Source organism: Citricoccus alkalitolerans, assembly GCF_039528175.1.
In the GTDB taxonomy this organism is placed as follows: Bacteria; Actinomycetota; Actinomycetes; order Actinomycetales; family Micrococcaceae; genus Citricoccus; species Citricoccus alkalitolerans.
Map to the genome: position 1 here is coordinate 1,599,456 of NZ_BAAALH010000002.1, position 48,449 is coordinate 1,647,904.

General features: G+C 68.5%; 52 protein-coding genes and 1 pseudogene. 37 read left to right on the plus strand and 16 right to left on the minus strand.

What is annotated here, in order from left to right; all coding sequences use genetic code 11:
• Positions 1-93: 93 nt before the first annotated feature.
• Positions 94-588, plus strand: coding sequence for a hypothetical protein (locus ABD134_RS13245; protein ID WP_344230161.1), 495 nt, complete (start codon positions 94-96; stop codon positions 586-588).
• Complete coding sequence (locus tag ABD134_RS13250; RefSeq protein ID WP_344230163.1) at positions 588-1,505, plus strand: hypothetical protein; 918 nt, start codon at positions 588-590, stop codon at positions 1,503-1,505. Before ABD134_RS13245 ends, ABD134_RS13250 begins: the two co-directional genes overlap by 1 nt.
• 114 nt (positions 1,506-1,619) lie before the next feature.
• Here the strand turns inward: ABD134_RS13250 and ABD134_RS13255 are convergent, their stop codons facing one another.
• Positions 1,620-3,110: a hypothetical protein gene (locus tag ABD134_RS13255; RefSeq protein ID WP_344230165.1), complete on the minus strand. Its 1,491-nt coding sequence runs from the start codon at positions 3,108-3,110 to the stop codon at positions 1,620-1,622.
• Positions 3,111-3,188: 78 nt separating this feature from the next.
• On the opposite strand from ABD134_RS13255, the gene galE reads away from it, so the two are divergent.
• Complete coding sequence (gene galE, locus ABD134_RS13260; protein WP_344230167.1) at positions 3,189-4,184, plus strand: UDP-glucose 4-epimerase GalE; 996 nt, start codon at positions 3,189-3,191, stop codon at positions 4,182-4,184.
• Between the two features lie 90 nt (positions 4,185-4,274).
• Here the strand turns inward: galE and ABD134_RS13265 are convergent, their stop codons facing one another.
• On the minus strand, positions 4,275-5,030 hold the full coding sequence (locus ABD134_RS13265) for a dienelactone hydrolase family protein (protein WP_344230169.1): 756 nt from the start codon (positions 5,028-5,030) through the stop codon (positions 4,275-4,277).
• Positions 5,031-5,283: 253 nt separating this feature from the next.
• On the opposite strand from ABD134_RS13265, the gene ABD134_RS13270 reads away from it, so the two are divergent.
• From ABD134_RS13270 to ABD134_RS13280, 3 genes are all read left to right on the plus strand, one after another.
• Positions 5,284-5,457, plus strand: coding sequence for a hypothetical protein (locus ABD134_RS13270; protein WP_344230171.1), 174 nt, complete (start codon positions 5,284-5,286; stop codon positions 5,455-5,457).
• 70 nt (positions 5,458-5,527) lie between these two features.
• Positions 5,528-6,280, plus strand: a complete 753-nt coding sequence (locus ABD134_RS13275; RefSeq protein ID WP_344230173.1) for an alpha/beta fold hydrolase — start codon at positions 5,528-5,530, stop codon at positions 6,278-6,280.
• Positions 6,277-7,017: an esterase/lipase family protein gene (locus ABD134_RS13280; protein ID WP_344230175.1), complete on the plus strand. Its 741-nt coding sequence runs from the start codon at positions 6,277-6,279 to the stop codon at positions 7,015-7,017. The genes ABD134_RS13275 and ABD134_RS13280 overlap by 4 nt, the downstream gene beginning before the upstream one ends.
• Before the next feature lie 94 nt (positions 7,018-7,111).
• On the opposite strand, the pseudogene ABD134_RS13285 reads toward ABD134_RS13280, so the two are convergent.
• Positions 7,112-7,210 (minus strand): annotated as a pseudogene (locus ABD134_RS13285) (YrhK family protein); the annotation flags it as partial.
• 71 nt (positions 7,211-7,281) lie between these two features.
• Here ABD134_RS13285 and ABD134_RS13290 point away from each other — a divergent pair.
• Together ABD134_RS13290 and tsaB are read left to right on the plus strand one after the other, a co-directional pair.
• The gene (locus ABD134_RS13290) at positions 7,282-7,572 is read left to right on the plus strand and encodes a DUF3072 domain-containing protein (RefSeq protein ID WP_344230177.1); all 291 of its coding nucleotides are present in this window, start codon (positions 7,282-7,284) and stop codon (positions 7,570-7,572) included.
• A gap of 230 nt (positions 7,573-7,802) precedes the next feature.
• Positions 7,803-8,498, plus strand: a complete 696-nt coding sequence (tsaB, locus tag ABD134_RS13295; RefSeq protein WP_344230179.1) for a tRNA (adenosine(37)-N6)-threonylcarbamoyltransferase complex dimerization subunit type 1 TsaB — start codon at positions 7,803-7,805, stop codon at positions 8,496-8,498.
• A 6-nt stretch (positions 8,499-8,504) separates the two neighbouring features.
• On the opposite strand, the gene ABD134_RS13300 is transcribed toward tsaB, so the two are convergent.
• Together ABD134_RS13300 and ABD134_RS13305 are read right to left on the minus strand one after the other, a co-directional pair.
• Entirely contained in the window at positions 8,505-9,857 is a 1,353-nt protein-coding gene (locus ABD134_RS13300; RefSeq protein ID WP_344230181.1) for an AI-2E family transporter, read from the minus strand.
• A 294-nt stretch (positions 9,858-10,151) separates the two neighbouring features.
• Positions 10,152-12,221, minus strand: a complete 2,070-nt coding sequence (locus ABD134_RS13305) for an S-layer homology domain-containing protein (protein ID WP_344230183.1) — start codon at positions 12,219-12,221, stop codon at positions 10,152-10,154.
• A 171-nt stretch (positions 12,222-12,392) separates the two neighbouring features.
• Between ABD134_RS13305 and ABD134_RS13310 the strand changes: the two genes are divergently transcribed.
• Positions 12,393-13,259 carry a uracil-DNA glycosylase gene (locus tag ABD134_RS13310; RefSeq protein ID WP_344230185.1) on the plus strand — a complete coding sequence of 289 codons (867 nt, stop codon included), beginning with the start codon at positions 12,393-12,395 and terminating at the stop codon, positions 13,257-13,259.
• 17 nt (positions 13,260-13,276) lie between these two features.
• Here the strand turns inward: ABD134_RS13310 and thpR are convergent, their stop codons facing one another.
• On the minus strand, positions 13,277-13,825 hold the full coding sequence (gene thpR, locus ABD134_RS13315) for an RNA 2',3'-cyclic phosphodiesterase (RefSeq protein WP_344230187.1): 549 nt from the start codon (positions 13,823-13,825) through the stop codon (positions 13,277-13,279).
• A gap of 85 nt (positions 13,826-13,910) precedes the next feature.
• Positions 13,911-15,062 carry an FUSC family protein gene (locus ABD134_RS13320; protein ID WP_344230189.1) on the minus strand — a complete coding sequence of 384 codons (1,152 nt, stop codon included), beginning with the start codon at positions 15,060-15,062 and terminating at the stop codon, positions 13,911-13,913.
• A 126-nt stretch (positions 15,063-15,188) separates the two neighbouring features.
• Here ABD134_RS13320 and ABD134_RS13325 point away from each other — a divergent pair, with 126 nt between their 5' ends.
• Positions 15,189-15,758: a GNAT family N-acetyltransferase gene (locus ABD134_RS13325; RefSeq protein ID WP_344230912.1), complete on the plus strand. Its 570-nt coding sequence runs from the start codon at positions 15,189-15,191 to the stop codon at positions 15,756-15,758.
• Between the two features lie 95 nt (positions 15,759-15,853).
• Here ABD134_RS13325 and ABD134_RS13330 read toward each other — a convergent pair whose 3' ends face one another.
• From ABD134_RS13330 to ABD134_RS13345, 4 genes are all read right to left on the minus strand, one after another.
• A complete protein-coding gene (locus tag ABD134_RS13330; protein ID WP_344230191.1) occupies positions 15,854-16,759 on the minus strand; it encodes a hypothetical protein in 906 nt (301 codons plus the stop codon).
• Positions 16,759-17,421: a signal peptidase I gene (locus ABD134_RS13335; RefSeq protein WP_344230193.1), complete on the minus strand. Its 663-nt coding sequence runs from the start codon at positions 17,419-17,421 to the stop codon at positions 16,759-16,761. The genes ABD134_RS13330 and ABD134_RS13335 overlap by 1 nt, the downstream gene beginning before the upstream one ends.
• A gap of 10 nt (positions 17,422-17,431) precedes the next feature.
• Positions 17,432-17,986 carry a hypothetical protein gene (locus ABD134_RS13340; protein ID WP_344230195.1) on the minus strand — a complete coding sequence of 185 codons (555 nt, stop codon included), beginning with the start codon at positions 17,984-17,986 and terminating at the stop codon, positions 17,432-17,434.
• 101 nt (positions 17,987-18,087) lie between these two features.
• Entirely contained in the window at positions 18,088-18,627 is a 540-nt protein-coding gene (locus ABD134_RS13345) for an alternate-type signal peptide domain-containing protein (RefSeq protein ID WP_344230197.1), read from the minus strand.
• A gap of 321 nt (positions 18,628-18,948) precedes the next feature.
• Here ABD134_RS13345 and ABD134_RS13350 point away from each other — a divergent pair, with 321 nt between their 5' ends.
• Positions 18,949-19,353 carry an Hpt domain-containing protein gene (locus tag ABD134_RS13350; protein ID WP_344230199.1) on the plus strand — a complete coding sequence of 135 codons (405 nt, stop codon included), beginning with the start codon at positions 18,949-18,951 and terminating at the stop codon, positions 19,351-19,353.
• Between the two features lie 44 nt (positions 19,354-19,397).
• Here the strand turns inward: ABD134_RS13350 and ABD134_RS13355 are convergent, their stop codons facing one another.
• Entirely contained in the window at positions 19,398-20,330 is a 933-nt protein-coding gene (locus ABD134_RS13355) for a response regulator transcription factor (protein WP_344230201.1), read from the minus strand.
• A gap of 84 nt (positions 20,331-20,414) precedes the next feature.
• Between ABD134_RS13355 and ABD134_RS13360 the strand changes: the two genes are divergently transcribed.
• Entirely contained in the window at positions 20,415-22,106 is a 1,692-nt protein-coding gene (locus ABD134_RS13360) for a sensor histidine kinase (RefSeq protein ID WP_344230202.1), read from the plus strand.
• Positions 22,107-22,188: 82 nt separating this feature from the next.
• Here ABD134_RS13360 and ABD134_RS13365 read toward each other — a convergent pair whose 3' ends face one another.
• Positions 22,189-22,827, minus strand: coding sequence for a hypothetical protein (locus ABD134_RS13365; RefSeq protein WP_344230204.1), 639 nt, complete (start codon positions 22,825-22,827; stop codon positions 22,189-22,191).
• A 491-nt stretch (positions 22,828-23,318) separates the two neighbouring features.
• Here ABD134_RS13365 and ABD134_RS13370 point away from each other — a divergent pair, with 491 nt between their 5' ends.
• The 3 genes from ABD134_RS13370 to ABD134_RS13380 all read left to right on the plus strand — a co-directional run bounded on the left by ABD134_RS13370 (position 23,319) and on the right by ABD134_RS13380 (position 26,483).
• A complete protein-coding gene (locus ABD134_RS13370; protein WP_344230206.1) occupies positions 23,319-24,122 on the plus strand; it encodes a hypothetical protein in 804 nt (267 codons plus the stop codon).
• Between the two features lie 50 nt (positions 24,123-24,172).
• Positions 24,173-25,108, plus strand: coding sequence for a hypothetical protein (locus ABD134_RS13375; RefSeq protein ID WP_344230208.1), 936 nt, complete (start codon positions 24,173-24,175; stop codon positions 25,106-25,108).
• A gap of 82 nt (positions 25,109-25,190) precedes the next feature.
• A complete protein-coding gene (locus tag ABD134_RS13380) occupies positions 25,191-26,483 on the plus strand; it encodes a hypothetical protein (RefSeq protein WP_344230210.1) in 1,293 nt (430 codons plus the stop codon).
• A 36-nt stretch (positions 26,484-26,519) separates the two neighbouring features.
• Here ABD134_RS13380 and flgL read toward each other — a convergent pair whose 3' ends face one another.
• The 3 genes from flgL to flgN all read right to left on the minus strand — a co-directional run bounded on the left by flgL (position 26,520) and on the right by flgN (position 29,446).
• Positions 26,520-27,410 (minus strand): flagellar hook-associated protein FlgL, encoded by an 891-nt coding sequence (flgL, locus tag ABD134_RS13385; protein WP_344230212.1) that lies wholly within the window; start codon positions 27,408-27,410, stop codon positions 26,520-26,522.
• A gap of 132 nt (positions 27,411-27,542) precedes the next feature.
• Complete coding sequence (flgK, locus tag ABD134_RS13390) at positions 27,543-28,937, minus strand: flagellar hook-associated protein FlgK (RefSeq protein ID WP_344230214.1); 1,395 nt, start codon at positions 28,935-28,937, stop codon at positions 27,543-27,545.
• A 20-nt stretch (positions 28,938-28,957) separates the two neighbouring features.
• Positions 28,958-29,446 carry a flagellar export chaperone FlgN gene (gene flgN, locus ABD134_RS13395; RefSeq protein WP_344230216.1) on the minus strand — a complete coding sequence of 163 codons (489 nt, stop codon included), beginning with the start codon at positions 29,444-29,446 and terminating at the stop codon, positions 28,958-28,960.
• A gap of 210 nt (positions 29,447-29,656) precedes the next feature.
• On the opposite strand from flgN, the gene ABD134_RS13400 reads away from it, so the two are divergent.
• From ABD134_RS13400 to ABD134_RS13505, 22 genes are all read left to right on the plus strand, one after another.
• Positions 29,657-30,445 (plus strand): sigma-70 family RNA polymerase sigma factor, encoded by a 789-nt coding sequence (locus ABD134_RS13400; RefSeq protein WP_344230218.1) that lies wholly within the window; start codon positions 29,657-29,659, stop codon positions 30,443-30,445.
• A gap of 198 nt (positions 30,446-30,643) precedes the next feature.
• Entirely contained in the window at positions 30,644-31,480 is an 837-nt protein-coding gene (locus tag ABD134_RS13405; RefSeq protein WP_344230220.1) for a flagellin N-terminal helical domain-containing protein, read from the plus strand.
• A gap of 167 nt (positions 31,481-31,647) precedes the next feature.
• Positions 31,648-33,000: a flagellar filament capping protein FliD gene (gene fliD / locus ABD134_RS13410; protein WP_344230222.1), complete on the plus strand. Its 1,353-nt coding sequence runs from the start codon at positions 31,648-31,650 to the stop codon at positions 32,998-33,000.
• 69 nt (positions 33,001-33,069) lie between these two features.
• On the plus strand, positions 33,070-33,450 hold the full coding sequence (locus ABD134_RS13415; RefSeq protein ID WP_344230224.1) for a flagellar export chaperone FliS: 381 nt from the start codon (positions 33,070-33,072) through the stop codon (positions 33,448-33,450).
• Positions 33,447-33,806, plus strand: a complete 360-nt coding sequence (locus tag ABD134_RS13420; protein WP_344230226.1) for a hypothetical protein — start codon at positions 33,447-33,449, stop codon at positions 33,804-33,806. Before ABD134_RS13415 ends, ABD134_RS13420 begins: the two co-directional genes overlap by 4 nt.
• A gap of 238 nt (positions 33,807-34,044) precedes the next feature.
• Positions 34,045-34,380 carry a flagellar basal body rod protein FlgB gene (locus ABD134_RS13425; protein ID WP_344230228.1) on the plus strand — a complete coding sequence of 112 codons (336 nt, stop codon included), beginning with the start codon at positions 34,045-34,047 and terminating at the stop codon, positions 34,378-34,380.
• On the plus strand, positions 34,380-34,775 hold the full coding sequence (locus ABD134_RS13430) for a flagellar basal body rod protein FlgC (RefSeq protein WP_344230230.1): 396 nt from the start codon (positions 34,380-34,382) through the stop codon (positions 34,773-34,775). Before ABD134_RS13425 ends, ABD134_RS13430 begins: the two co-directional genes overlap by 1 nt.
• Positions 34,775-35,179, plus strand: coding sequence for a flagellar hook-basal body complex protein FliE (gene fliE, locus ABD134_RS13435; protein ID WP_344230232.1), 405 nt, complete (start codon positions 34,775-34,777; stop codon positions 35,177-35,179). Before ABD134_RS13430 ends, fliE begins: the two co-directional genes overlap by 1 nt.
• 4 nt (positions 35,180-35,183) lie before the next feature.
• Positions 35,184-36,842: a flagellar basal-body MS-ring/collar protein FliF gene (gene fliF / locus ABD134_RS13440; protein ID WP_344230234.1), complete on the plus strand. Its 1,659-nt coding sequence runs from the start codon at positions 35,184-35,186 to the stop codon at positions 36,840-36,842.
• Positions 36,839-37,846 (plus strand): flagellar motor switch protein FliG, encoded by a 1,008-nt coding sequence (gene fliG / locus ABD134_RS13445; protein ID WP_344230236.1) that lies wholly within the window; start codon positions 36,839-36,841, stop codon positions 37,844-37,846. The genes fliF and fliG overlap by 4 nt, the downstream gene beginning before the upstream one ends.
• Positions 37,839-38,510 carry a FliH/SctL family protein gene (locus tag ABD134_RS13450; protein WP_344230238.1) on the plus strand — a complete coding sequence of 224 codons (672 nt, stop codon included), beginning with the start codon at positions 37,839-37,841 and terminating at the stop codon, positions 38,508-38,510. Before fliG ends, ABD134_RS13450 begins: the two co-directional genes overlap by 8 nt.
• Positions 38,507-39,880 carry a FliI/YscN family ATPase gene (locus ABD134_RS13455; RefSeq protein WP_344230240.1) on the plus strand — a complete coding sequence of 458 codons (1,374 nt, stop codon included), beginning with the start codon at positions 38,507-38,509 and terminating at the stop codon, positions 39,878-39,880. The genes ABD134_RS13450 and ABD134_RS13455 overlap by 4 nt, the downstream gene beginning before the upstream one ends.
• On the plus strand, positions 39,880-40,338 hold the full coding sequence (locus tag ABD134_RS13460; protein WP_344230242.1) for a flagellar FliJ family protein: 459 nt from the start codon (positions 39,880-39,882) through the stop codon (positions 40,336-40,338). Before ABD134_RS13455 ends, ABD134_RS13460 begins: the two co-directional genes overlap by 1 nt.
• Entirely contained in the window at positions 40,338-41,096 is a 759-nt protein-coding gene (locus tag ABD134_RS13465; protein ID WP_344230244.1) for a C40 family peptidase, read from the plus strand. Before ABD134_RS13460 ends, ABD134_RS13465 begins: the two co-directional genes overlap by 1 nt.
• Positions 41,093-42,652, plus strand: coding sequence for a flagellar hook-length control protein FliK (locus tag ABD134_RS13470; RefSeq protein WP_344230246.1), 1,560 nt, complete (start codon positions 41,093-41,095; stop codon positions 42,650-42,652). Before ABD134_RS13465 ends, ABD134_RS13470 begins: the two co-directional genes overlap by 4 nt.
• Before the next feature lie 122 nt (positions 42,653-42,774).
• Positions 42,775-43,236: a flagellar hook assembly protein FlgD gene (locus tag ABD134_RS13475; protein ID WP_344230248.1), complete on the plus strand. Its 462-nt coding sequence runs from the start codon at positions 42,775-42,777 to the stop codon at positions 43,234-43,236.
• An 85-nt stretch (positions 43,237-43,321) separates the two neighbouring features.
• Positions 43,322-44,500 (plus strand): flagellar hook protein FlgE, encoded by a 1,179-nt coding sequence (locus ABD134_RS13480; protein WP_344230250.1) that lies wholly within the window; start codon positions 43,322-43,324, stop codon positions 44,498-44,500.
• 36 nt (positions 44,501-44,536) lie between these two features.
• The gene (locus ABD134_RS13485) at positions 44,537-44,833 is read left to right on the plus strand and encodes a flagellar FlbD family protein (RefSeq protein ID WP_344230252.1); all 297 of its coding nucleotides are present in this window, start codon (positions 44,537-44,539) and stop codon (positions 44,831-44,833) included.
• A 3-nt stretch (positions 44,834-44,836) separates the two neighbouring features.
• Complete coding sequence (locus ABD134_RS13490) at positions 44,837-45,727, plus strand: motility protein A (protein WP_344230254.1); 891 nt, start codon at positions 44,837-44,839, stop codon at positions 45,725-45,727.
• On the plus strand, positions 45,728-46,561 hold the full coding sequence (locus tag ABD134_RS13495) for a flagellar motor protein MotB (protein WP_344230256.1): 834 nt from the start codon (positions 45,728-45,730) through the stop codon (positions 46,559-46,561). It abuts the gene before it with no gap.
• Positions 46,562-46,631: 70 nt separating this feature from the next.
• On the plus strand, positions 46,632-47,579 hold the full coding sequence (locus ABD134_RS13500) for a flagellar motor switch protein FliM (RefSeq protein ID WP_344230258.1): 948 nt from the start codon (positions 46,632-46,634) through the stop codon (positions 47,577-47,579).
• Positions 47,576-48,298 carry a FliM/FliN family flagellar motor switch protein gene (locus ABD134_RS13505; protein ID WP_344230260.1) on the plus strand — a complete coding sequence of 241 codons (723 nt, stop codon included), beginning with the start codon at positions 47,576-47,578 and terminating at the stop codon, positions 48,296-48,298. Before ABD134_RS13500 ends, ABD134_RS13505 begins: the two co-directional genes overlap by 4 nt.
• Positions 48,299-48,449: the final 151 nt, after the last annotated feature.

Here is a 48,449-nt window from a genome sequence, read left to right on the forward strand (position 1 = left end):
GCGGCCCGGCCGTTTGGCCCCTAGCGTGGTTCACAAGGAATTCACCCTCCGTTGCCACTGCTCAGGCCTTGGAGGGGAACGGGAGGAGAGTACATGCGGACACTGACCATGGACCTGCCGGAGGACTGGGTCAGGTACCCCGTGGACGGTTTCCACCTCGTGGCCGCAGCGCCGGTGACGGGGTCCGCCGAGAACTGGGCGGGGGCACCCGGCCCAAACGCTGCCCCGACCGCACGCGAACCGGAACTGGCCCCGAGCATCATGGCCACCACCTACGCTGGCGAACCAGCCGGGCTGTGCGGCGTGGACCGCCTCTACGTGGTCGAGGACGTCACCTGCACCGTCGGCGGCTATCCAGCGCGCCGGATGGACCTGACCCGCTGGACTGGCCGCAACAACATCTTCACCCGCCGCTGGCTGGTCCAGCAGGCCCTCGCCGAAGGCCGGGCCACCCTGGAGATCAGCGCCAGCTGCCTAATCAGCGACTACGAGCACTTCACCGCCGTCTTCGACGCGGTTATCGCCAGCGCCTGGTTCACACCGGACGAGGTCTCAGCAGAAAGCGCCCCGCTCCGGGCCGTGGCCTGATGTCCGCCACTGACCGGCAGGGCCGGTCCGGGCAACTGATCGTGAGCGTCGAAGCCCTGCAGCGCCACGTCAACGGGGAGGGCCGCCGGCAGACCACCAGCCCGGAGGACCCGGGCCTGCTGCGCAGTGACGACCTCGAAGTCCTGCAGTCCATCCACCACCTCGGCTCGCTCGGCCGCTTCGCGACCCTGCGCAACCGCAGCGCCATCGGTCGCCTGGTCCGCGAGGGATTCCTCACACTGGACGGTGTGCTGGACACCGCCGGGGAGGACTTCATGGGTCCCGTTGCCACCGCCGAGGACGTCCTGGCCCTGCGCGGGCAGTGCGGGGTCGAGCGCACCCTGATGCAGTCCTGGCTCGCCGGTGCCAGGGTCTCCACCGTGTCCGGTGCGCCGGGCGCGGACGTGATGGCCGGCGTCGTGAGCCAGAACGGTTCCCGGTATGCCGTGGCGCTCGCCGAGCGGGACTCCCTGGCCTCCCAGGTCTGCACGTGGGCCGGTGTGCGCACGGGGCCGGGGCTGCTGGCCGGCGAGTTGCTGGTGGACGAGGACGAGTTCACCGCCCGCGTGTCCGACCCCCTGTACCCCGCGCCGGACGGCTCGCCCGCCGAACTGGCCGAGGTGTGGGCCGAGCCGTGGTTCGTGTGGGAGTGCACATCCTCCGCCCTCGGCGTGAACCTGGCCTTCATCAGCACCCAGGGCAATGGCAACTACGTGTTCGGTGCGGATGTGGAGGCCTCGAACGACGCCGGTCGCCTCCTCCTGCGCATCGCGCCCGTCGCGGCTCGGGCCGTCTGGGAGACCCTGTGGGTACTGTCCCACGGCGGCGGTGCCGCCGGAGCCAGGGGAGAGGTGCTCGGTGTCGCCCAGACCGGGACCCACCAATTGCCGCCGCCGGAGATGCCCGCCACCCGCTGACCAGACCTACCTCGCATCCGTGTTTTTTTGGTGCACTCGGTCTTGCTGTCCACTTTGCGGGCAGAGATCAGTACTTATCTCTGCCCGCAAAGTGGTTCTAGTGGTGGTCAGTGGTCAGTGGTCGTGGCCTTCGTGACCTTCCTCGGCATGGTCGTGGCCCTCGTGACCATCTTCCTCGGTGGCTTCGTCGTCGCTGCCGGCGGTGGGGCCTGCCTGGTGCTCAGGGGCCTCTGGGTATCCGGTGACCACGGCCATCTCCACTGGGGTGACCTCAAGGTCCACCTCGTTGACGACCTCTCCTGCCTCCAGGTCGATGATCACCAGCTTCTGGTTGGCGGCATCCGTGATGTAGGCCGTGGAGTCGGCGACCTTCACGATGGGACCGGGCTCCTGCCACTCCTCGTTCTCCTCCCAGGCCTCGATGGCCGGGATCTCGGCGGTGATCTCTCCGGTCTCCTCGTCGATCACGTTGAGCTCGCCGTCATAGGTCAGTACCAGTGCCTCGCCCTCCGGGCCGCGGGCCAGGGAGCGGAACCAGTAGGAGGAACCCAGTTCCACGGTCTGCAGTGAGTCGGTCAGGGTGTCGATCAGTGCGACCTGCGTGGGCCGCTCGAACTCCGCCTCGGCATCGGTCTTCAGGTCACCGAGCATCACCGAGGAGTCGTCGGACCCGGCCAGGTTGCCGGTGCGCTGGTACTCGTTCTCGGCCGCGATCTTGTGGAACTCGCCGTCACGGTAGACGACCGGGCCGTCCTCGCACCCCAGCACCACCACGTCGCCGTTCTCGTTCGGGGCGGCTGCCGCCTCACCGTGGACACCCGTGCAGTCGGTGGTCTCCGCCAGGACCTCGCCGTTGTCCCCGGAGTTCTTCACCTGCACGGTGTTCCGCGCCTCTTCGGTGCCCTGCGTGGTCAGCAGAGTGCCGTCGACCAGCTGCAGGGCCACACCGTGATGGGGGTCGTCCGTCGAGGTCGTCTCAGTACGGGGCTGCCCGTCCTTGAGATGCTCGGACGTGAAGGTCTGGATGGAGCCGTCCCCATCGGCGAAGAGGGTGGTCAGCCCGTTGTGCACCACCACGTGACCGGCGTGCGGTGCCTCGAACGTGATGCCGCTCAGGCCGGGATCAGACTCGTAGTAGTGGAAGTGGTCCCCGTGGCCCTGGGCATCGATACCGGCGTTGTAGACCTCGAAGGTGTTGCCCTTGGTGACCATCACGTGCTGGCCGTCGCCGGCATTGTTGAGTCGGAGAAAGCCGTCCAGCTCTTCCTCGTGCACCACCTCACCGGTCTCACCGTCCAGGGAGACCAAGCCACCGTCGTAACTCATGACCACGCGTGGCGTCACGGAGGCGACCTCAGCGCGGGACGCGAGCTGGGCCGCGCTGACGGACTCGGTCTCTGCGGATTCAGTAGCGGCCGAGCCGTCGGCAGTCTGCGTGGATCCGCCACTGCCGGCACCTGCACCGCAGGCAGAGAGGGCAAGGGTCACGGCGGCGAAGGCGCCGACCGAGAGGAAGCGGCGGGAATGACGGCCGCGAGGAGCGGGCGCTGCGGGCGCCACCCCGGAATCGGCATGGGTGCGGTAGGGCGGTAGTGATGTGTTCATGACCAGCACTCTAAATGCAATTGCGAACAAGTTGCAACAATGGTCGGAGCGGATAGACGCGTTCCGTAGGCTGGTGACATGACTTGGATGGTGACCGGCGGGGCCGGCTATATCGGCGCGCACGTGGTGGAGGCCTTTCGGGCTGTCGGCACGGACACCGTGGTGGTGGACAATCTCTCCAGCGGACACCGCGGGTTCGTGCCGGAGGATATCCCGTTCATCCAGGCCGACCTGAATGATCGGGCCGCGCTGGACGGTGCGTTCGCCGAGCACCCGGTGGCCGGCGTCGTACATATTGCCGGGTACAAGTACGCGGGGGAATCGGTGCGGAAACCGCTGCGCACCTACCGGGACAACGTCACGGGGATGGTGGCCCTGCTGGAGGCGATGGAGGGCGCCGGCGTGGCGAACATGGTGTTCTCCTCCTCCGCCGCGACGTTCGGTACGCCGGACAGTGAGCTGGTGACCGAAGCCAGTGCGACCGTGCCGGAGTCACCCTACGGACAGACCAAGCTGATCGGGGAGTGGCTGCTGGCTGACCAGGCCCGGGCGGCCGGGCTGCGGCACACGTCGCTGCGCTACTTCAATGTGGTCGGCTCGGGCACGGACCGGATCAGTGACACCAGCCCGCACAATCTGTTCCCGCTCGTGTTCGACGCGCTGGTGGCGGGGAGGACGCCGCGCATCAACGGCGCGGATTACCCGACGCCGGACGGCACCTGCGTGCGTGACTACATCCACGTGGCCGACCTGGCCGAGGCCCATGTGGCGGCGGCGCGGCGCGTGGAGTCGGGGGAGACCGTGGAACCCGTCTACAACCTGGGTTCCGGCGCGGGCACCTCCGTCCGGGAGATCATGGACGCGATGGCGTCAGTGACCGGGATTGACTTCGAGCCCGAGGTGCAGGCCCGCCGGCCGGGCGACCCGGCGCGGATCGTGGCCGACGGGACACTGGCCGCGCGGGACCTGGGCTGGACCATGCGGCATTCCGTGCAGGACATGGTGGCCTCGGCCTGGAGCGCGCGGCAGGCGTGGGAAGCTCAGCAGGAACAGCGGGCACAGCAGACGCGGTAGGCACAGCGGGCGCAGCAGACGCGGTAGGCACAGCAGGCACGCTCGATCGGATGAAGCAGCCGTTGGCGTACTAGCGGGCTTCGGCCCAGATCAAGGTCCGGCTTGCGGGTCCGTGGCCGTCGTCCCGGCATCCAGTGGGTCGATGGCGGGCGCCGAGGGAAGGTGCCGGGCGAACCACTCCGACGCCAGGCGGGCAACCTGCTCCAGGGCTCCGGGTTCCTCGAATAGGTGCGCGGCGCCGTCGACGATCTCCAGGGCGTTCTCACACTGCAGCTCGGACTGGGCCTGGCGGTTGAACTCGAGTACCTCCTGATCCTCACTGCCGACGATCAGCAGAGTGGGAGCCTCCACCGTGCCCAACCGTCGTTCGGCCAGGTCCGGCCGGCCACCTCGAGAGACCACGGCACCGACCCGGGCCCCCGGTTCTGCAGCGGCCCACAGCGCGGCACCGGCCCCGGTACTGGCGCCGAAGAACCCCACCGGTGAGGACAGGCTCTGCGGCTGCCGGTGCACCCACGCCTCGGCCGCCGTGAGGCGTTGCGCGAGCCGGGGCAGGTCGAAGGCGTTTCCCCGGTCGGTCTCCTCCTCGGGGGTGAGCAGGTCCAGCAACAACGTACCCAGCCCCGCCTCGTGCAGGGCAGACGCCACGTACCGATTGCGCTCGCTGTTCCGGCCGCTGCCGCTGCCATGGGCGAAGACCACCACGGGGGCGTTGACCTGCGGTAGGACGAAGTGGCCCTCGAGCGTCACGTGCGCGGCTGGGATGTGGGCCTCCATCGAGAGCGGCGGCTGCGCGGGTTGCTCCGCCTGCTGCTCCGGAAGGTCGGGGGATGGGGACTGGACCATGAGGTGCACCTCTCTCGGGCGCCGCTTGTCCGTAGGGGCCGTGACCGGCTGGGGCGTCCGTTGTGGTCATTCGCTGTCCAGGCCAGCGTAAGGGCGGTCGGGTCAGCGGGGGAAGGCGGGCCGTGCTGGCCTCCGAAGTTCACCCGACCGCCCAGTCGTTGGACGGTTCAGGTGGCGGGCCACGCTGGCACGTCGGCCGCCGATCTGACATGGTTTTCGCATCCGCGACGGAGGACTGAAGAAGGAGACGCGCATGAGCACGCCACTCGACGAACAGGGACAACCCGAGGTGAACCCGGACGACGAGAACGCCGATCTGGGATCCGATGGTAGCGGCGAGGTGGATATCGATCCTGACGACGACAGCGACGCCGACTATGAGTCACCGTCAACTGTCCCGAAGTTCCAGCGAGATTCCGATCGGTAGGGACTCAGCATTCCGTCGCGACCGTGGGCTGGGGCGGCGGCGCCTGCACGCCGGCGGGCACACGGTGGACGTGCGCGGCACGTTCGGATCGCCGCAGGGCGAGAAGAGCGAAAGTCCAGAGGTCGGTGAGACGGCTGGGACGGAACGCCCGCCCGTGGTGCTGGTGCACGGCATCGGGATGTCGGGGGAGTACTTCCTGCCCTTCGCACACGCGCTGGCCACCGACCACGACGTCTACGCCCTGGACCTGCCGGGTTATGGCACCACGCCCACTCCGCCGCGGGCGCTGACCGTACCGGAGTTGGGCGAAGTTCTCGCCCAGGTGATCCGGGCGCTGGGCTTGGACGGGGCCGTCGTCGTGGGCCACTCCATGGGCTGTCAGATCGTGGTGGACACGGTCGCTCGGAACCCGGGGCTGTGTGCCGGATACGTGCTGATCGGCCCCACCGTGGACCCGGCGGCGCACAGCCGGCCGGCCCTGGCCTGGCGGCTGCTGCGGGACACGGTCTGCGAGCCGGCGGCGAACAACGCTGTGGTCTTCCGGAATTACCTGCGGATGGGTCCATTGCGGTACCTGCGCACCGCACGGCACATGCTCGCCGACCGGGTCGAGGAGACGATCACCCGCTGCGACGTTCCGGGGCTCGTGGTCCGGGGAGACCGGGATCCCATCGCGCCCCACGGCTGGGCCATGGACCTGATGCGGCTGGCGCCCGACGCCCGCCTGGTCGAGATCCCCGACGGCCCTCACGCCGTGCAATACAACCGGCCGCATGATCTCGCCGCGGCCTGCGCCCCCTTCCTGGAGGCGGTGCGCCGATGAACATCGCTGAGATCGGCGTGAACCTCGCCGCCTGGATCCGTGACTACGTCTACGCGCTCCGCCGGCAGGCCGCCGGGGTGGTGCACCGGTACGACCCGCAGGTTTATCGCCGGTCCTGGACCGAGCGGCCGGCGGTGGTGCTCATCCCCGGCATCTACGAGAGCTGGACGTTTATGCTGCCGGTGGCCGATGCCCTGCGGGAGAACGGCTATGACGTGCACGCCGTGACGGACCTGCGGTACAACGGGGGAACCATCGAGGAGATGGCCGAGTTGGTGGACCGCTATCTCCGCCGGGAGCGGGTGGGCCGCTGCGTGCTGGTGGCCCACAGCAAGGGCGGGCTGATCGGCAAGCTGCTGCTGGCGCACCACAATGAGGGTGGAGCGATCCGAGGCCTGGTGGCGGTCAACACGCCGTTCACCGGCTCCCCGCTGGCCCGGCTGCTGCCCTTGCCGGCCCTGCGGGTGTTCCTGCCGAATTCCCCGGAGCTGGCCGACCTGAGTGCCAGCAGCCACGTGGACCGGGACATCGTCTCCATCTACGGCCGGTTCGACCCGCACATCCCCGGCGGCAGCCACCTGGACGGCGCGGACAACGTGCAGTTGGGCACGCGTGGACACTTCCTGCCCCTGGGCGACCGTCGGGTGCACGCCGCAGTCCTGGACGGGATCCGGCGGCTGGCGGGAACAGGGCTCGGAGTGGGGCCGGAGGCGGAGGAGGGTCACCGTGAGCGCTGAGGGCCGGAGAAGAGGTCCCTCGGAGCCTCGAGTGCCCCTTCTCGGCCAGCCGGTCGACTCGACGCAGGGAGGCCAAGTGCAACTCACGGCTCAGGCGGATCGTCGGTTTCAGCGCGAAGAAGATGGACCTGGCCAGGAAGCACCACGTGCCTGCCGTCTGGGCTGACTCACTGAAGAACAAGATGCTGCCGATGACGGCGCGTTAGCATGTGCACCACGGTGGCCGGGATCCGCGGCCGCTGACCCCGAGGGAAGGAGCACGCCATGACGACCACTCCCGCGCAGTTCCCGGAGCCGGAAGAGGAAGAACAGGCTCTCGGCCGCCAGCAGAAGCAGAGGCCGGTGGAGGGCGAGACGATCGGCGCCACCAGTGAGGCCGATGACCCCGCTTTGGAGAAGGACCCCGAGGACTGGGTCAGCGGCGACGACCCGATGACCGAGGCGCAGAAGTCCTACCTGGACACGCTGGCCCGGCAAGCGGGCGAGGAGTTGCCGGCCGACCTGACGAAGGCCGAGGCGTCCGAGCACATCGACCGGCTGCGCGGACCGCAGTAGGCGGGGCTGGTACACGGAGGGCCTCCCCGCGACTGGTGGTCGTGGGGAGGCCTTCGATGTGTTGCCGTTGGTGACCGCTGTGTGGTGCTACTGGGTGAGCACGGAGCTGTAGCGGTCGAGGAAGGTGACGACCTCGCCGCGGGTGACGGGTTTGTACGGCCTGGAGAGTCCTGAATAGGGGCCACCAGTGGCCGACGGCATGACCGGTAGCCATCCGTAAACTGGACCCCATGCCCGACCACTCATCCCGCCCCCTCCTCGCCCTCGACGCCTCTGCCACCGCCAGCGTGGCCGTCGTCCGTGACGGCGAGGTCTTCGCGAGCTATGCCTCCACCGAGACCAACACGCATGCCGAGGTGCTCACGCCGGCGGTTCGCCGGGTTCTCGATGAGGCGAACGTGGAGCCGGGCGATCTGCGTGCGGTGGTGGCCGGCGTCGGGCCCGGACCGTTCACCGGGCTGCGTGCCGGGCTGGTGACCGCACGCTCCCTCGCCTTTGCCTGGGGGTTGCAGGTGCACGGGGTGATGAGCCTGGACGCGATCGCGCTGCCCGCGGCTGAGGAGGCCTTCCGGGCGGGCGTCGAGGAGTTCGTGGTTGCCACCGACGCCCGCCGCCGTGAGGTCTACTGGGCCCACTACGCCTCCGTGGGCGGGCAGTTCCAGCGCCTCCACGGTCCCTTCGTCACAGCCCCGGCCGAGGTCACTCCGCTGCCGGCCTATGGCGCCGGGGCCGGGATGTACCCGGATGCCCTCGCCGCGGTCGCGGAGTTCTCCACCATCGTGCCCGACGCCGGCTCGCTCGGCCTGGTCGGCGAGCTCGCTCTGCGCCGCGGCCGGGGAATCCTGCCGGTGCAGCCGCTGTACCTGCGCGCATCCGATGCGAAGGTACCGGGCCCACGGAAGAAGGCCGGCACCGGCGAACGGTAGGCTAGGTCAGGACTCCCGGGAAGCGGACGAGCCGGACGAGCCGTCGGGACCGGACGCGTCTGCTGGACCTGAGGCGTCCGAGACGCCTGTCGCCTCCTGCGAGCCCGGCTCCACCTTCTGCGCAGCTCCGAGTTTCTCGCTGGACGGGCGCTGGCGGCTGATGCGCCAATAGCGCAGCCGTTGGGCCGTGGTGGCCTTGGCATCTGCGCGGTCCTTCGCGTCCAGGGGATCTTGACCGAGAACGGGGTCGTCGCCTGCCTGGTAGCGGTTCGACCAGACCTGGATCAGGGTCCAGGCCACAGCGGTGTAGGGCACGGCCAGGATGGCGCCGAAGATGCCGCCGACGATGGTGCCGATCGTCAAGGCGAGCAGCACGATCAAGGCGTGCAGGCTGAGCGTGCGCCCCATTACGACGGGCTGGAGGAAGTTCCCCTCAACTTGGTTGACGACGATCACGATGGCGATCACGATCAGCGCCTCGAGCGGGCCGGTGGTCACCAGCGCCACGAGTGCGGCGAGGACACCGGCGACGGTGGCGCCGACAATCGGGATGAACCCGCCGATGAACACGATTACCGCCAGGGGCAACGCCAGCGGAATACCGATGACGAACAGGCCGATGCCGATGAGGACGGCGTCTACAGCCGCCACGGTGGCCGTGCCACGGACATAGCCGCCCAGTACCTCGGAGGAGCGGTCCACGGACTCGGCGAGCTTGGCCCGGGTCTCACCCTGGAACCAGCGAAGGCCGAAGTTGACGATCTTCCAGCCGTCCTTGAGGAGGAAGAACAGCACCACGATCATCAGTACGAGTCCGGTGAGGAAGTTGGTGGCGGCAGAGATCCCGGTGAGGGTGCCGCTGGCCAGGCCGCTGGCGTAGTCACCGCTGGCAAGGAAGTCATTGATCTGTTGCGTGGCGTCATCGATCAGCGAGGTATCGATGGGTAGCGGACCGGACGTCACGAAGTCCTGAAGCTGCTGCCACCCCTCCACTGCCGAAGAGACCAAAGAGTCCCATTCATTGCGGATGGCGAACACCACGCCGGTGACCACCCCGCCCACCAGCAGCAGGATGACCAAGAAGGACATCAGGGTGGCCAGCAGGTGCGACCATCCCTTGCCGACCAACCAGCGCACCAGGGGTGAGACGGCCGAGGCCAGGATGAGGGCCACCAGCACGGCGAGCACCACCACGCTCACGCGCAGCAGCACCACGATCACCCCGACCGCCACGGCGGCGATCAGCAGCGTCTGCCCGGCACGGGCACCCACACGGCCCAGACCGTCAGACCAGGGGCCCTTCACCTCTGCACCGTCAGTCACTGAGGGACCGGTGTCGGGCTGGGTCTCTGTGCTCATGCAGGTACTCCTGGTTCTCGGGGGTTTGTGACCGACCTGTCCGTGCTGGTGCGCGGTGCAGCGGATTCCACGTGCCGTGCACTGCCCACTCTAAGTCCGCCATGCCGCCGGCCCCAGGATCTGGGTCGCACGATGTGGCCCGCACCGGGCGATTTGGGGGTAATTCGTGCGACGTGGTGGTTTTCGTTTCGACCTGCGACGAGGGCCCGCCCGCGTGACGGGTGGTCACGCGAGCGGGCCCTCAGGTGGTGCTGGATCAACTCCGACCAGCTGGCCGGTACTGTCCTGGAGGTGTCAGTTGTTCAGCGCGGTGTTGTAGCGCTCGAGGAAGGCGGCGATTTCGGCCCGGCTGATGTTGTCGTGGGTTCCGAAGGATCCGTCAGCATTGCCGAACGCGATCTGCTGCTCATGCAGCCAGCTGATCGCCTCGTACTCGTTGGTGGTCTCCGGGTCCACGTCGGTGAACTCGGAGGTCTCCGGGGCGGTGTACTCGCCTTCCTGAACGGCCTGACGGAACAGGATGGCCGCGACCTGGCCGCGGGTCATGTTCTGGCCGGCTCGGAAGGTCTTGTCGGCGTAGCCGGTGACCACGCCGTTCTCGGTGGCCCAGGCGATCTCCTCGTAGAAGTTGTGCGTGGGGGGAACATCGGTCAGGTCGATGCTGTCCGGGGCGGTGAATTCCTCATCGGCGTAGCGGAAGAGGAACGTCACGGCCTCGCCGCGGGTGACGGCGTTGTAGGGCTTGAACGTGCCGTCGGTGTAGCCGGTGGTGATCTCGTTCTCCACGAGCCAGGTCACGGGAGCGTAGAACCACTGGCCCTCGGAGACGTCCGAGAAGGAGATCGGCTCGGCCTCGGCGACGGCCGCCGTCGGGGCGCTGATCCGGCTGGTGGTGTTGTAGCCGGCCAAGGTCCCGGTCACGGTGACGGTGATCCGCTGGCCGACCTGGTCCTCGGTCGGGGTGAAGGTGGCCTCGGTGGCCCCTTCGATGGCTTCGCCGTCGGCACTCCACTGGTAGCTCAGCTCGACGCCCTCAGGTCCCCAGTCGCCGGACTCGGCAGTCAGGGCCTCGCCCACCGTGGCCTCACCGGTGACGGCCGGGGTGACCGGTGCCAGGTCGGCAGCGGCCACCGCCTCGGTGGCCTCGCTGGTCACAGAGTCGGACTCGTAGCCGTCCAGGGAACCGGTCACGGTGACGGTGATGGCCTGGCCCAGGTGATCAGCGGTCAAGGCCAGGGTGGAGTCGGTGGCATCTTCGATCACTTCACCGTCGGCGTTCCACTGATAGGCCAGCTCGACGCCCTCGGGGCCCCAGTCGCCGGCGTCAACGGTCAGGGTCTCGGTGACCATGGCCTCGCCGGTCACGGTGGGGGTGGCGGTGACGACGAAGGAATCACCCGCATTGAACTCATAGGTCCACTCGGAGGTGGCGTCCTCGGCGAAGTGGTAGCCATCGTCGGCGCGGGCCTCGACGGTCACCGTGCCCGACGCCTCATGCTCGCCGGCCTCGAACTCTTCGCCGTTCACGACGTAGGTCACGTTCTCGGCCGCGGGGACGGTGTAGACGTCATCCTCGGTGCCCGAAGGGTCCGTGAAGGTCACGGCCGCCGGGGTGGCCAGGTCGGTCTCGAGGAACTCGTGGGTCCACTCGGTGGTGGCGTCCTCGGCGAACTCAAAGTCGTCCTGGGCGGTCGCGGTGATGACGACCGTCCCTGTGGCCTCTTCCGTGTAGGTTCCGGCCTCCGTGTCCTCGCCGTTCACAGCGAAAACCACGCCGTCGACCTCCGGGATGACGAACGCGTCGTTCTCCGTGCCGTTCTCATCCGTGAACTCAGGAGCCGTCAGCGCGATCACCTGGTTGTACCGCGTGGTGACGGAGGCGAGGACCCCGGCGTTCTCCAGCTCGGCCGGGACGACCTGGTTGCCCAGGGAGTCTCCCAGGGACACCAGGGTGATCTCCCAGTCGCCGGCCGCCGCGCCGGAGGGAATGGTGATGGTCTTCTGGAACTCGCCCTCCTGGGCGGTTCCGGAAACCAGTTCCATGCTTCCGAGGCCATGGCTCTGAGTCGTTCCCGTGCTCTTGGCGACGATGACCGGTTCTGCGGTGTCACCGTCTTCGTCCGTGATGTCCACTCCGGTCTCATCCGTGATGGTCGCTGTCACGGTGACCACGGCGTCGCCGTTGTCCAGGTTGAAATCGGATTCACTGATCTCAACCGAGACCAGGTCTGGAGCGTCGGTGTCCGGGCTGGCCTGGGGCGTGGCCGCAGCCGCACCGGCGGCTGAGAGCCCGATGACCATTGCGGCGCTGGAAGTGACGGCGAGAGAGCGAGTGCCCAGGCGCTTGAGTGATGAGGGTTCCATATTGAACCTTTCAGTATTTCGTTAGGGGTGTGACCACAGTAACTCTGTATGAGGTCAGGTGTGCAAGGGATTTTGAATATTTCACCAGATTAATGAAGTTTTGGTTTCATCTCCGTAGTGGTTCTTGGCCGTTCTGTGGTCTTCCGAGGTGACTGCGCCCATGATGGAGGAGTGGATTTCGCCGACGAACCCGAACTCCCGGTCCTGCTGCCGCACCCGCTGACGGGCCAGCCGTTCTCCTCGCCCGTGCCGTCCGGCACTGGCTGGCCAGAGGACCCTGCCGGGCCCACGACGCCGTCCGCCACCTCGGCCGCACAGGTCCGGAGGCTGGCGGGCACCGCTCAGTCCCTGACCGACGTCGACGCCCGGGTCTCCGTGTGCCGTGCCTGCCCGCGGCTGGTGGACTGGCGGGAATCGGTGGCGGCGGGCAAACGCAAGGCCTTTCTCGGCGAGCCCTATTGGGGCCGTCCCGTGCCGTCGCTGGGAGATGAGCAGCCACGTGTCCTCGTGGTGGGGTTGGCCCCGGCCGCGCACGGCGGGAACCGCACCGGCCGGATGTTCACCGGTGACCGCTCGGGGGACTGGATCCACGCGGCCCTGTACCGGGCCGGCTACGCCGCCCGGCCGACGTCGGTGTCCGCCGGGGACGGGCAGCGCCTCAGGGGCGTCCGCATGGTGGCCCCGGTGCACTGCGCCCCGCCGGACAACAAGCCGACGCCGGCCGAGCGGGCCGCGTGCGGACCGTGGCTGGACCGCGAACTCCAGTTGGCCACCACCGTGGAGTCGATCCTGGTGCTGGGCGGTATCGGCTGGCAGTCCCTGCATGCCGCAGCGGCACGCGTGGGCTGGGCTCTGCCGCGTCCACGGGCGACGTTCGGCCACGGAGCGCAGACGGTGTTCACGGTGCCGGGCAGTGGTGCCGATGCCGGCAGTTCGAGGACGGTGCGCGTGATCGGCTCTTACCACGTCTCCCAGCAGAACACCTTTACCGGGCGCTTGACGGAGCAGATGCTGGACGAGGTCATCGCCCGGCTGTGAACGGCCCGCGCGCCACGTCAAGGGGACAAGGGCACCGTCTTCACGATCCGGTGCCGCGGCCGGTGGCCATGTCCCTGGAGCGTCGACTCGACCAGGTGCACCTCATCCACGGTCCAGATCCGGGAGCTGAACGTTTCCAGCACGCGGATCCAGCGCGTGGCATTCGTGCGGCCAGGGCGCGCCAGCGTCAGGTGCGGATGAAAGGCCTTGCCATCGGGCACGACGCCGGCCCGGTTGCCCGCCCCACGCGCCTTCCGTGCCAGCCGGGTCAGGTCCTCCGCACCGTCCTCGACGCCCAGCCACACCACCGCGGCACTGTCCGGATGGGGGAACGCCCCGGCCCCGTGCAGGCCGCAGGGGAAGGACTCGACGCTCCGGACGGCGTCGTCCAGGTTCTCCTCGAGTGGCTCGATGGAACGGTCCGGCACGGAACCGAAGAACGCGAGCGTCAGGTGCATGTGCTCCGGGCCGGTCCACATCAGGCCCGGGCGGACGGAGAGGAACTCGGCCAGCTCCTCGCGGACGTCCTCGGGCGGGTAGACGGCCACGAACATGCGGGTACCCATGGACGATTTTTATGCCACGCAAGGTCTGGAGAGCAAGACGCCGTTGCCTCAGAGCGAGGCCGAGCGGCGAGGATCCGGTCAGTGTTCACGAGTCGTCTTTGGCTTCACGAACCTCGCGGGCGGAGGCCACGTCATCGACGATGACGGCGAGGTGCCTCAGGCTGGTGATCAGCGAACCGTACACCGGCCAGGCCGACTGCGGGAGGTCGTGGTCCTGGGACATGGACTCGGAAAGGTTCGTCAGCCGGTCGTTGACCGGCTCCACCTCAGCATCGGGGTCGGCGATCGAACGTCCACAGTCGCGCAGGATCAATGACCACTGATCGCGGAAGCGGTCATCCCACTGGCCCTCGGCGTAGGTGGCCTCATGCAGAGTCCTCGCCAGATGCCGGAGGTGGGAGACGCCCTCGTCCAGGCGCGCGAGGATCTCGACGTAGTCGTCCTGCTTCCCGTTCCCGGTCAGCGGCGTGCGGAGCCTGACGCCGTGCCGGCGGAGATACATGCGGGGATTGGCGCGCCGGCTCTCACGGGCGAAGCGCACGAACTCCCATGCGGTCCGCGTGTCGTCTTCCATGGACTCGGTCTGGGACATCCACGCCTCGGCCCGGTCCGTGTCCCAGGACTGCGAGAACTCGTCCGCCATCTCCTCCAGAACGCTGCCCATGCGACGGTTGACGGAATCGACGTAGCGGGCCGCCTGCCGGTCCCGGAGCGGCGGAATGATGAGAAGGTTGACGGCGATGCCCGCGGCAACGCCAACGCCGACCTCGATCATGCGATCCCCCAAGAGGGGTTCCTGATCCTCGAAGCCGCTGCTGAGAAGGAATATCGCGGTGGTGGCGATGGCTATTCCTTCGTCGCGAATCCAATGGATGCGGGCTGCCACCATCCCCACCAACAGGGCCAGCGCATAGGTCCAGACGCTGACCCCGAGGAAGTTGCCGATGATGAACGACAATCCGACGCCGAGGGCAGAGGCAATGGACGTCTGCACCCCGTGAGTCAGGGATCGGTACACCGTCGCGTGGACCGTCAACAGAGCCGTCCAGGGCGCGAGGAACGGCATCTGTGTCTCCAGGATGGTGATGGAGAACCACCAGGCCACCGTCGCCGCGATCACGCACTTGACGGTTTGAGTGACGGCGGAGAGGAAGGCCGGCCGGCGGGCGGTCTCGAGCCATCGATCAGCCCAGCGGGGAGCCCGCTGCCCCCCGTGGGTGGCGCTAACTGAACTCATGTTGATCGTGCCCTGTTGCTGCTCACCCCGTCACCCTAGCGCCGGATCAAGGTGAGCGTAGAGTGCGGTGGTTCCTCATGGTGCGTCATTCGTAGAATGGCCCGCATGCCTACTCCCGCCGAGCCGATGGACGAGTTCGATGCCACCTCCTCGACCGCCGCTGACCCCGTGCTGCCTCTCGGCTATTCGCTGCGACCCCTGGACTGGGCCGACCTGCCGGCCGTACATGCCCTGGAGAACCGGCTGTTCCCGCTCGATGCCTGGCCGCTGTCCTTCTTCGAGGAGGAACTCGCCCAGGCCGTCCCGGAGTCAGACGGCGGCACGCGCGACTACCGCGTGACCACCGGCCCAAAAGGTGAGGCGGACGCGGGGGAGGGCGCCGATGCCGTGGTCGGGTATTGCGGGTTGATGTGCGTGCCGCCGCTGGCCGATGTGCAGACCATCGCCGTGGCTCCTGAGGCCGAGGGGCGGGGTCTGGGTACGGCGATGCTGCTGTGGATGGTGGCCGAGGCCGCGCGGCGCCGGGCGACTGACCTGCTGCTCGAGGTGCGGGCGGACAACCCACGGGCCCAGCAGCTGTACGCGCGCCACGGTTTTGAGCATATCCACACCCGCGCCGGCTACTATCCGGGGGACGCCCAACAGGGTACCGGCCGGGTGGACGCCTTGATTATGCGGCGGCACTTGCTGGTCTGAAGCACCGCATCGCGAGCATGATCACCGCGGTCGGTGTCCAACCGCGAGGCCCGGCCTGTCTCTGACTCATCCGCGGTCAGGAACACCAAAGGAGCCTATGGGCAGGTCCCGGGCTGGAACGGCTTTCCGCCAGGGTTGTACCGGGCGAAGACGAAGTCCTGAGAATGGCCATTGCCGACGAGCCGGTAGGCTCCGGTGCCGCTCAGGCGGTACCGGGTCCCGCTGATGCGGGTGAGTTCGGCGTTCTGCGCCGTGATCGTCCGGGGGAGGGTCGACGCACAGACATAGTCCGCGAGATCGACCTCGGCGGCCCACGGCAATTGAAACCTCGAGCCGGACGTGACACGCACCCGCAGGGCCACACCGTAGGAGTTGCTGCTGGGATCCACGCTGATCTTCGGCGCGGCGAACGTGGCTGGGTCCACCGCGGGCATGGCTGGATTGGCGCAGTAGCCCACCGTGGTGGAGGCGCCGGGAGCCAGCGTCCGGTGGTGGCCCACGCCGCCGAGGGTCCAGCGCCCGGTGGCGGGATCGTAACCGGTGGTCGCCCCTTCCCAGAGGCTTCGGAGAGTACCGACGCCGCCCTCCTTGACCTTCCTCGGATCCAGTCCCCAGTAGGGTCCCTTGCTGGTATCAAAGGTGATCGACCAGGTGACGGCTGTCGCCGACTTGTTGGTGACGCGGAATTCATGGCAGAAGCCCAGGCCTGTGGGTCCGTCGTAACGGAACGATCCTGACGTCGCGGAAGCCGGCGCCGAGGAATAGGCCAGACGGGGATCCAGATTGAGGGGCACCGCCCCGTCAACGCCGGCGTTGCCACCCACGACACCGCCGTTCGTTCCCCACGAGCCGGTGGAGACCTGGGCGGTGACCGTGCCGCTCTGAGACCACAGGGCCGCCGCACCGGAGAGGCTGAGCCCGCCGAGGAACACGGTGAGGAATACCGCGACGGCGGTTCTCCAGGTCCGGCGGGACGGTCCGCCACGGCGTTCGGCACTCATCAATGCACTTTCTCTGACCGGTCAGGACTCGCTGCATACTCTGCGGCCGGGGTGGTGACTGACGCATCCAATGCATCGGAGGCCTCCGTGGCGAGCTGGCCATTCCGCGCTTCGCGACAGTGATGGATGGCCCCGCGGCTCGTGGTGAAGGTGCCGAAGGCGATCAGGGTGAAAGCAAGAGCCGTGATCATCGCGCCGCGGTCGGTCCGTCCGAGTGCACTGGCGAGGAAGCCAACGTAGGGGACGGCATACATCAGCGTTCCCCGCACCTGGATGTCCTGGACGGGCTTCGGATCCACTTCGTCGTTGTTGTCGCCCTGAGTGATGAGCAGGCGTTCGCCGTTCTGACCCGCTGTCAGCGCGGTGATCCGGTGGGTGATGACCTCCGGCCGGCCGGACTCCATCTGGAAGGTGATGATGTCATCCACCTGCAACGCGTCGGCAGGTGTGGGTTTGACCACCAGGAAGGTACCGGCCGGATAAGACGGAGCCATTGAGTTGGTCAACACGGAGTAGGTCTGTGATCCGGAGGCCGACGGAATGATGATCAGGACGATCGCGGCCAGAGCCGAGATGCATAGGAAACCGAAGGACAACGCCTGGCCGATCCACTCCAGCCAGGTGGGGACCCGATGGCGGGTCCGGTGGGGCCGAAGGCTCATGACTGGGTCCTCACTGGGTCTGTGTCGCGGTGATCGGCACGGTCACGGTAGCCGTGGCATGGGACAGGGTTTCGGGGGCGTTCTCCGGGAGAGTCATCCGGAGGCAGATCTGCGCGGTGGTGCCCTGGGTGATGGTGGTGGTGGCCGGCGCCGAGGCGTAGGCGGCGTCGGCACACCTCTGGGACTCCGGCATGAGAGACGACCAGACTGTCACGGAGGCAGGCAGGGCTGCGTTCGGGGACGTCACGTGCGGTTGGCCTGCAGCCACGCTGACCGAGAAGGGTGCGCTCGCATTCGTGGCGTTCTTCACGGTGACCACCGAGTAGGCCGGGGCCGTCGGCGTCAGTGCGGTGCCCGGGTCCTCCAGCGCCACGGTGGCGGCCACGCCGTTGACGATCATCGGGGTGCCGTTGATTTCGACTCTGAAGTCAGCCGACTGTACGGTGCCCGAGTTCGCCGGCGCAGCGGTGTTCCAGAGAGCCCAGGTGCCCCCGACCCCGCAGAGACCCGCCACCAGCGCCAGGGCGATGACTGCGGCGCTCTGCAGCAACGTCTTGATGCGCATGTCAACTCCTCGGGAAGCGAAGGGCGGTGGTGGCGGGTCGTGCGGGTACGGGGAGGACCACAGTGGGTGGTCAGGAGCGGGTCGCCCGATTCAGACTATGATCACCGGACGGGCTGGGGTGCCTGCTGGTCCAAGACGTAGCGGACCTGGGAGAGATCCAGGGTCTTGCTCATGTCCTCGATGCCGTTGGCGTTGAAGGCCAGGGTGGCGGAGGCCGTGTAGCTTCCGTCCTCAACCGGGGCGGAAGCGGTGTTCGAGTCGATCAGTACGTTCGTCCCACCCCGGGGAGTTACCGCGAAGGACTCCAGCTTCAGGTTGTTGGTGAAGCCGCTGGTCACATCGTCGGTGTCCACGGACAGCGCGGCCGTGAGATGGTCACCCTCGAGCCCGACCGCCACGTCCTGCGTGTACGTCAGTTTCTCTCCGGGAACCATGCGGTAGGCGGAGATGTCCGGGATCGCGCTCTGGGACAGATTCGTGGTCCAGACACCCTTGCTGGGAGTCAGGCTCATGGCGCCGGTCGAAATCGATCCGGCGTTGGCGGTCTGCGATGTGTTCCACACGGCGAGGGTGCCGCCACCACCGAGGAGGAGGGCCACGCCCAGGCCGGTGACGATAGCGCCCTTGGTCATCTTCTTCATATCAAAACCCCTTGTTGAGAACGATCTTCACCGGAACTGGCGGGGATGCCAGCACCGGCGTCGATACTGAGACGGCTAGGAAGGTCCGGTGTCCGGTCGACGGGGATGTCGATACCGATCACGGCTTCCTGACGACCTTCATTTCAGGCCCTCGTCCTCAAGGTGGCCCTCCGGATTGACGTCGGATCGCCACAAGGATTCCCGCAGACTCCCCGTGCCGATCTTGAGGTTTCCTTTGGGCGGCCTGACCGGCCTGGTTCTTGAGCAAAGCTTTGGGGAAAGCCCGGCGCGGTCCTGCGGGAGCGGGAGCATCATGGGGCCATGACCACTGCCCCAGTACTCGATACTGATGCGCTGGGCCGGTTGGGGGAACAACTGGGCGACACAGACATGTTGTGCGAATTCATCCGTCGCTATGAGGCCCTGCTGGACCAGCGCGTCGAACGACTCCAGCGCGCCCTTTCCGCCCAGGACCACGAAGACTGGATGGACGCCGTCCTCAGCCTCAGGACCTCCTCGGCCATGGCCGGTGCCCACGCGCTGTCCACGTTGGCGGCCCGTCTCCAGGACGACTTCGCGCACTGCCCGCTGTCGCCCGTCCACTGGCCCGGCAGGGACTGTCTAGCCGAGATCATGGGAGCCCTGCGCCAGTTGGCCGCCGAGACCGCCCGGCAGTTGCGGCTGTTCCTGCAGCAGGTGGGTGTGGCGACCGGGCAAAAAACCTGAGTTCGCCGCTCACGTCGGCGGGCTGGCCGCCGGCGTTCAGTTCCCTAGTGGACGTCGTGTGGGCTGCCGGCCATGCGGTAGCCCACGCCGCGTACGGTCTGCACCCACCGCGGCGTCCTTGGATCGTCCTGTAGCTTGCGTCGCAGGTTGCCCAGGTGCACCTCAATAGTGCGCTCGTCCGCTTGAGAGACGAACGTCCCGTTGTCCGGCTCGTCCCCCCGGACGATCCGGGACAGCTCCGACTTCGACCGCACGACGCGGCCGCTGCGCATCAGCGTTTCCAGCAGCAGGAACTCGGTCGGTGTCAATGACATCTCGCGGCCCATCACCACCACCTGGTGCACCGTCGGGTACAGCTCCAGCCCGTCCAGGGACAGGTGTCGATCGACCTGAATCAGCTTCACGGTGGATGCTTCGGATGCCTTCTCCCCACTTTGAGTTTGCGGACCGGACGCACCCACCGGCGGGGCCGTCGTCGGAAAGTGCACAGGGCCGGAGGGGGAGGAGACGGCACCGGAGTCCGTGGGCACGAGGGACGACGACGGCCCACAGGACTGTTCGATGCCTCCCGGCGGCGCTGGGACAGCCGGGGCAGCGGTGCGGCCGCCGCGTGGACGGCGCAGCATGGCCTCGATCCGTGCCCGCAGCACGCGCGGGCGGAACGGCTTCGTGAGATAGTCGTCCGCACCGGCGTCCAAGCCCAGGAGGGTGTCGATCTCCTCGCCACGGGCGGTCAGCATCACCACGTAGGCATCGGTGAACTGGCGTACCTGGCGGGTGACTTCGTAACCGTCGATGTCCGGCAGACCCAGGTCCACGGTGATCAGCACGGGATCGTTCCTGCGGACGAGACTGACCCCGTCCATCCCGTTGGCCGCCTCGTGCACTTCGAAACCGGACTGGCCGAGGAGGGAGACCATGAGCCCCCGGATGTCATCGTCATCCTCAATGACGACCGCGACACGGCGATCCTCCACGCGAAACACCCCCAAGATAGTCTGAGGTCCAAGGCTATCGTGGAGTGGGGGTGTCTCATGCCCCGCAACGAACGGAGCCAGACCGTGTCATTCGCCACCCCGACGACACTGCTTCCGCCCCAGGAGGCTCGGGGGCGTCGCCACTTCGGCCAGTTCTCGCTGAGGCGTCGCGTCCTCCTGTCCCAGCTGCCGCTGACGATCTCGGCCGCCCTCGTGGTCATCGCCGTTATGGTCATCGACCCCGGAGTCGCCCTGGAGTCTCCGTACATCGCGATCGGCTTCGGCGGCATCCTGTTCCTGACACTGCTCGCCGGGGTGGTTCCGTGGCACCGGCTTCCTCCCGTGCTCTACTGGATCATCCCGCTACTGGACTTCGTGGCGATCGCGCCGCTGTGGACCGCCTCCCGCTACGTGCTCGACGGCATGTCCTTGCTCACGGCCTTCCCCGTGTTCTGGCTCGCGTGGTCCGGCTTCTACCCCGTGCTGGCGCTATCACTGGGCTTCATCGGGACCGCCGCCGCCACGTGGTGGCCGTATCTGCCCGGTACGGCGCCGTATACCGATGAGCTGATCGAATCGAACCTGACTCGGCCGGTCATGGTGCCGTTCATGATGCTGTCCTTGGGAGCGGCGGCCAGCATCCTGACCCGCAGCATGGAAAAGCAACGTCTTGAATTGCGGGCCTCCCTGGAGAAATCTAAGTCACAGAATCGGCTGTTGCAGGCGGTGGTAGAGACCTCCGACGTCGGGATCCTGGTGGTGGACGGGCAGGGCCACGACGTCCTCATGAACCAGGCCCAACGGCGCACGCATTTCATCGGCCTGCCACCCGGCCGGAATGACGGTGCCGAGCATGAACTGTTGTTGTTCGAGGCAGACGGGCTCACGCCCATCCTGCCGAACGAACGGCCTGTGGCCCAGGCGTTGCAGGGCCGGGAATATCGCGGCCGGATCATCGCGATCGGCACAGATGGCAGCCAACAGCACCTCTCCGTCTCGGCCTCCGCGATGTACGACGATGACGGCGAATTCGATGGCACCGTGGTGGTCTTCCAGAACGTCACCGACTTGATGGATGCCATCCAGACCCGTGAACGGTTCGTGGCCGAGGTCTCCCACGAATTCCGCACTCCTCTGACCTCGATCATCGGCTACCTCGACCTCGCTATGGAAGAGGATCTAGATCCGACGCTGCGGCAATTCCTCACGACTTCCCAGCGCAATGCCGAACGGTTGTTGACCCTCGTGACGAGCCTGCTAGACGCGGCTGCGGACAGCTCCAAGGTCACCGTCCAGACGGTGGACCTCTCCCGACTGACCCGGTATAGCGTCGAGTCCGCCGAGGTTCGGGCTCGGAACAGCGGGCTGACACTGGCCTCGGACCTTCCCGATCAACTCTTGGCGAAGGCCGATCCGGTCAAGATGGGCCAGGTGCTGGACAATCTGCTGTCCAATGCCATCAAGTACACCCCCGCTGGTGGCTCGATCACCATCTCGCTGCGCTGTCTGCCCGGCATGGATGAGAAGGGGGACTGGGCGGAACTGGCGGTCGAGGACACCGGATTCGGGATGACCGACCAGGAGCGCGCCAAGCTTTTCACGAACTTCTACCGGACCGAGCACGTGCGCAAGGCTGCCATCCCGGGCACCGGTCTGGGCCTGGCCATCACCCAGAGCTACGTGCGGGCCCACGGCGGGGAGATCCTGGTGAACTCGGAGAAGGGCGTCGGATCCACTTTCACGGTCCGCATCCCGATCGCCGGCCCGGCGTCCTGACCTCTGCATCCGAGTGGCAGGAAGCGGCCCCGAACACGCTTGCCCATGGCCATTCCCGCGACTCAGGTGGAAGGGGAGCCGGTCAGATCAGGAGGCGCCAGCTGCCAGGTTCGACACGAGAACCGGCACGAAGACGTGCGGCACCGGCCTCATCCCAGGACTCGCCGGCGGTGATCCGGTCCGCGCGTAGCGACCAGTCGGTGCAGACCTGTGGGATGTAGGCGTCCTCCTGGCCCATGAACACGCGGCGGCGGAACATCGCTCGCTCGATCGACGGCGCGGCCACAGGGTAGGCGCCACCGACCTCGATCGCCAGCATCTGTTCCAGGGCCTCCTCGCGGCCGCCCTGAGCCGCATGCCACAGGAGCGCGGACTCCGGGGAGAGAGGCTGCGCGACGGCGGCCAGGCCCACATCCAGTGCCGGGTCGCCCTCCGGGGGCAGCGGCAGGAGGTCGGTCGCGTTGTGCCAGGTCCCGAAGGCCGATCCGTCGGGCAGGACCACCGCGCCGGCCCCGTTGACGGTGGTGTTGCGCCACGGGTCCTCCGGATCGAGGGTCTCGATCAGGTCGGCGAGGACGCCCGAGGCCCACAGGGCGAACCACTCGGGAAAGTCAGCGGACGTCGAGCGCAGCTCGTCATCGGCTGCCTCACGGTAGGCATGCACCACGAGTGGATCGCATCGGGTGATGGTCCACCGGGAGACGGCGTCACGAATCGGCAAGACCTCCACCCACTTTCTTCTGTTGCAGGTGCCTTCTACAGCAGGGGATTGCTGGAGTTGTCAAGTTTACTCTGCGATGCACCCCAGCGGTGGACATCGCCGGCTCCCGCGTAACCGTCAGGTACTGCCGCCCCGACCGTCTGGTGCGAGCAGGTGGTGGGGTGCGGAGGGGCATGAAGGGCCTATGCGTCAAACGACCCCCGGGGCGTCGTCTTGTGCATAGGGCTGACATGGCTGAGACACAGGCACGGGGAACAGGAGATCCAGAGGCGGGTGAGGGTGCTCCGCGTCGTCATCCGACGCTCGGGTCTCTGTGTGCCCGCCTCGAATCGATCCTCTGGGGAAGGGCGGCCGAGAAGCTACTGGCGTCCGCACCCGCCATAGCGACACGGCATCGCATGCTGGTCCTGCTGCCGGCTTGGGATTGGCGCATGCCAGCCATGGAGATCGGCCGCAAGGGGAGGGACCACGAGTCGGGTCAGGCACTGCTCATGCCCGTCCGGCTCGATTGGGGTGGCAATGACGCCCTGGTCCGGGTGGAGGGGCCAGATGAAGCCGAATATCCGTACCAGTGGACGGCTCACTCGATGGGTTGGTCTGATACGGGTGAGGTGGAACACCTGCATGAACGTCCGTCAAACATTCCTCCGCAGGCAGAAAATTCCTCGCGTGTCATGGGCTTGAACGCTATAGTTTCTGTCGGTAGTTATTCCGCCCCCGGGATCCACCGCTACACCGTCGACGGTCTCCATGACATCGTGCGCGCCGGCCGTCAATCCCAGTGGCAATTGCTGTTCAGTCTGGAACCGTTCGTCACTGCCACCGTTCACAAGGCCCACTCAGCAGTGAGCCACGAGATCGGCGAGCTCACCGGACGCGTTCAGTCTGTGCTGCACGAGACCGGGATCGAACAGGTGGTGAACGTCATGATGCTAGGGGATACGGCGATGGAATCAGCCGAAGGCGCCAGCGTGTCGCGCTTACTGGAGCAGTGTCTGCGTCCTGACCGCTTCGCGAAGGTGGATCCGCTGATGTACCTCAGCCGCAATCTGCGCCGCGACGCCGAGGACCACATCCGCCGCACCATCGGTGACCCCCGGGTCGGCCCCAAGGTCCGCCGCGTGGCAGCCCAGATGACCGGAGCAACCGTGGACGAGATCGTGGCGGCCTACCGCCTTGAGCACCCCCAGGACAAGCTGTCGACCGCGCGAGCCCAGGCTGCGCTGAATGTCGGATCCGACCCGATGGCACGGTCAGTGCTGATCGACCCGGAGACGAACAGGGGTGCCCGTTGACCACTGCCTGCACCTCTCACGGCACCGGTTCCTTCGTTGGAGCGACCCCCTTGAAGACCGATGTGATCATGCCGACGGACACCATTGTCACGCTGCCCGTCACCGCCGTGGCCCTGGAGGCAGACACGTCTGCGGCGGGCCTCGAGGCAACCCTGGAGGTCTCGGCCCTGGATCAGCTTCGGGTCATCGCCTGTGCCGTCTCCGCCCGTGAGCGCAGCAACCTCCGGGACGACTTCATCGCCTCTCGCCGCAAGCTATTTCGCCTGCTGGCCCACCGCCTGTGCCGCACCCTCGGCATGCCCTACGCCACCCATCGCGAGGATGTGGAACAACTCGTGGCACTGGAGGCCGTGACCTTCGTGGATGAACTCATCGCCGCCCCCATGCGGATCGGGGAGATCTCTAACTGGGAGGGGCTGCTCCACGTGAGGGCCCGCGCCGCGGTGCGCTCCTGGGCGGACCGCAACCTCTCCCCGGCGTCCGGAATGATCTCCCTGAGCCGCCGCGTGCGCCAACTCAATCAGTTGCGGGACGAGATGCGCGCCACCTCAGGCATGGAACCGACTGACCGTGAGGTCGAATCCGAGCACAATCGCCGTATGACCGCCACGCGCAAGGACGCCGCGAAGCAGGGAATGCTCGTCACTGCGGGCGAGTTCCACCTCGCGCGGCCCGCCGCGGACATCCACGATCTTGAGCTGACCGCCCTGACCTCCGAGGGCGGATTGCTGCACCCCACAGAGGGGCCGCAGCTCGTGGCCGCCGTGATCGCGAAGGCGAGGATGATCGGAGGGGTAACGGCCGACGTCGCTGCCTGCTGGCTGTCAGGAGTCTATGGCTCGGAGGGCGACCAGCGAGTGCTGACCACGCGCGAGGTGGCTGGACAACTGGACCTGCCGCAGGACTCGGCCGCCGCGCAGATCCGGAAAGTCCGCACCTTGGCCAAGCGTGTCCTGGCCGAGCAACTCGGCATCCACCACGCCTGACCGTCTTTTTTGCGCTGCTGATGTGACAAAGGTCACACAGTGAGATGATGCAAGAGACAAAAGTGCCGCACACACCTTGGTTGTGCGAGCAGAAAACCTTCAGACCGATACCGCGTGCCGGAACCTCATCGACCGATGGGCCGCCGGCCACCTGGGCGAACGCCAGGCCCGTCAAGAGATTGCCGGAGTCCTCACCGGATCCGGCATCTCCCACGAGGTCTCTCGGGAGTACCAGACCTGGCACTACGGGTTGGCCTCCGGGCCCCAGTTGAGTCAGGACGTGGCTGCGGAGTTCGACGAGTTCCTATTCCGACGCATCACGGAGGAGGGCCCGGAGGCCTTCTTCGACCTCGAGCGTGCCCGCAGCGCTTCGGTGACGGGATGGGCGCGCCAGACCCTCCGCGCCACCCGCAAGTCGGTGCTGCGCAACATCCACAACCGCACGGCGGCCCGCCAGGAGCTCGTGGCCCCGACCGGTGCCGAGGAGGGTCGGCACACCGCGGCCGCGCACGCCTTCACCCAGGCCCCGGCACCGGGTACCGGTGTGGAGGACACAGAGGTCGCTCAACGCATGATGCTGGAAGAGGCCACGGAGTGGTTGCGCTCCAAGGCCTCGCACCACCGCGGCATCGCGCGCACCGCGGCCGGCTCGGCGGCCCTGAGGTTCGCTTTCAACCTGCCGGAACCGGTCCGTCCCGAGGTGCGTGTCCGACGTCGCGCCCTGCCGATGCTCGAAGCCGACCCCAAGGCCGCGCACCGCTCCGCGCAGGCCATGCTCGCGTGTCTGAACCGCATCCACGGCTGGCAGGGCATGGTCGACGCCGCCGATCGGGACCTCCTGGCCCTGTGGGACGACTACTCCAAGGCCCAGCTGTTCGAGCTGGTCTCCCGGGACCCGGCGATCGCGCACACGCTGGCCGTGGAGGCATTGGCGGACCGTGCCCGTCCGGACCGCCCCTCGGTGCGGGCCTTCCGCGCCGCCGTCAAGGAGTTCGCGCCGGTGGTGAAGAACGGTCGCAAGCCTGCCGGTTGGCGCACCTGCGTCAATGCCGTGGTGGACGCGTTCCTCGCCGAGGAGTTCGAGGCCTTCTCCGCCTTCGACACGGCCGGCGCTGCCACCCACGAGGACAAGCTCGCCGAGCGTGAACAGACTCTGGTCGGCGCGTGGGACGCGTACCAGGCGATGGTCCGCTTCCCGGAGGCGCCGCTCGGCACCACCCACCAGGAGGTGCGGGACCGCCTGGACGGCCTCATCCGTGGCATCCTCGGTGCGGGCGTGGAGATCGGCGGCTCGCCCGCCGCATCCAGTTCCGGAATCTCGGGCACGACGCCGGCCGATTCCCTGGCGGGAGCGCGTCACCTCCGCGCCGTGTGAGCGCGGCGGACCTCACCCGTTCGCTACGTGGGCAGGTCAGCGGAGGTAATCGAGCAGCGAGGTCTGCAGCGCCTGGGCCGTGACGGCCAGTGCGGCATGGTAATTGAGCTGCTGCATCTGCAGTTCCACGGCCGACTCGGCCAGGTCCGCCTCCTCCGTGGAGGTGCGGGTGGCCTCCAGCTCGGTGAGCTGGGTGCGGACGGCCTCCAGGGTGCGCCCCACCGTGGCGTGGCGGGCACCGGACGTGGTGAGGGCGTCGGACATCAGCTGGCGTGACGACTCCAGGGTGCCGATGGACCCGGAGAGATCGCCGCCGGAGCGCAGAGTGGCGGAGAGCTGAGTCAGCGCGTCGAACACGGAATTCCCGACCGGACCGAAGGCGGATTCGCCGGGGACGTCCACCTGGATGGTGGTGTTGTTTGAGATGCGGCGCTCCACGGTGGCGCCGTCCGTGCCGTTCCACGTCAGAGGGTTGTCCGTGTAGGCCGCGCTCTCTGCGGAGGTGCCGGCGAAGACGTTGCGGCCGAGGATCTGGGTGTTGGCCAGGGATAGCAGCTCGGAGCGCAGCTGGTCCACCTCAGCGGCGCTGGCGTCCCGGCCGGCCTGGTTCACCGTTCCGTTGGCCGCGGCCAGGGTCAGGTCCTGAATGCGGGTCATGATGTCCAGCCCGGATTGCAGGGCCGAATCCGCCGTCCGCATCCACGTGTCCGCATTCTGCAGGTTGCGCTCGTACTGCGTGGTGCGGGCGATCTCGGCGCGGGCCGTCATGGCGGTGCGGGTGCCGGCAGGATCGTCCGAGGGGCGCGAGATGGCCTGGCGGGAGGCGGCCTTGGTCTGCAGTTCGGCCAGGGACTTGGCTGAGTCCTGCAGGTTGGCGCGCATCGTGGCGGCCGTCATGGATGAGGTCACGCGGTTCATCATGGTCATCTCACCTTCCTTCCGGGGCGGTCACCCTCAGTCATCAGTACAACCATCTTGATCTTTCACCTTGTTCTCACGGGGTTGTCAGGTGGTTCCTCCCCGGTCCGAACCGGTGGTTCCGCCGGGAGGCGGCCGGGCTCAGCGGCCCACCAGCCCCACGCGGTTGATCAGGGTGTCCAGCATCTCGTCCACCGCGGTCAGCACACGGGCCGAGGCCTGATAGGCGTGTTGGAAGGTCACCAGGTTCACGGCCTCCTCGTCCCGGTCCACCGAGGCCAGTGACTGCTGCGACGCCCGTGCCGAGGACTCGGTGCCCACGGACAGGCTCAGTCCGTTCAGCGCGCTGCGTGAGGAGGCGCCGACGCCGGAGACGAAGCCGGTCCAGCCGCTCGAGACAGCGGTGCCGAGGCCGCTGATGGTATCGGCCACAGAACCGTCCAGGGCGCCCTGATCGACTCCGGCGTGCGCGATCTGCGCCGAATCTGTGATGTCCACCGTCAGCGAATTGGCGGTGCCGGTGAAGGAGAAGAACGCCCCGCCCGGTGTGCCGGAACCGGTGAAACCGGACTGGTGCACGGTGTTGGTGCCCTCGGCGATCGACCGGGCCAGATCGTCGTACCCCTGCATCGCGACTGCGAGGGGACCGTCGGCGGACAGGACGGACAAGCGGCCGGCGAGGGAGCCGCCGTCGACCCCGGCCGAAGCCGGCGTGCCGGTGCCCAGCCGGTGGGTCCAGGCGACCGTGGTGGGCTCGCCGGGGGCGGAGCCGGCCACCACTGTCAGGGTTTGGTGGCTTTCGCCGGAAACGAGTGCATTGCCGCCCACCAGGAATTCGCCGGTGCCGTCCGCGGCGGGACGGAGCTGGCCGCCGGTGAGGGCGGAGAGCTGCTCGGCGATCCGGTCGCGGGAGTCCAGCAGTTCGTTGGTGGATCCGCCGGCGGCCCCCGTGCTGCGGATGGCGCCGTTGACCACGGCGAGCTGGCCGGCCAGGGCGTTGACCTGGTCCACCTCAGCGCGCAGCTCGTTGCCGTGCGCGGTGTACTGGTCCTTGAGCTTCTGCACGTCGGCGCCGAGGCGCCCGGCCAGGGACGCCGCGGCCTCGAGCAGGGCGGTTCCGGCACCGACGTCACCGGGGTCATTGGCCACATCCTGCCATGCGGAGTGATAGGCGTTGACGGCGGAGGAGACGGAGTGGTCCCCGGGCTCGCGCAGGACATCCTCGATCCCGGAGTAGGCCTCGGCGCGGATCTGCTGGAAGCTGGTCTGCGCCACGGCTCCGCGGACCTGGCGGTTGATCAGCTCGGAGGCGGAGCGGCCGATCCCGGCCACCTCCACGCCCTGGCCGGCGCCGGTGACGTTCGGGAACAGACCGTTGGAGTGCACGCCCGGCAGGGCCTGCAGCTGCGCCGACTGGCGGGTGTAGCCGACCGTGCCGGCGTTGGCCGTGTTCTGCGCGGTGACGGCGATCTGCGCGCGAGCGGCCTCGAGGCCCCGCGCAGCGGTGTTCAGCGAGTGGAAGGTGCTCAGTCCCATGGTGTTCCTCTGCCTGCCGTTCAGCCCTGGCGGTCGATGATGGCCGCGCCCGATGTGGGGGCGGCGGAGCCCGCGGCCGTGTAGGTGACGGCGGGGCCGGCCTGCTGTCCGGCCTCCTGCAGGGAGATGTTGGCGGCCTTGAGGAACCGTGCGTTCTCCTCGGAGACGGTGCGGATCTCCTCGGCCAGGGACACGATGGCCGCGTGGTGGTCCTGGAGGATGCCGGCCCACGGCCCCTCGGCGGGGGCGGCGGCCACCAGCTCACGCAGGGTGGGGGAGCCGTCCGTGGTCATGCCCCACAGCTGCGCGAGCGAGGCGGAGAGCACGTCCACGGTCAGCTGCGTGGTGGAGAGCTGGTTCTTCAGCGCCTCGATCTCAGAGGTGCAGCGGCCCAGCCAGCGGGATTCGCCGTTGGTGACAAGCAGGCGTTGCGTGGTGAATTTGTACAGCAGGTTCTCCAGAATGCCGCGCTCGCGCCACAGCTCGTTGGACAGCTCGTCTGCTTCCATGCTCATACCTTTCACGCCGCCGGCGGACGCCGGTGGGACTACTGGAGTCCCTTCGCTGACCTTGTTATCGGTACACATGGACCAACTATTCACCCCCGGCCGAAGATTTCTGCGCATGTCTCTTCCGTGGGTGCCTTCGGGCACCTGCGGGGCGCGTCAGCGAGGTCCCTCTATACACAGCATGACAGCAGCGATGAAGGGTAGCCGGGCATGAGAGCAGCACGGAACGACCTGGTGGAGCAGAACATCCCACTGGTCGGCTACGCGGTGTCTGAGATGCATCACAAGTACCCCATGGTGGAGAGGGATGAGATGGTGTCCGTGGGCCTCGAGGGTCTCATCCTCGCCGCGGACACCTGGGATCCCGACGCCGGCACCCAGTTCTCCACGTGGGCCCACCTGAAGATCCGGTGGGCCATCCAGGAGTTCCTGCAGCAGCTCGACTGGATGGGACGCCGCGGCCGGGATAAGGCCAAGCGGCTGGACAAGGCCCGCGCGCAGCTGACCCATTCGCTGGGGCGCGTTCCAGAGGAGGCAGAACTGGCGGTGGCCCTGGGGGTTCCGGTGAAGGACCTACGGACCATGGTGGCCGAGGGGTCCAAATCCCAGACGCCTTTGGACGACTCCTTGAGTGACTTCCTCGCCTCCCCGGAGGACAGCCCCGAGAAGCAGGTGCTGGACGCGGAGAAGAGCCTTCTGCTGCATCGGGCAGTGGAGGCCCTGCCCGACCGGACGCGCCAGGTGGTTCAGATGCACTACTTCCAGGGCTTGGCCCAGGGGGAGGTGGCCGCAGAGCTGGGTGTGTCGGACGCCACCGTGTCCAAAGAGAAGAAGAAGGGGCTGGCGTTGTTGCAGGATGTGCTCGGCGCTGCTCTGTCCGTCACCCCGGCGGCCCCCGTTGCCGCGACGGTGCCGGCGGCGGGACGAGAGCAATTCCTGGCCGCCGCGGGAACGTCGATGCGAGGTGGGATCGTGCCGCAAGTCCGCCGCTTCGCCTAGCCACCAACGGCGATTCTGCCCAGTCACAGTGATCGTCCGTGTGGCTCGGCTGGAAGCCTGTAACAGGACGATCGCAGGATCAGAAAAAGTTCCAACCGGAATGAAAAAAATTCCACGCCGTGCCGATAAGGCTGGTGTCGGGTCCGCAGGAATGGGTCCGCGGACCAGAACCCCGAACATTGCACCAAGGAGAATGACATGACCGTCATCAACACCAACGTCGCCGCCAACAACACCTACCGGATGATGAGCATCGCCTCGGAAGAGAAGGCCTCCTCTATGGAGAAGCTGTCCTCCGGTCTGCGCATCAACCGCGCCGCTGACGACGCCGCCGGCCTGTCCATCGCCGAGGGCCTCCGCTCCCAGGCCAACGGCCTTGAGGTTGCCGCCCGCAATATCGGCGATGCGATCTCCCTGGCCCAGACCGCCGAAGGTGGCCTGTCCGCCGCTCACGACATCCTGCAGCGAGTGCGCGATCTCGCCGTCCAGGCCGGTAACGATACCCTCAACGGGGCGGCCCGCACCGCCATCACCACCGAGGTCACCCAGTTGACCGAGGAACTGACGCGCATGGCGGCCTCGATCAACTTCAATGACGCCACACTGCTCGACGGCACCGCATCCTTCTCCTTCCAGGTGGGTGCCAACGGTGGTACGGATGCTGCCACCAGCAATGACACCATTGCCTTGACGGTGGCCACTAACCTCGGCGAACTTGCCACGACCATCGATGAGCTTGATTTCTTGTCCGCTGACGGTGCCGCCGCTGCCATCACCGCCCTTGATACCGCCATCACCGGCGTCTCTTCGGACCGTTCCAACATCGGTGCCGTGCAGAACCGCCTCGAGCACACCCTGAAGCACGTCAACGTGACCGCCGAGAACCTGACCAACGCCGAGTCCAACATCCGCGACGTGGACATGGCCAAGGAGATCGTGAAGCAGTCCGCCGCCAACATCAAGGAGCAGGCCTCCCAGGCCATGCTGGCGCAGGCTAACCAGGCCTCGCAGAACGTCCTGCAGCTGCTCCGCTGATCCTGGTAGCCACGGCACGCTGGCGCAGCACCTGAGACCGAGGGGCGGTCACCACCGGAGAGCATCCGGTGGCGGCCGCCCTTCGGGACGGAGCCGAAGCGCCACACGGACTGGTCCCATCTCAGGGGGACCACCGCGCAGACTTCGACGAGGAACGGACAGGGACCATGGCAGGCATCAGCTTCGACGGACTGGCCTCCGGACTGAACACCACCGAGCTCATCGGCGCCCTGATCTCCGTGGAGCGGGTCCCGGTGACCCTCATGGAGAACAAGCTCGCCGAGAATGAGGCCCGGATCTCCGGCCTGCGGGCCCTCAACGCCCAAATCGCCTCCCTGGCAGAACTGGCGCAGGAGTACTCGAACGCCGCTGCGTTCCGCCCCGCGACCGGCACCTCGACCAGCCAGAACGTCACGGTCACCGTGAACGACGGCGCCACCCCGGCTTCCCTGAACCTCCGGGTGGATGCCGCGGCCTCCCAGCAATCGGGCGTTTCCGCGCCACTCTCAGGCTGGAACGGCGAGACCCTGACCATCACCCGCGCCGACGGCACCACCGCAGACGTCACGGGGGACAGCCTCACCTCTCTGGTCGACGCCGTCAACGGCGATCCGGAACTCGGCGTGGACGCCACTCTGGTCAAGGCCGGCGCCGACGCCGAGGGCAACACCCTCTACCGCCTGCAGCTGACCAGCCGGGACACCGGCGCCGAGGCCGCCTTCACAGCCACCGCCAGCGGCACCGACCTGTTCGGCACCGGGGGAGCGATCACCTCCACCGCTGCCGACGCCCAGATCACCCTCTTCCCCGGCACCGGCGCGGAACAGGTCGTCACCTCGGCCACCAACGACTTCACGGCCCTGGCCACCGGGGTCTCTGTGACCGTCTCCGCGAAGGCGGTCGGAGAGACCGTCACGGCCACCGCCGCCAACGATCCGACGGCCGCCACCGAACGGGCTGAGAAACTGCTGAACCAGATCAACGGCCTGCTGAACGCCATCGGCTCCGTGACCACCGTGACGCCGGGATCCGGCAGCTCAGGGTCCACCACCAGCGCGGGCATGTTCGTGGGCGACTCCACGGTCCGGTCCATCAATGACAAGATCTTCGGCGCGGCAGTCCGCACCGAGGACGGCACCTCCCAGGCCTGGTTCGGTGTTCAGCCCGACCGCTTCGGACGGCTGGAGATCGACACCGCGAAACTGAAGCAGGCCCTCACCGAGGACCCGGCCGCCGTCGGGTCCGCCCTGGCCTCGCTGGCCGGACGCGTCCAGGAAGCCGCCAGCTCGATTTCGGACAAGTACGACGGCATCCTCACGAAGTCCATCGAATCCCGGGTCACCGAGAATCAGCGCACCCAGACCAGCATCGACTCGGCGCTGCGCCGGTTGGAGATACGAGAGACCACTCTGCGCGCCCAATTCACGGCCATGGAAGTCGCCCTGGCCAAGGCCGACTCGCTCCAGAGCTACCTGTCCGGCCAGATCAATACGTACAACGCCGCGGCCAACCAGAAGTAGCCCCTCGCCAGCAGCCCCGGCACTAGACCCGTCCTCATCCAGTCCCACCCAGAATCCGCAGGAGCACGCATGTTGGGCACCACTCAGCGCAACCCCATCGAGGAGATGCGGCGCCGCGAGCTGATGACCGCCACCCCGGCCCAGCTCACCGTCAAACTCTTCCAGCGCCTCATCCTGGACCTGCACCGCGCCGCCGCGGACCTGCAGCAGGGTCAGGCCGGCACTGCCAGCCGCCACCTGGTCCACGCCCAGTCGATCCTGTCCGAGCTGGATGGCACCCTCGATGTCAACGCGTGGTCCGGTGCCGCCGACCTCAAATCGGTCTACGCGTTCTGTCTCCAGACCATCGCCGCAGCCAACCAGAACTCGGATGCCCAGGCAGTGCTGCGCGCCATCGAGCTGCTGACCCCTGTCTCCGAGGCGTTCGAACAGGCAGCCAAGACGGCATGAGCCTCACGGCCCCCTTTCGCCGCAATTCGATTGCCGTGACCTCCGCGAATGCCACCCGCGAGTCCGTCCTCGCGGATCTCGCCTGGGAGACCCTGGCCAACGACCTCGAGGAATGGCTCGACGCCGGCCACCCGACCTCGTTGTCCGAAGCACTGGACGCGCGGCCCGCCGGCAACCCGCCGGCCCACCTGGAACGCCGGATAGCGAACTTGACCACCCGGCTCTCCGTGGCCCTGCGGGAGATGCGCACCGAGCAGGACGGCATCGCCCAGTCCCTCAAGGCGACGGCCCAGGCCAAGCGCGCCACCCAGCCGGGCCGCGGCTCCACCGCCTCCTACCTGGACACCGGCGCCTGACCGCGCGCCGGAACCCGCCGGCGTCGTGTTCCGGCACCGGTCCTGATCCCGGACGAGCCGTCTGCAACGCAAAACGTGCACCCATCCCGCACCTCCCCGCATAGGGACTTCCGAGCGTCCGGAAACGAAACCGGCCGCCCGCGTCCGCCGTTCTGCGCATGTCCTCTAGTGCATGCAGGAACAACGAGTGCACTCACGGGCCCGCACCCCCACACGGGCCCAGGGGAAGGGGAAACGGATGTCTGTCACGGTCAACGCGCTGGAGTCGGCGCTCGATGGGCTGGCGGCGCGCCAGCGTGCCATCGCGAACAACCTGGCCAACGTCAACACGCCGCAGTTCCAGGCAACCAGGGTCCAGTTCGAACAGCAGCTCGCCCACTCGATCGCTGCCGGAGACGGCCGGGTCTCCGCTACGGAGCAACCCTCCCTCGAGCCCACCCGCCTGAACGGCAACAACGTCAACGCGGACACCGAGGTGCTCTCCAACGAGGCCACAGTGCTGAGTTACCAATTTGCCTCCCAGGCCATCAAGTCCAAGCTCTCCGGGGTCTCCACCGCTGCGAGGACCTCCTGATGCCCAGTTTCGAAGCGATCGGCATCGCCGGAACCTCCATGTCCGCCAACCGCCGCTGGATCGACGCCACGGCGGACAACATGGCCAACATCAACACCGTCACCAACGCGGACGGAGACGCCTTCCAGGCCCGCTACCTCGAGGTCGCCCCGGCCGCCGCCGGCCAGGGCGTCCAGGTCACGAACGTGCAGTACGGGGACGCCGAGGGCCTCCTCTCCTACGAGCCCGACCACCCCGAGGCCAACGAGGACGGCTACATCCGCCGCCCGGACATCGACATGGGTGTGGAGATGGGCAACCTCATCATGGCCCAGCGCTCCTACTCCCTGGCCTCCCAGGTCGTGGACAAAGCCAAGACGGTCTACCAGGCCGGCATCGAGATCGGACGAAACTGATGCCCTTGGATTCCATCGGCTCCATCGGAGCTATCGCGACTATGCCAGTCCTGCCTGCGGTCAACCCGACCAGCCCGACGTCGGCCGCACTGCCCGGTGTGCTGCCCGCGGGCCTCGAATCCGCCACCGGCGTGGGCGGCCCACTCGGCACCACCGCGATCTCGGCCCCCTCCGAGGCGCAGGCCGGATCCTTCGGGTCCCAGCTCGCCGGCCAGGTCGACTCCCTGCAGACCCTGCAGGGCGAGCGGGACACCCTGTCCCTGCAGGCGGTCACCGGCGACTTGGAGGACATCCATAAGGCCACGATCGCCGCGGCGGAGGCCTCGGCCACCATGGACCTGATGGTGGCGATGCGCAACAGCGGACTGCAGGCCTTCAACGAGCTCATGAGAATCCAGGCCTGAACTCATGAGCTCCAATACCGCCTCCGCCCTGCCCTCGGCGCGCACGTCCGGCCCCGCCGGCTGGTTGCACGGGATCGGGGACAAACTCTCCGAGATGCCGCTGGGCCAGCGCATCATCGCCTCCCTGCTGGCCGTCGCCCTGGTGGCCGGAGGCATCTTCGCCGCCCTCCAGCTCGCCAAGCCCACCTTGGCCCCGCTGTTCACCGGCCTGTCCTCCACGGATGCGGCCGCTGTGGTGGAGCAGCTGAACTCTGCCGGTGTGGAGTACGAGCTCCAGGATGGCGGGACCACCATCCTGGTGCCGGACGAGGCCGTCTACGACCAGCGTCTGTCCGCGGCCGCAGCCGGGCTGCCGTCGGGTGGTGGCACCGGCTACAGCCTGCTCGACGAGGTCGGCATCACGTCCTCCGAGTTCCAGCAGGACACCACCTACAAGCGCGCCCTGGAAGGCGAGCTCGCCGCGACCATCAGCCAGATGGACGGGGTGGAGCAGGCCTCGGTCAAGCTCGCGATGCCGGCGGAGACCGTCTTCGCCTCGGAGCAGGGCACGCCCACCGCCTCCGTGTTCGTCTCCAGCCCCCGCGGCGACTTGAACAACCAGCAGGTGCAGGCCATCGTCCACCTGGCCTCGGCCTCCGTGGAAGGCATGGAGCCCACCGACGTGGCCGTCGTGGACTCCACCGGCAAGGTCCTCTCCGCCGTCGGCGAGGGGCTGGTGGACCTGACCGGTGGGGACGGGGAGCGCTCCGCCGCCGTCACCGCCAACGTGCAGAAGGTGCTGGACAACCTGGTGGGGGCGGGCAACTCGACCGTCGCCGCCACCGTGGCGACCACCCGGTCCACCTCTGAGATGGTGTCCGAGCAGTTCTCCACCCCCGAGGGCGGCGTCCAGGCACTCACCGAGCAGACCTCCAGCGAGGACTACACCGGGGGTGGCGCCCCGGCCGGCACCGGCGTGCTCGGCCCGGACAACGTGGCCAACACGGGTGCGAACACCGCTGGCTCCGGGGAGTTCACCTCTGAATCCGACGCCCGGACCAATGCCGTGGACAAGACCACCACATCCACCACGACGCCGGCCGGTGACGTCGAGCGCCAGACAGTCGCCGTGGCGGTGGATGCGGCCGCCGCCGGCGGCCTGACCAACGAACAGATCATCGGACTGGTGTCCACCGCCGCCGGGATCGACGAGGTCCGCGGGGACACGGTCACCGTGGAGATCATCCCGTTCTCCACCGCCGGTGCCGCCGAGGCCCAGCAGGCGATCGAGGCAGCGGAGGCAGCCGAGGCGGCCGCCGCCCAGGACGCGCTGATCCGGGACGTGATCATCTACGGCCTCGTCGCCGCGATGTTGCTGGTCGGCTTCGTAGTGTGGATGATCCTGCGCCGCCGCCGGACCGTGGAGACCCTCGAGGACCTCGGTGAGACCGCTCCGGCACCAGCCGTGCTGGACCGTTCCACCGGTCCGGACACCGGGCAGATGCCCGTGATCATGCCGGAGCCCGCCACGCAGGCGCTGTCCGCGGTGCCGCCCCCGGTGGCGCCCGCCCTACTGCCTGAGGGCCCCAGTGCGTCACAGAAGGTGCACCACGCCGCCCAGACGGACCCGGCGAAGACCGCCGAGATGATGCGGGCCATGATGGAAGCGAAGGAGCTGGCATGAAGGACGTCAAGCTGACCGGCGTGCAGAAGGTCGCCGTGCTCCTGATGGACCTGGACCCCGTGGTCGCCTCCGAGGTGATGTCCCACTTCAACGAGGACGAGGCCCAGGAGGTCTCCGCGGAGATCATGCGGATGAAGAGCGCCGATCCGGACACTGTGGACTTCGTCATGGCGGAGCTGGCCACCATGGTCGACTCCGGCCGGACGCCGGCCCGGGGCGGGGCCCACCTGGCCCGCCGGCTCATCTCCGGCGCCTTCGGCGAGGACAAGGCCGGGGACGTCATGGAACGCGCCGCCGGCGTGCTGGCCGGCAAGGCCTTCGAGTTCCTGGACACCATGGACGCCACCCAGATCCTCGCGCTCATCCACGAGGAGACCCCGCAGATCCAGGCCGTGGTGCTCTCCAACCTGGACCCGCGCACGGCCTCGGCCGTGCTCTCCGGACTGGACGAGCCGGTCCGCAACGGGGTGGCCTTCCGGATCGCCACCATGGGGACCCCCAGCACCGAGGCCGTGCGTGTCACGGCCGAGATCCTCAAGTCCCGTGTCTCCTCGGTGGCGACCGCCCGTGAACAGGCCTCCATCGGCGGCGTGCAGTCACTCGTGGAGATCGTCAACCGGGCGGACAGTGCCACCGAACGGGGCGTCCTGGAGTACATGGCCGCCACCGACCCGGAGCTCGGCGCCGAGGTGCGGAACCTTATGTTCACCTTCGCCGACCTCCTTCGGCTGGACGACCACTCCCTGCAGATGGTGTTGCGTTCCATCCGCATGGACGTGCTGGCCCGGGCCCTTCGTGGCGCGAACCCCGCCCTGGAGCAGAAGATCCGGCGGAACATGTCCTCGCGCAACGTGGTGGCCCTCAACGAGGAGTCCTCCTCCGTCTCCAAGCTGCGCACGTCGGAGGTCGAGGAGGCCCGCGGCGAGGTGGTCCGCGAGGTCCGGGCCCTGGAAGCCGCCGGGGAGCTGAACCTCTCGAAGCAGGAGGAGGACGAGTATGTCTGAGTCATTGGCTGCCCCTCGCCCGGGCTTCGAACACCACACCGGGCTCCGGTCCCTGCGCATCTCCGAGTACCACGCGGTCCCCGTGTCCGTGGTCTCCTCACCCGTGGTGGACGCGGCCGTGATCGAGGGCCGTTCCCGCGGCTACGTGGACGGCCTCCAAGCCGCCCAGGGCCACGCCGACGCCCTCGAGACCACCCGCCAGGCCGAGCACGAACGGCTGGTGCGGACCACCACCGAACGGACCGAGCAGGCCCTGGCCTCCCTGGGCCACGCTGCGGCCCAGCTCACCGCGTCCATGGTCCATGCCCTGGACGCGGCCGAGGACACCGTCTTCGACATCGCCTGCCAGGTCGCCGAGATCATCCTCGACGCCGAACTCTCCGAGGCCTCCGTGGCCGCCCGCTCCGCCATCCACCGCGCCCTGACCGCCAGGACGCCCTCCCCGGTGCACACCATCCGCCTGCACCCCGACGCGGTGCGCGCGGCGACCACCGCCGCCCCGGTGCCGGCCGGCGTCGAGCTGGTGGCCGATCCGGCCCTGCAGCCCGGCGGGGCCGTGGCCGTGTACCGGGACGGCTGGCTCGAGGCCGGGGTGGAGGACGCCCTGGCGCGGGTCCGCAGCTACGCGTCCGGGGTGCGTCATGACGGTGGGGCAGACCGATGACCGTCACCCTCTCCACCGCGGAACTGTCCGCGCACCTGGACCGCCACGTCGCCTCGATCCGCCGCCTGGCCGCCCCGGTGGCCTGCGGGACCGTCGTCTCCTCGCAGGGACTGCGCGCCACCATCGGCGGGCTCGCGGTCGCCGTCGGGGACGTGGTGACCGTGGGCGAGGGCCCGGACGGCCTCGGCGGTGTGGACGCCGAGGTGGTGGCCGTGAACCGCACCGAGGCCACCGTGATGCCGCTCGCCGACGGCTGGGCCCCCTTCGCCGGTGCCCCTGTGGCACGCTCGCACCGTGGGGGCCAGATCCCCGTGGGCGACGGACTCATCGGCCGCGTCATCGACGGCCTCGGCCGGCCGATCGACGGCAAGGGACCGCTCACCGGGGTCCGGTCCGTCCCCGTGCAGAACTCCGCCCCGAGGGCCCTGGACCGCGCCCGCGTGGACGCACAGATCGGCACCGGGGTGCGCGCCGTGGACACCTTCACCGCCCTGGGACGCGGCCAGCGGATCGGCCTGTTCGCCGGCTCCGGCGTGGGCAAATCATCCCTGCTGTCCATGTTCGCCCGCGGCACGGACGCCGAGGTCTCCGTGATCGCCCTCGTGGGCGAACGCGGTCGCGAGGTGCGCGGTTTCCTCGAGGACGACCTGGGCCCGGAGGGTCTGGCCCGGTCGGTGGTGGTGGTGGCCACCGGAGACGAACCGGCCATGATGCGCCGCAAGGCCGCCTTCACCGCCACCCGGATCGCCGAGCAGTTCCGGGACGAGGGCCGCCACGCCGTGCTGATGATGGACTCGCTGACGCGCGTGGCCATGGCCCAGCGCGAGATCGGGCTGTCCGCGGGCGAGCCGCCGGCCACGCGGGGTTACCCGCCGTCCACGTTCTCCCTGCTGGCCCAGCTGCTGGAGCGCGCCGGCACGGACCGGGCCGGCTCCGTCACCGGCATCTACACCGTGCTGGTGGACGGTGACGACCACAACGACCCGGTGGCGGACTCCGCCCGTTCCATCCTGGACGGGCACCTCGTGCTGGACCGTGCCCTGGCGGTGGCCGGGCACTTCCCGTCCATCGACGTGCTGGCCTCCATCTCCCGCGTGGCCTCGGCCGTGACCGGGGCCACGGACAAGGTGAACATCACCTCGGTGCGCCGGGCCATGGCCGAACAGCGGGACGTGCAGGACCTGGTCGACGTGGGCGCCTACGTCCCCGGCACCCGGCCCCTGGCCGACGCCGCGCTGGCCGCCCAAGACGAGATCAACGGATTCCTGCGCCAGGACATGGACGACTCCACCGCACTGACCGAGGCCTGGGCCCGGCTGGGACGGCTCGTCGCGGTGCTGGACGTCGATCCCGCCGGGAGGGTCGCCTGATGGCCGCCTTCAAGCTCTCCTCCCTGCTCAAGGTCCGCCGCATCCAGGAGGACCAGGCCGCGGCCGGGCTCCACCAGGCCCGGATCACGGCCCGCGGCGTGCAACGCCGTGCCGCCGACGAGCGTGAACTGCTCGAGGACCTCGGCGGGCAGAGCGTGCTGGCCGCCGCCGGCATCGCCCGGGCGAGCGCCGCCCGCCAGCTCTCCGAGATCAGAGCCACCCAGCAGGTGGCCGACGGTGAGGTGGACGCCGCGGAGAAGGCCCTCATGCTCGCCCGGCAGGCCCGCCGCAGCGCCGAACTGCTCAAAGAACGCCACGACGCCACGATGCGGGCGCTCGACTCCCGCGCCGAACAACAGCTGCTCGACGAACTCGTCTCGGCCCAGCACCACCGAGATCGCGAGAACCGTGAGGACCGCCATGAGACTGTCCGAGACGTGAAGGAGGGGGAGTCCTGATGCCGATGGCCGTGATTGAAGCGCGCATGGCGCAGATCGAGTCGAACCTCCAGGCGCTGTCCCCGCACCGGTCCTTCGCCGGCAGCGTGGGCCGGCCCGGCGGAGCCAGCACAACCGGCGTGAGCGGTGCGGGCGGGATCATCGGATCCACCACGGGGGGCCTCCCTGGCGCCGACACCGCAGCAGCTGCGGACGGCTTCTCCGCGGCGCTCGAGGAGGCCCTCGGCGCCGCTACGGGTCCTGACTCCGCGCCGGGATCCGACGCCGTCTCGTCCGCCGGCGTCACCCGTGCGGGCGGCGCCTCCAGGGGCACCGCTGCCGGGACCGCGTTCGGCACCACCATTGTCGAGACTGCCGAGAAGTACCTCGGTACCCCCTACGTGTGGGGCGGCAACTCCCCGTCGCAGGGCTTCGACTGCTCCGGCCTGGTCAAGTACGTCATGAATGAACTCGGCGTGGACATGCCCCGCGTCGCACGGGACCAGGCCAAGGTCGGCACCGAGGTTGCCTCGCTCGCCGAGGCCCAGCCCGGCGACCTGCTCGGCATGCGCAATGGCAGCCACATCGCCATCTACCTGGGCGACAACAAGATCCTGCACGCGCCGCAGCCCGGCGAGAACGTATCCATCCGTTCGCTGTTCTCGTGGGACGACATCGACACCATCCGGCGCGTGGTTCCTGCTGGCGGATCCGGTTCCGCCTCCCAGTCCGGTTCCACGCGCGCCGCCTTCGAACAGCTGGCAGGTGCCTCGGAATGATCGGCTCACCGTTGATCTCACTCATCCCCGGCCCGACGCCGGATCCGGCCCGCTCGCTGTCCGGTGCCGGCCCCGGCTCCGCAGCCTCTCGTGCCGGCGGTGCCGGTTCCGCGAGCTTGGCCGGTGCGGATGCGTCCGGGCCCCGCTTCGCGGATCACCTGCGCGACGCCTCCGGCAGCAGGGCTGACCCGACCTCCGACGGGGCCGGTGAGGGCACCGACGCCACCTCCTTCCTGCCGCCGGACTACACCCCGGAGCGCACAGGCCGCGAGTACTCCCGGCCCGTCTCCCTGGACGGAGTGCGTTCCGCGGAGGACGCCGGCCCGGGAGATGCCGGTCAGGCCGACCAGGCCGGCGCGCCTGCCGGGGCTAGCGTCGAGACCAGCGCCGAGACCCGTGCTGCGACCGCAGCAGAAACGATCCACGCCGTCGTGCCGGAATCCTCTGATGCCGATGTCGATGCCGATGCCGCTGCCGGTGTGGCGGGGTCCGCTGCCGGCGGACCGGGCAGCGCTGGTGCCACCGTCGCTGGCGCCCCGGGTGCGGCTGACATGGGCACGTCCGGGATCTCCGGCATCTCGGGCGGTACTGCGGCGGGGGCAGGGACCGTCCCCGGTGCCACCTCCACGTCCGCGGGGTCAGGGGCGGCTACGGGGTCGGACGCCGTCATCGTCACCGGCACTCAGAACCCCTCCAGCACGGTATTCAATCCGCTGCAGAACCCGGCCCACGGGTCCCCACAGTCGGCGGTGCAGACCCCGGGGTCCCCCGTCTCATCTTCGTCCTTCTCGTCCTTCTCGTCCTCCTCGTCGTCCTGGGTGGCCGGTACGCCGTCCACGGGAGAGCCTGCCGTGGCCGGCGCCACCGCCGGAACTGCCACCGCCGGAACCTCCACTGCCGGCGCCTCCACGGCCACCGGAACCGCCGCCAACGCCACCCCTGGCACCGCCCACGCCACTGTGCAGGCCGCGGCCGCCACCCTTCCGGCCGCCGCGGGCACCCAGGCCCCCGCCGTCGTTCCCGCTCCGTCCTCCGCGGGGGCCACGCCGGCCCCGGCCGTGCGCGCGTGGACCGTCCAGCAGCTCTCCACCCCCGTGGTGCAGGCCGCCGGACGGGCGGTCAGCCTGTCGAACGGCACCCACCTGGCCACGGTCCGCATCAGTCCCGAGGCCCTCGGTCCGGTGACCATCGAGGCCACCAGCCGGGACGGCGTCGTGCGCCTGGAGATGACGGCCGCCACCGAGGCCGGGCGGGAGAACCTGCGCGCCGTCCTGGGCGAATTGCGCCGGGAACTGGCCGGAGCCCAGGCGGGAGCGAGCTTGGACCTGTCCGCTGGTTCCTCCGGACACCGCGATGCGAACGCCGCCGGACCGGGCCCCGGGCCATCATCCGGGGGCCGCGGCGGCGACGGGAAGGACCAGGAGGACGACGGCGTCGGGAACACCCCGGGCGGGGCTACCGTCCTCGGTTCCGACCCCGCAGAACCCCTCACCGCCGGCGCCGCACTGGACGCCGGACCGCAGGACGGGACGGGCGGGCTCGATGTCTACGCCTGAACCGGATCCCGACGCATAGGGACACCGGACCACCCCCGGGCCACGGCTCAGGAACTCTCAGCGCACCCGAACCGAACACCGCATCGACGACCGAATCGACCACCGAACCGCAGGAGCCACGGATGCCAGACCCGATCACCCCGGCAGCCACCGGCGCATCCACCGTCACCCTGGATGCCGCCCGCCAGGCGCGTGCGACCGCCACCGGGCCGGCTCAGGAGATGAACGAAGAGGTGTTCCTCAAGCTGCTGGTGACGCAGCTGCAGAACCAGGACCCGTCCTCGCCCATGGACACCAACCAGATGGTGTCCCAGGCCGCACAGCTGTCCATGACCGAGACCCTCAACGGCATCTCCAAGACCCTGCAGACCCAGAGCGCCGCCAGCTCCATGTCCACGGCGGCCGTCCTGATCGGTCAGGACGTCGAGTGGAGGGACGCCAGCACCGGGGAAGTCTCCACTGGCACCGTGACCGGCGCCCTGTTCCAGAACGGGGAGACCCGGTTGGAGATCGAGGGATCCGAGACGACCGTGACGCTGTCGCAGATCAGCGCGCTCGGGGCCAAGCCCACAACCGACGACTAGACACCCCGCCCCAACAGGCATCAGACCCAACCACACCAGGCATCAGACCCCACCACACCAGGCAACACACCAGGAAGGCACCACCATGCTCCGTTCACTGAACACCGGCGTCTCCGGCATGAGTGCGCACCAGCAGATGCTGGATGTCACCGCCAACAACATCGCCAACGTCAACACCACCGGCTACAAGGCCGCCACCGTCACCTTCCAGGACACCCTGTCCCAGATGGCTCAGAACGCCGGCGCCCCGGGCACCGGACTCGGTGGCACCAACCCCGCCCAGGTAGGACTCGGTGTGCGCACGGCCGCCATCACCACCGACCACGGTGTCGGCTCCATGATGTCCACCGGCAAGGCCACGGACCTGATGATCGGCGGCGAGGGCTACTTCGTGGTTTCCAAGGGCGGTGAGCAGCTCTACACCCGCGCCGGCTCCTTCAATCTGGACGCTGCGGGCAACCTGGTGACCCCGGACGGCGCGCAGCTCAACGGCTGGGTCGCCGGCCCCGACGGCACCGTTCAGCCCGGTGGCGCCGCCGTGCCGCTGAGCATCGATGCCCTGGCCACGTCGCCGGCCCGTGCCACCACGTCCGCGGAGATGGGTGGCAACCTGCCCAACGAGGCCGCGGCCGGTGACACCCGCGTGCGTGAGGTGACCGTGCGCGACGGCGCCGGCAACCCGCGTTCGCTGACCCTGACCTTCACCCGCACCGCCGGTGGCTGGGGTGTCTCCGGCCAGGACGCCAACGGAGCCACCGGCACCGGCACCGTGGCCTTCAACGCCCAGGGCCAGCAGACCGGCACCAGCTCCCTGAACGTCGGCGGGATCACCGTGGACCTGTCCGCGCTGACCGGGTACGCCGGCATGGACACCTCGGCCTTCACTGGCCAGGATGGCGCTTCCGCCGGCACCATCGTGGGCTTCTCCATCGCCCAGGACGGCACCATCAACGGCACCTTCTCCAATGGTGACCTGCGCGCCGTGGGCCAGGTCGCCATCGCTTCCTTCGCCAACCCCGCCGGTCTGGAGAAGGCCGGGTCCTCCGCCTTCCGCGCCACCGCCAACTCCGGCGAACCCGCCCTCGGAGTCCCCGGCGACGACGGCTTCGGCGCCCTGGCCGCCGGCACCCTGGAGGGCTCCAACACGGACCTCGCCAAGGAGTTCACGAACCTGATCATGGCCCAGCGCGGCTTCCAGGCCTCCGCCCGCATCGTGACCACCTCGGACGAGGTCCTGTCCGAGCTGACCAACCTGAAGCGCTAGCGGCCACGCCGCCGGCAGCCACCGAAAGGACCAGCCATGATCCTCTTGACCACCCTGCGCGGCGAACGCTTCGGGCTCAATCCCGACCTCGTGGAGGAGATCCGCGCCAACGGCGCGAACTGCGTGGTCACCATGATCACCGGCCGGTCCCACACCGCCCGGGAGGACATCGACACCGTCCAGGAGATCCTCCACGACCACCGGGTGGACCTGCTGCGGCAGGCCTCCCACCCGCCCGCAGAATCCGGCGAGCAGCCAGGCCGACCCGAGCACCCCTGGCATCATCCGGACCACCCCGATTACCTCACGCCCGTCCCCGACAAGGAGCACTGAGCCGTGGACCCCTTGATGATCATCGGCATCATCGCCGCCTTCGCCTCCCTCTTCGTCATGGTGATCATGGAGGGCGGTTCCATCTCCTCCCTGTTCATCGTGGCGCCCATGATCATCGTGTTCGGCGGCACCATCGCCGTCTCGCTGATGGGAACCACACTGGGAGACCTGAAAAACGTCGGCAAGGTCTTCGGCTGGGCCTTCAAGGGGCGGGTCCGCCCGCCGCGGGAGGTGATCGAGGAGATCTCATCCCTCTCCGCCAAGGCCCGCGGCGGCTCCCTGCTGGAGCTCGAGGCCGAGGCGGAGAAGACAGGGGACCCGCTCATCCGCTCGGCCATCACCGGGCTGGCGGACGGACTGGACTCCGATGCCCTCGGTGACCTGCTCGAGGCTCAGAAGAACACCCGGCGCGACGAGGTCATGTCCGTGTCCAACTGGTTCTCCCAGATGGGCGGCTATGCCCCGACCATCGGCATCGTGGGAACCGTGGCCTCGCTGATCCACGTCATGGAGAACCTGGCGGAGCCGGAGAACATCGGTCACATGATCGCCGCGGCCTTCGTGGCCACCCTGTGGGGCCTGCTCACCGCCAACTTCTTCTGGCACCCGATCGCCACCCGCATCCGGCGGCTGTGCGAGCTCGAGCAGTCCAACCTGGAACTCGTGGTGGAGGGCGCGCTGGCCATCCAGTCCGGTCTGAACTCCACCGCCCTCAGCGACCGTCTGCACGCTTTGGTTCCGGACTATCGGCTCGCTCAGGGCGGCAAGGGCAAGGCCAAGGACGCCGCGGATCACGACGGCGGCGGCGCCGGTCCCAGCTCCACGCGCCTTGGCACCGGCTCGACCACCGGCAAGGGAAAGTCTGGCAAGTCCGGGAAGTCGAAGGCCGCGTAGATGTCCCGCCGACGCAAAGGGAAGGGGGCGCCACACGCCCCCGAGATGGACGAACGCTGGGCCGTGTCCTACCTGGACATGATGACCGTGCTGTTCCTGACCTTCGTGGTGCTGTTCTCCATGTCCTCGATCGACGCGGGCAAGTACGAACAGCTCAAGAACTCCCTCGCCCAGGGCTTCGGTCAGGAGGAGACCGAGCTGAACGACCTCAACTCCGGGATCGATGCGATGGAGCCCGGCCCCGAGGCCGTGGACGCCGTGGAGTCCTCCGGCGAGATGGCCAAACCACAGCCCCCGCAGACGGCTGCTGAGAAGCTTGAGGACATCCAGGCCGGCGTGCAGGCCAACCTAACCCGCGCCGGCCAGGATTCGGCCGTGGAGTTCACCCATGCGAACGGCGCCCTGGTGATCCGCATCCTCTCCGGAGAGACCATGTTCACCCCGGATGACGCCAGCCTGTCCGATTCCGCCACCGATCTGCTGGCCGGGATCACCCCGGTGATCGAGGCTGAGGGAGGGAGCGTGGTCGTGGAGGGTCATGCCGACTACCGCCAGCCGTTGAACTATGAGACCAACTGGGAGCTCTCAGCCGACCGCGCGGTGCAGGTCGTGCGGCACATGGTGGACGCCCAGGGGTTCTCGGGGGAGAAGGCCTCGGCCACCGGTTTCGGCTCCACCCGACCGATCGAGGGGCAGAGGGACATGCTGGACCGGAATCGTCGCGTGGACATCGTGGTGGAAACCCAAGATGACGCCGGTGCAGACGCGGGAGCCGGGACCTCCGGTGCCTCCGGTGCGGCGACGCCGGGAGATCCGGACAGCGACGAAACGTGACGGCCGGCCTCCAGACCTCGGCATAGGGAACTGCGAGAACACGCCGCAACCCGCCGAAGAGGAGGCACCGATGGGCCTAGAGGACCTCAGCGCGGACGACATCATCGACCCGCTGACCGGCCAGTCCGTCGCCGCCGGGGAGATGGCGGCGTCCGCGCACTACCTTCCCTACGATTTCCAGCGTCCCACCACGCTGGCGCGCGAGCATTCGCGCATCCTGGACGTGGCCTGTGACACCTTCGCGCGCCAGTGGTCCTCGCAGATGACCACTCGACTGCGCACCAAGACCGCGGTGACCCCCGTGCTCACGGTGCTGGCCACCTATGACACCTACACCGCCTCCCTGCCCGCGACGACCTGCATGATGCTGCTGCACTTCGCCGGCACGGAGACCCGGGGCATCGTCCAGATGCCGATCGAGACGGCCGCCGACTGGGTGTCCCGCATGCTCGGCTCCGACGGCGAGTCCCTGCCCGCCCACCGCGATCTCACCGGCACCGAGATCGGCGTCCTCCGCCGCACCATGTCTGGGGTCATGGAGGATCTGGCGTACTCCTTCACCGGCGTGCTGGACGCGGCGCCCGTGCTGGAACTGGGCGTGCACTACAACCCCGGTTTCGCCCAGGCGGCAGCACCCACCGATCTGATGATCGTGGCCGCCTTCGTGGTGACGACCGGGTCCGGGGCCCCGGAGAGCTTCACCCTGACCCTGCCCGCGGACGTCATCCTGCCCCGGCTGGGCTCCTCCAATCCCGTGGACACGGACCAAGACGCGCCGCGCCTGGCCATGGAACAGCTCACCGCCACCCCCGTGGAGATGCGCCTGGAGACCAACGCCCTCACGATCAACTCCATGGATCTGCTGAAACTGGCCGTGGGGGACATCCTGCCCCTGACCCACACCTCGAACCGTCCCTTCAACCTCACCGTGGACGGCCAGCACCTGGCCACCGCCGTGGACGTGGTGGACGGATCCCGCAAGTACATGAAGATCGTTGAAACGGAGTTGGACCAGTGACCGAAGCGAACGCCGCGCTGCCCCGCATGGACACCGTCACCAAGATCGTGTCCGCCACCGCCGCCGCCCTGCCGCTGGCCGGACAGATCGAGACCCGCAACGCCACCGCGGCGGAACAGCTGCCCGCCACCGGCCAGCCGCTGGTCTTCCGCTCCGTCGGCTGGCCCGGCTCCATGGTCATCGGCCTGACCGCCGCCGCCCAGCTGCCCGACCTCGTGGCCGACGACCCCGGCTCAGCCCTCAAGCCCGCCGTGGACTCCGGCCTGTCCACCGCCGGCGCCGTGGGCCCTTCCTCCGTGGAGCCCGCCATGGCCGGCAGCAATCCCTTCGCCGCCTCGCTGGGCGAGTCCGCTCCGCAGCTGTTCGTGGTGACCGTGGACGGCGTCGACGCCCTGGTGCTGGCCGTCCGCGAGGGCGCCACCTACGAGCGTCCCTCACGGAACACCACGGTGGACGAGGACTTCCTGCGCAACGTCCACCGCATCCGCGGCGTGGACATGGAGCTGTCCGTGGTCATCGGCCGCACCACCCTGACGGTGGCCGAGCTGCTGCGCATCAAGCCCGGTCAGGTCCTCGAACTGGACCGTGCGGCCGGCGCCCCGGCGGATGTGCTGGTCAACGGCCGTCTGCTGGCCTCCGGGGAGGTCGTGGTCCAGGACCTGGACTTCGCCGTGAAGATCACCTCCATCCGGGACGAGAACGCCGAGGTCCTGGGCTGACATGGGTTTCGGCCAGATCCTGCAGGTGGTCCTGTCCCTGGGCATCGTCGCCCTGGCGCTCTACCTCTCCGCCCGGGTGGCAGACCGTGACCCGGAGCTGGCGGGCCTGGTCGGCCATGCCGCCGGTCGAGGCGTGATGGTGCGGTGGGCG

Excerpts from the sequence above, each read along its gene's own strand:
- ABD134_RS13370 (WP_344230206.1), top strand. The coding sequence starts at position 23,319 with ATGCCCGTCCGGCTCGATTGGGGTGGCAATGACGCCCTGGTCCGGGTG.
- fliD (WP_344230222.1), top strand. The coding sequence starts at position 31,648 with ATGGCAGGCATCAGCTTCGACGGACTGGCCTCCGGACTGAACACCACC.
- flgN (WP_344230216.1), bottom strand. The coding sequence starts at position 29,446 with ATGGAAGCAGACGAGCTGTCCAACGAGCTGTGGCGCGAGCGCGGCATT.
- ABD134_RS13330 (WP_344230191.1), bottom strand. The coding sequence starts at position 16,759 with ATGAGTGCCGAACGCCGTGGCGGACCGTCCCGCCGGACCTGGAGAACC.
- thpR (WP_344230187.1), bottom strand. The coding sequence starts at position 13,825 with ATGGGTACCCGCATGTTCGTGGCCGTCTACCCGCCCGAGGACGTCCGC.
- ABD134_RS13430 (WP_344230230.1), top strand. The coding sequence starts at position 34,380 with ATGCCCAGTTTCGAAGCGATCGGCATCGCCGGAACCTCCATGTCCGCC.
- fliG (WP_344230236.1), top strand. The coding sequence starts at position 36,839 with ATGAAGGACGTCAAGCTGACCGGCGTGCAGAAGGTCGCCGTGCTCCTG.
- fliE (WP_344230232.1), top strand. The coding sequence starts at position 34,775 with ATGCCCTTGGATTCCATCGGCTCCATCGGAGCTATCGCGACTATGCCA.
- ABD134_RS13415 (WP_344230224.1), top strand. The coding sequence starts at position 33,070 with ATGTTGGGCACCACTCAGCGCAACCCCATCGAGGAGATGCGGCGCCGC.
- flgK (WP_344230214.1), bottom strand. The coding sequence starts at position 28,937 with ATGGGACTGAGCACCTTCCACTCGCTGAACACCGCTGCGCGGGGCCTC.
- ABD134_RS13465 (WP_344230244.1), top strand. The coding sequence starts at position 40,338 with ATGCCGATGGCCGTGATTGAAGCGCGCATGGCGCAGATCGAGTCGAAC.
- galE (WP_344230167.1), top strand. The coding sequence starts at position 3,189 with ATGACTTGGATGGTGACCGGCGGGGCCGGCTATATCGGCGCGCACGTG.
- ABD134_RS13400 (WP_344230218.1), top strand. The coding sequence starts at position 29,657 with ATGAGAGCAGCACGGAACGACCTGGTGGAGCAGAACATCCCACTGGTC.
- ABD134_RS13250 (WP_344230163.1), top strand. The coding sequence starts at position 588 with ATGTCCGCCACTGACCGGCAGGGCCGGTCCGGGCAACTGATCGTGAGC.
- ABD134_RS13450 (WP_344230238.1), top strand. The coding sequence starts at position 37,839 with ATGTCTGAGTCATTGGCTGCCCCTCGCCCGGGCTTCGAACACCACACC.
- ABD134_RS13495 (WP_344230256.1), top strand. The coding sequence starts at position 45,728 with ATGTCCCGCCGACGCAAAGGGAAGGGGGCGCCACACGCCCCCGAGATG.
- ABD134_RS13405 (WP_344230220.1), top strand. The coding sequence starts at position 30,644 with ATGACCGTCATCAACACCAACGTCGCCGCCAACAACACCTACCGGATG.
- ABD134_RS13335 (WP_344230193.1), bottom strand. The coding sequence starts at position 17,421 with ATGAGCCTTCGGCCCCACCGGACCCGCCATCGGGTCCCCACCTGGCTG.
- ABD134_RS13320 (WP_344230189.1), bottom strand. The coding sequence starts at position 15,062 with ATGAGTTCAGTTAGCGCCACCCACGGGGGGCAGCGGGCTCCCCGCTGG.
- ABD134_RS13500 (WP_344230258.1), top strand. The coding sequence starts at position 46,632 with ATGGGCCTAGAGGACCTCAGCGCGGACGACATCATCGACCCGCTGACC.
- ABD134_RS13340 (WP_344230195.1), bottom strand. The coding sequence starts at position 17,986 with ATGCGCATCAAGACGTTGCTGCAGAGCGCCGCAGTCATCGCCCTGGCG.
- ABD134_RS13455 (WP_344230240.1), top strand. The coding sequence starts at position 38,507 with ATGACCGTCACCCTCTCCACCGCGGAACTGTCCGCGCACCTGGACCGC.
- ABD134_RS13255 (WP_344230165.1), bottom strand. The coding sequence starts at position 3,110 with ATGAACACATCACTACCGCCCTACCGCACCCATGCCGATTCCGGGGTG.
- ABD134_RS13270 (WP_344230171.1), top strand. The coding sequence starts at position 5,284 with ATGAGCACGCCACTCGACGAACAGGGACAACCCGAGGTGAACCCGGAC.
- ABD134_RS13305 (WP_344230183.1), bottom strand. The coding sequence starts at position 12,221 with ATGGAACCCTCATCACTCAAGCGCCTGGGCACTCGCTCTCTCGCCGTC.
- ABD134_RS13420 (WP_344230226.1), top strand. The coding sequence starts at position 33,447 with ATGAGCCTCACGGCCCCCTTTCGCCGCAATTCGATTGCCGTGACCTCC.
- ABD134_RS13345 (WP_344230197.1), bottom strand. The coding sequence starts at position 18,627 with ATGAAGAAGATGACCAAGGGCGCTATCGTCACCGGCCTGGGCGTGGCC.
- ABD134_RS13425 (WP_344230228.1), top strand. The coding sequence starts at position 34,045 with ATGTCTGTCACGGTCAACGCGCTGGAGTCGGCGCTCGATGGGCTGGCG.
- ABD134_RS13290 (WP_344230177.1), top strand. The coding sequence starts at position 7,282 with ATGACGACCACTCCCGCGCAGTTCCCGGAGCCGGAAGAGGAAGAACAG.
- ABD134_RS13325 (WP_344230912.1), top strand. The coding sequence starts at position 15,189 with ATGGACGAGTTCGATGCCACCTCCTCGACCGCCGCTGACCCCGTGCTG.
- ABD134_RS13265 (WP_344230169.1), bottom strand. The coding sequence starts at position 5,030 with ATGGTCCAGTCCCCATCCCCCGACCTTCCGGAGCAGCAGGCGGAGCAA.
- ABD134_RS13300 (WP_344230181.1), bottom strand. The coding sequence starts at position 9,857 with ATGAGCACAGAGACCCAGCCCGACACCGGTCCCTCAGTGACTGACGGT.
- ABD134_RS13280 (WP_344230175.1), top strand. The coding sequence starts at position 6,277 with ATGAACATCGCTGAGATCGGCGTGAACCTCGCCGCCTGGATCCGTGAC.
- fliF (WP_344230234.1), top strand. The coding sequence starts at position 35,184 with ATGAGCTCCAATACCGCCTCCGCCCTGCCCTCGGCGCGCACGTCCGGC.
- flgL (WP_344230212.1), bottom strand. The coding sequence starts at position 27,410 with ATGACCATGATGAACCGCGTGACCTCATCCATGACGGCCGCCACGATG.
- ABD134_RS13485 (WP_344230252.1), top strand. The coding sequence starts at position 44,537 with ATGATCCTCTTGACCACCCTGCGCGGCGAACGCTTCGGGCTCAATCCC.
- ABD134_RS13245 (WP_344230161.1), top strand. The coding sequence starts at position 94 with ATGCGGACACTGACCATGGACCTGCCGGAGGACTGGGTCAGGTACCCC.
- tsaB (WP_344230179.1), top strand. The coding sequence starts at position 7,803 with ATGCCCGACCACTCATCCCGCCCCCTCCTCGCCCTCGACGCCTCTGCC.
- ABD134_RS13480 (WP_344230250.1), top strand. The coding sequence starts at position 43,322 with ATGCTCCGTTCACTGAACACCGGCGTCTCCGGCATGAGTGCGCACCAG.
- ABD134_RS13350 (WP_344230199.1), top strand. The coding sequence starts at position 18,949 with ATGACCACTGCCCCAGTACTCGATACTGATGCGCTGGGCCGGTTGGGG.
- ABD134_RS13475 (WP_344230248.1), top strand. The coding sequence starts at position 42,775 with ATGCCAGACCCGATCACCCCGGCAGCCACCGGCGCATCCACCGTCACC.
- ABD134_RS13470 (WP_344230246.1), top strand. The coding sequence starts at position 41,093 with ATGATCGGCTCACCGTTGATCTCACTCATCCCCGGCCCGACGCCGGAT.
- ABD134_RS13460 (WP_344230242.1), top strand. The coding sequence starts at position 39,880 with ATGGCCGCCTTCAAGCTCTCCTCCCTGCTCAAGGTCCGCCGCATCCAG.